This window comes from Caballeronia jiangsuensis, assembly GCF_046030135.1.
In the GTDB taxonomy this organism is placed as follows: domain Bacteria; phylum Pseudomonadota; class Gammaproteobacteria; order Burkholderiales; family Burkholderiaceae; genus Caballeronia; species Caballeronia jiangsuensis.
Genome location: NZ_JAQQDB010000004.1, coordinates 1 through 57,671, shown reverse-complemented (window position 1 = coordinate 57,671; position 57,671 = coordinate 1). Strand labels below are relative to the sequence as shown.

At 63.0% G+C, this 57,671-nt stretch carries 52 protein-coding genes (1 of these 52 running past the window's edge); 37 read left to right on the top strand and 15 right to left on the bottom strand.

Annotated features, from left to right (window positions below):
* From PQR08_RS05505 to PQR08_RS05495, 3 genes are all read left to right on the top strand, one after another.
* On the top strand, positions 1-1,313 hold the 3' portion of the coding sequence (locus PQR08_RS05505; protein ID WP_250484253.1) for a DUF1254 domain-containing protein. The gene continues 151 nt to the left of window position 1, outside the view; the window shows 1,313 of its 1,464 coding nt (coding positions 152-1,464); its start codon lies off the left edge, out of view; it ends in the stop codon at positions 1,311-1,313.
* A 182-nt stretch (positions 1,314-1,495) separates the two neighbouring features.
* Positions 1,496-5,221, top strand: a complete 3,726-nt coding sequence (locus tag PQR08_RS05500) for a DUF748 domain-containing protein (RefSeq protein WP_250484254.1) — start codon at positions 1,496-1,498, stop codon at positions 5,219-5,221.
* Positions 5,222-5,272: 51 nt separating this feature from the next.
* Entirely contained in the window at positions 5,273-5,752 is a 480-nt protein-coding gene (locus tag PQR08_RS05495; RefSeq protein ID WP_250484255.1) for a DUF29 domain-containing protein, read from the top strand.
* Between the two features lie 36 nt (positions 5,753-5,788).
* Here the strand turns inward: PQR08_RS05495 and PQR08_RS05490 are convergent, their stop codons facing one another.
* On the bottom strand, positions 5,789-7,357 hold the full coding sequence (locus PQR08_RS05490) for a DHA2 family efflux MFS transporter permease subunit (RefSeq protein ID WP_238214554.1): 1,569 nt from the start codon (positions 7,355-7,357) through the stop codon (positions 5,789-5,791).
* Between the two features lie 181 nt (positions 7,358-7,538).
* On the opposite strand from PQR08_RS05490, the gene PQR08_RS05485 reads away from it, so the two are divergent.
* A complete protein-coding gene (locus PQR08_RS05485; protein ID WP_250484256.1) occupies positions 7,539-7,826 on the top strand; it encodes an AbrB/MazE/SpoVT family DNA-binding domain-containing protein in 288 nt (95 codons plus the stop codon).
* A complete protein-coding gene (locus tag PQR08_RS05480) occupies positions 7,823-8,161 on the top strand; it encodes a type II toxin-antitoxin system PemK/MazF family toxin (protein WP_250484257.1) in 339 nt (112 codons plus the stop codon). Before PQR08_RS05485 ends, PQR08_RS05480 begins: the two co-directional genes overlap by 4 nt.
* A gap of 41 nt (positions 8,162-8,202) precedes the next feature.
* Here the strand turns inward: PQR08_RS05480 and PQR08_RS05475 are convergent, their stop codons facing one another.
* Together PQR08_RS05475 and PQR08_RS05470 are read right to left on the bottom strand one after the other, a co-directional pair.
* Entirely contained in the window at positions 8,203-8,985 is a 783-nt protein-coding gene (locus PQR08_RS05475; RefSeq protein ID WP_035506999.1) for an ABC transporter substrate-binding protein, read from the bottom strand.
* A gap of 23 nt (positions 8,986-9,008) precedes the next feature.
* Positions 9,009-10,163 carry a methionine aminotransferase gene (locus PQR08_RS05470; protein ID WP_250484259.1) on the bottom strand — a complete coding sequence of 385 codons (1,155 nt, stop codon included), beginning with the start codon at positions 10,161-10,163 and terminating at the stop codon, positions 9,009-9,011.
* A gap of 138 nt (positions 10,164-10,301) precedes the next feature.
* Between PQR08_RS05470 and PQR08_RS05465 the strand changes: the two genes are divergently transcribed.
* Complete coding sequence (locus tag PQR08_RS05465) at positions 10,302-11,228, top strand: LysR substrate-binding domain-containing protein (RefSeq protein WP_250484260.1); 927 nt, start codon at positions 10,302-10,304, stop codon at positions 11,226-11,228.
* A 7-nt stretch (positions 11,229-11,235) separates the two neighbouring features.
* On the opposite strand, the gene PQR08_RS05460 is transcribed toward PQR08_RS05465, so the two are convergent.
* Positions 11,236-12,390, bottom strand: a complete 1,155-nt coding sequence (locus PQR08_RS05460) for a branched-chain amino acid ABC transporter substrate-binding protein (protein ID WP_187605467.1) — start codon at positions 12,388-12,390, stop codon at positions 11,236-11,238.
* Positions 12,391-12,757: 367 nt separating this feature from the next.
* Here PQR08_RS05460 and PQR08_RS05455 point away from each other — a divergent pair, with 367 nt between their 5' ends.
* From PQR08_RS05455 to PQR08_RS05445, 3 genes are all read left to right on the top strand, one after another.
* Positions 12,758-13,186 (top strand): MarR family winged helix-turn-helix transcriptional regulator, encoded by a 429-nt coding sequence (locus PQR08_RS05455; protein ID WP_238214561.1) that lies wholly within the window; start codon positions 12,758-12,760, stop codon positions 13,184-13,186.
* A gap of 80 nt (positions 13,187-13,266) precedes the next feature.
* On the top strand, positions 13,267-13,974 hold the full coding sequence (locus tag PQR08_RS05450) for an SDR family oxidoreductase (RefSeq protein WP_250484261.1): 708 nt from the start codon (positions 13,267-13,269) through the stop codon (positions 13,972-13,974).
* Between the two features lie 13 nt (positions 13,975-13,987).
* A complete protein-coding gene (locus PQR08_RS05445) occupies positions 13,988-15,181 on the top strand; it encodes a thiolase family protein (RefSeq protein ID WP_250484262.1) in 1,194 nt (397 codons plus the stop codon).
* 6 nt (positions 15,182-15,187) lie between these two features.
* Here PQR08_RS05445 and PQR08_RS05440 read toward each other — a convergent pair whose 3' ends face one another.
* Complete coding sequence (locus tag PQR08_RS05440; RefSeq protein WP_238295562.1) at positions 15,188-15,604, bottom strand: YciI family protein; 417 nt, start codon at positions 15,602-15,604, stop codon at positions 15,188-15,190.
* Between the two features lie 205 nt (positions 15,605-15,809).
* On the opposite strand from PQR08_RS05440, the gene PQR08_RS05435 reads away from it, so the two are divergent.
* The 6 genes from PQR08_RS05435 to PQR08_RS05410 are packed head-to-tail and all read left to right on the top strand — an operon-like array spanning position 15,810 to position 22,557.
* Positions 15,810-16,829 (top strand): LacI family DNA-binding transcriptional regulator, encoded by a 1,020-nt coding sequence (locus PQR08_RS05435; protein ID WP_250484264.1) that lies wholly within the window; start codon positions 15,810-15,812, stop codon positions 16,827-16,829.
* Between the two features lie 2 nt (positions 16,830-16,831).
* Positions 16,832-18,319: a sugar ABC transporter ATP-binding protein gene (locus PQR08_RS05430; RefSeq protein ID WP_250484266.1), complete on the top strand. Its 1,488-nt coding sequence runs from the start codon at positions 16,832-16,834 to the stop codon at positions 18,317-18,319.
* A complete protein-coding gene (locus PQR08_RS05425) occupies positions 18,300-19,316 on the top strand; it encodes an ABC transporter permease (RefSeq protein WP_035506926.1) in 1,017 nt (338 codons plus the stop codon). Before PQR08_RS05430 ends, PQR08_RS05425 begins: the two co-directional genes overlap by 20 nt.
* Positions 19,317-19,341: 25 nt before the next feature.
* Positions 19,342-20,307, top strand: coding sequence for a substrate-binding domain-containing protein (locus tag PQR08_RS05420; protein ID WP_250484267.1), 966 nt, complete (start codon positions 19,342-19,344; stop codon positions 20,305-20,307).
* Between the two features lie 46 nt (positions 20,308-20,353).
* A complete protein-coding gene (locus PQR08_RS05415; RefSeq protein WP_250484268.1) occupies positions 20,354-21,439 on the top strand; it encodes a sugar phosphate isomerase/epimerase family protein in 1,086 nt (361 codons plus the stop codon).
* Entirely contained in the window at positions 21,436-22,557 is a 1,122-nt protein-coding gene (locus tag PQR08_RS05410) for a Gfo/Idh/MocA family protein (RefSeq protein WP_250484269.1), read from the top strand. Before PQR08_RS05415 ends, PQR08_RS05410 begins: the two co-directional genes overlap by 4 nt.
* Positions 22,558-22,625: 68 nt before the next feature.
* Here the strand turns inward: PQR08_RS05410 and gnd are convergent, their stop codons facing one another.
* The gene (gnd, locus tag PQR08_RS05405; RefSeq protein WP_250484270.1) at positions 22,626-24,032 is read right to left on the bottom strand and encodes an NADP-dependent phosphogluconate dehydrogenase; all 1,407 of its coding nucleotides are present in this window, start codon (positions 24,030-24,032) and stop codon (positions 22,626-22,628) included.
* Between the two features lie 281 nt (positions 24,033-24,313).
* Here gnd and PQR08_RS05400 point away from each other — a divergent pair, with 281 nt between their 5' ends.
* The 14 genes from PQR08_RS05400 to PQR08_RS05335 all read left to right on the top strand — a co-directional run bounded on the left by PQR08_RS05400 (position 24,314) and on the right by PQR08_RS05335 (position 38,058).
* Positions 24,314-24,655, top strand: a complete 342-nt coding sequence (locus PQR08_RS05400; protein ID WP_250484271.1) for a hypothetical protein — start codon at positions 24,314-24,316, stop codon at positions 24,653-24,655.
* Positions 24,656-24,686: 31 nt separating this feature from the next.
* Positions 24,687-25,622, top strand: a complete 936-nt coding sequence (panE, locus tag PQR08_RS05395; protein ID WP_250484273.1) for a 2-dehydropantoate 2-reductase — start codon at positions 24,687-24,689, stop codon at positions 25,620-25,622.
* Positions 25,623-26,048: 426 nt separating this feature from the next.
* Entirely contained in the window at positions 26,049-26,378 is a 330-nt protein-coding gene (locus tag PQR08_RS05390; protein WP_222946500.1) for a hypothetical protein, read from the top strand.
* Between the two features lie 71 nt (positions 26,379-26,449).
* Complete coding sequence (locus tag PQR08_RS05385) at positions 26,450-27,010, top strand: hypothetical protein (protein ID WP_187605480.1); 561 nt, start codon at positions 26,450-26,452, stop codon at positions 27,008-27,010.
* Between the two features lie 87 nt (positions 27,011-27,097).
* Entirely contained in the window at positions 27,098-27,436 is a 339-nt protein-coding gene (locus tag PQR08_RS05380; protein ID WP_187605481.1) for a thioredoxin family protein, read from the top strand.
* A gap of 85 nt (positions 27,437-27,521) precedes the next feature.
* Entirely contained in the window at positions 27,522-28,226 is a 705-nt protein-coding gene (locus tag PQR08_RS05375) for a FadR/GntR family transcriptional regulator (RefSeq protein ID WP_238214583.1), read from the top strand.
* A 21-nt stretch (positions 28,227-28,247) separates the two neighbouring features.
* Positions 28,248-29,144 carry an L-threonate dehydrogenase gene (gene ltnD / locus PQR08_RS05370; RefSeq protein WP_250484275.1) on the top strand — a complete coding sequence of 299 codons (897 nt, stop codon included), beginning with the start codon at positions 28,248-28,250 and terminating at the stop codon, positions 29,142-29,144.
* The gene (gene otnK / locus PQR08_RS05365; RefSeq protein ID WP_408161087.1) at positions 29,141-30,418 is read left to right on the top strand and encodes a 3-oxo-tetronate kinase; all 1,278 of its coding nucleotides are present in this window, start codon (positions 29,141-29,143) and stop codon (positions 30,416-30,418) included. The genes ltnD and otnK overlap by 4 nt, the downstream gene beginning before the upstream one ends.
* Positions 30,418-31,059: a 3-oxo-tetronate 4-phosphate decarboxylase gene (otnC, locus tag PQR08_RS05360; protein ID WP_408161085.1), complete on the top strand. Its 642-nt coding sequence runs from the start codon at positions 30,418-30,420 to the stop codon at positions 31,057-31,059. Before otnK ends, otnC begins: the two co-directional genes overlap by 1 nt.
* Before the next feature lie 337 nt (positions 31,060-31,396).
* Positions 31,397-32,185 carry a 2-oxo-tetronate isomerase gene (otnI, locus tag PQR08_RS05355; RefSeq protein ID WP_408161084.1) on the top strand — a complete coding sequence of 263 codons (789 nt, stop codon included), beginning with the start codon at positions 31,397-31,399 and terminating at the stop codon, positions 32,183-32,185.
* A gap of 14 nt (positions 32,186-32,199) precedes the next feature.
* A complete protein-coding gene (gene denD / locus PQR08_RS05350) occupies positions 32,200-33,165 on the top strand; it encodes a D-erythronate dehydrogenase (RefSeq protein ID WP_250484279.1) in 966 nt (321 codons plus the stop codon).
* A gap of 281 nt (positions 33,166-33,446) precedes the next feature.
* Positions 33,447-34,541: a DedA family protein/thiosulfate sulfurtransferase GlpE gene (locus PQR08_RS05345; RefSeq protein ID WP_408161104.1), complete on the top strand. Its 1,095-nt coding sequence runs from the start codon at positions 33,447-33,449 to the stop codon at positions 34,539-34,541.
* Entirely contained in the window at positions 34,538-36,337 is a 1,800-nt protein-coding gene (locus PQR08_RS05340; protein WP_187605489.1) for an FAD-dependent oxidoreductase, read from the top strand. Before PQR08_RS05345 ends, PQR08_RS05340 begins: the two co-directional genes overlap by 4 nt.
* 839 nt (positions 36,338-37,176) lie before the next feature.
* Positions 37,177-38,058: a DUF7164 domain-containing protein gene (locus tag PQR08_RS05335; protein ID WP_456264717.1), complete on the top strand. Its 882-nt coding sequence runs from the start codon at positions 37,177-37,179 to the stop codon at positions 38,056-38,058.
* Between the two features lie 456 nt (positions 38,059-38,514).
* Here the strand turns inward: PQR08_RS05335 and PQR08_RS05330 are convergent, their stop codons facing one another.
* Positions 38,515-39,909 carry a heavy metal sensor histidine kinase gene (locus tag PQR08_RS05330; RefSeq protein WP_250484281.1) on the bottom strand — a complete coding sequence of 465 codons (1,395 nt, stop codon included), beginning with the start codon at positions 39,907-39,909 and terminating at the stop codon, positions 38,515-38,517.
* The gene (locus tag PQR08_RS05325; RefSeq protein WP_035511262.1) at positions 39,906-40,577 is read right to left on the bottom strand and encodes a heavy metal response regulator transcription factor; all 672 of its coding nucleotides are present in this window, start codon (positions 40,575-40,577) and stop codon (positions 39,906-39,908) included. The genes PQR08_RS05330 and PQR08_RS05325 overlap by 4 nt, the downstream gene beginning before the upstream one ends.
* A 157-nt stretch (positions 40,578-40,734) precedes the next feature.
* On the opposite strand from PQR08_RS05325, the gene PQR08_RS05320 reads away from it, so the two are divergent.
* From PQR08_RS05320 to PQR08_RS05295, 6 genes are all read left to right on the top strand, one after another.
* Positions 40,735-41,319 carry a cytochrome b/b6 domain-containing protein gene (locus PQR08_RS05320; protein WP_250484282.1) on the top strand — a complete coding sequence of 195 codons (585 nt, stop codon included), beginning with the start codon at positions 40,735-40,737 and terminating at the stop codon, positions 41,317-41,319.
* A 3-nt stretch (positions 41,320-41,322) separates the two neighbouring features.
* Positions 41,323-42,096, top strand: coding sequence for a molybdopterin-dependent oxidoreductase (locus PQR08_RS05315; RefSeq protein WP_408161083.1), 774 nt, complete (start codon positions 41,323-41,325; stop codon positions 42,094-42,096).
* Between the two features lie 32 nt (positions 42,097-42,128).
* Positions 42,129-42,740, top strand: coding sequence for a hypothetical protein (locus PQR08_RS05310; protein ID WP_106855761.1), 612 nt, complete (start codon positions 42,129-42,131; stop codon positions 42,738-42,740).
* A 174-nt stretch (positions 42,741-42,914) separates the two neighbouring features.
* Positions 42,915-44,366: an NAD-dependent succinate-semialdehyde dehydrogenase gene (locus PQR08_RS05305; RefSeq protein ID WP_187605494.1), complete on the top strand. Its 1,452-nt coding sequence runs from the start codon at positions 42,915-42,917 to the stop codon at positions 44,364-44,366.
* Between the two features lie 234 nt (positions 44,367-44,600).
* A complete protein-coding gene (locus PQR08_RS05300) occupies positions 44,601-44,831 on the top strand; it encodes a hypothetical protein (RefSeq protein WP_187605495.1) in 231 nt (76 codons plus the stop codon).
* 62 nt (positions 44,832-44,893) lie between these two features.
* Positions 44,894-45,724: an NAD(P)-dependent oxidoreductase gene (locus tag PQR08_RS05295; protein WP_250484285.1), complete on the top strand. Its 831-nt coding sequence runs from the start codon at positions 44,894-44,896 to the stop codon at positions 45,722-45,724.
* Here PQR08_RS05295 and PQR08_RS05290 read toward each other — a convergent pair.
* Positions 45,721-47,145: an aminotransferase-like domain-containing protein gene (locus tag PQR08_RS05290; RefSeq protein ID WP_250484286.1), complete on the bottom strand. Its 1,425-nt coding sequence runs from the start codon at positions 47,143-47,145 to the stop codon at positions 45,721-45,723. The two genes, PQR08_RS05295 and PQR08_RS05290, sit on opposite strands and share 4 nt — an antisense overlap.
* A 298-nt stretch (positions 47,146-47,443) precedes the next feature.
* Here PQR08_RS05290 and PQR08_RS05285 point away from each other — a divergent pair, with 298 nt between their 5' ends.
* Entirely contained in the window at positions 47,444-47,767 is a 324-nt protein-coding gene (locus PQR08_RS05285; RefSeq protein ID WP_250484287.1) for a DUF2917 domain-containing protein, read from the top strand.
* Positions 47,768-47,846: 79 nt separating this feature from the next.
* On the opposite strand, the gene acnA is transcribed toward PQR08_RS05285, so the two are convergent.
* From acnA to PQR08_RS05255, 6 genes are all read right to left on the bottom strand, one after another.
* On the bottom strand, positions 47,847-50,564 hold the full coding sequence (acnA, locus tag PQR08_RS05280; RefSeq protein ID WP_250484288.1) for an aconitate hydratase AcnA: 2,718 nt from the start codon (positions 50,562-50,564) through the stop codon (positions 47,847-47,849).
* Positions 50,565-50,610: 46 nt separating this feature from the next.
* The gene (locus PQR08_RS05275; RefSeq protein WP_250484289.1) at positions 50,611-52,062 is read right to left on the bottom strand and encodes a bifunctional 2-methylcitrate dehydratase/aconitate hydratase; all 1,452 of its coding nucleotides are present in this window, start codon (positions 52,060-52,062) and stop codon (positions 50,611-50,613) included.
* 32 nt (positions 52,063-52,094) lie between these two features.
* On the bottom strand, positions 52,095-52,601 hold the full coding sequence (locus PQR08_RS05270) for a hypothetical protein (protein WP_035511237.1): 507 nt from the start codon (positions 52,599-52,601) through the stop codon (positions 52,095-52,097).
* A gap of 89 nt (positions 52,602-52,690) precedes the next feature.
* Positions 52,691-53,863, bottom strand: a complete 1,173-nt coding sequence (gene prpC / locus PQR08_RS05265) for a bifunctional 2-methylcitrate synthase/citrate synthase (protein WP_408161081.1) — start codon at positions 53,861-53,863, stop codon at positions 52,691-52,693.
* Between the two features lie 69 nt (positions 53,864-53,932).
* On the bottom strand, positions 53,933-54,937 hold the full coding sequence (locus PQR08_RS05260; protein WP_250484290.1) for an HpcH/HpaI aldolase/citrate lyase family protein: 1,005 nt from the start codon (positions 54,935-54,937) through the stop codon (positions 53,933-53,935).
* A gap of 160 nt (positions 54,938-55,097) precedes the next feature.
* Positions 55,098-56,084 carry a malate dehydrogenase gene (locus PQR08_RS05255; RefSeq protein ID WP_035511232.1) on the bottom strand — a complete coding sequence of 329 codons (987 nt, stop codon included), beginning with the start codon at positions 56,082-56,084 and terminating at the stop codon, positions 55,098-55,100.
* Between the two features lie 603 nt (positions 56,085-56,687).
* Between PQR08_RS05255 and PQR08_RS05250 the strand changes: the two genes are divergently transcribed.
* Entirely contained in the window at positions 56,688-57,485 is a 798-nt protein-coding gene (locus PQR08_RS05250; RefSeq protein WP_062256789.1) for a GntR family transcriptional regulator, read from the top strand.
* Positions 57,486-57,671 lie beyond the last annotated feature (186 nt).

The following is a 57,671-nucleotide window of genomic DNA, read 5'->3' as shown; positions in this document are numbered from 1 at the left end:
ACTCCTATACGTTCGGCTTTCCGCTCGTCGCCTCCGATATCGCCCGCGAACGTGCGAGCGGCCGCGCCGGTCAGCCCGGCCAGACGCCGCTCAACACGTTCCGTCATGCGAGCGCGTTGCCGTCCGCCGGCGCGGCTGGCTGGCCGAGCGTCGACACGCTCGAATCGACCGCCTGGCTCGATGTCTCCGCCGATCCGGTGATCGTCTCGCTGCCCGCCGCGCCGCGCGGCCGCTATCTGGATGCCCGCGCATTCGATGCGTGGACCAACGCGCTCTACTCCAGCGCCGACACGACGCCGTATCCGAAGATGCAGCTGATCGCGTTCGTGCCCGCGGGCTGGACCGGCACGCTGCCTGCCAACGCGACGCGCGTCGAGACGCGCACGCGTTACGTGTGGCTCTCGGTGCGCGTGCGCGTGAACGGTCCGCGCGATGTGCCCGAGGCGCGCAAGCTGCAGACGGCGATGCGCATCGACACGCAGACGCCCGCGAAAGGTTCGGCGGCCGATCCGACGCCGGCGGTGGCGGGCGCGTGGCCCGCGAACGGCGCGCGGCAGCCTGCGGTGCCGCCGCTGCCGTCCGCGCTGGCGACGGTCGCGCCGGGCGCGCAGGCCGAGGCGCTCGACGCGAATGCGTTCTTCGCGCGCCTTGCCCGCTCGCTCGACGACAACCCCGCCGCCACCGACGATGCCCACGCGATGAGCCAGCTCGCCGATCTCGGCGTGAAGCCTGGCGAGCCGGTGCAGTTCAAGAAGACCGATGCGCCGCTGCTCGATTCCGGCCTCGCCGATGCGCGCGAGCGGCTCGCGACGGTGCCGCCGAACGCGATCACGAAGAACGGCTGGACCTGGTTCGGCGATGGCGTCGGCATCTACGGCACGGACTACACGCTGCGCGCGTATCTCGCACGCCGTCAGACCGCGACGAGCACGAAGGAAGGCGAAGTGAAGCCGGTGACGCGCGTGGACAGCGAGGGCCATGCGCTCAATGGCGCGAACGCGTACACGCTGCACTTCACGCCCGACCAGTTGCCGCCGGTGCGCGGCTTCTGGACGATCACCGCCTATACGAAGGACGGCGCGCTCGCGGACGAAAAGCTGCCGCGCCTCTCGCTCTCCGATCGCGACCGGCTGAAGAAGAATCGCGATGGCTCCATCGACGTGATCGTGTCGGCGAAGTCGCCGGGACGCGCACGCGACGCGAACTGGCTGCCCGCGCCCGATGGCGAGTTCCAGCTCGCGATGCGTCTCTATGCGCCGAGGCCGCAAGCGAGCGATGGCTCGTGGGCGCCGCCGCGCGTCGAGCGCCGGTGAGTCAGCCGCGCGAAAGCAACGGGACCGAAACATAAAGGCCGCGATTTTTTCGCGGCCTTTATCTTTTGATGCACGGATCGGCGAACGTTTGCGGGCCGCCTCGTCGTATACTCGAACATCATCTTTCCGGGACGGCGAAGCTCGGGCGGTGCTCACACGGGCAGCTCGTCGCCGCGCATCGAATGTCAAGCATCACCAAGTCTTCTCTTGCTTCCGCCGGCCAAACCCTGCGCGGCGTCGTGCACGCGCGGCGCACGCGGCGCATTTTCATCGGCTTGCTGATCGCGCTACTCGTGATCGGCGCGCTCGGCTTCTTCGTCGCGCCGCCGGTCATCCGGCATATCGCCGAGCAGCAACTCGCGAAGCAGCTCGATCGCCCGGTCAGCATCCGGCGCATTTCGCTCAATCCCTACACGCTCGATTTCGAAGCCGATGGCGTGCATATCGGCGAAGCGCCCGCGAATCTCGCGAAGACGCCGGGCGCGTCGCCCGATTTCGTCGATGTGTCGCGGCTCGTCGTGCGCACCTCGTGGGCGTCGGTGTTGAAGCTCGCGCCGGTCGTCAACGAACTGAAAATCGATTCGCCGCGCATCAATGTCGTGCGCTTCGACGGCGAGCATTTCAATTTCTCCGATCTGATCGCGAAATTCTCGAAGCCTTCGTCGCCGCCTTCGGACAAGCCCGCGCGCTTCTCGGTGTCGAACATCCGGCTCGAAAACGGCCAGATCACATTCGATGACAGGCTGCTGAAGGCGAAGCACGTGATCGACCGCTTCGCGCTCGGCATTCCGTTCATCGCGACCTTGCCCTCCGCCACCGATATCTTCGTGACGCCGCTGTTACAGGCGCGCATCGACGGTTCGCCGCTGGTCGTGAAAGGGCGCACCAAGCCGTTCTCGGAGTCGCGCGAATCGGAGATCGCGCTCACGCTCGATGGCCTCGACGTGCCGCAGATGGCGTCTTACGCGCCGGCCTCGGTGCCGGTCGCCGTGAAGAGCGGCAAGCTTTCGACGGACCTGAACGTGAACTTCGCGATCTCGGGCGATACCCCGACGATCCGCATCGAAGGCACCGCCGATCTCGCCGATCTCGCCGTCACCGACAAATCGAACGCGCCGCTCGTCGCGGCCCGCGCGCTGCATGTGAAGATCGCGAACGCGGAGCCGTTGCGCGATATCTATCGCCTCGACGAAGTGACGCTGAGCAATCCCGACGTGCATCTCGCGCGCGATTCGTCGGGGCAGTTGAATGTGCAGAAACTGGCCGGTCCCGCGCCGAAGGCATCCGCGGAAGCGGCGCGCACGGAAGCGCAAAAAGAAGCGCAGAAGGAAGCGCAGAAGGAAGCGCCGCCGCTCGATCTGACGATCCGTCATCTCGCGATCGACGGCGGCAAGATCGCGCTCGACGACCAGTTGCTGAAGGAACACGTGCAAGGCGCGCTGACCGGCCTCGCCGTGACGCTCGACGATTTCTCGACGCTCGCGAAGACGCCCGCGAAATACACGCTCAAGACCGCGTTCGACCACGGCGGGGCGCTCGATGCATCGGGCAAGGTGACGCTCGCCGCGAAGACGGCGGACGCGAAGCTCGCGCTGAACGCGTTCGCGCTGCCGCCGCTGCAGCCATATCTCGCGAACGTGCTGGCCGCGCGGGTGACGAGCGGGACGCTCGGCGCGAACCTGCCGGTGTCGGTCGATTGGGGCAAGCCGGATGGCGGCGTGCAGGTCGGCGCGGGCGATGTGAAGCTCGACGCGCTCACGCTCGTGCCCAATGCGGGCGGCGGCGCGCCGATCAAGCTCGCGTCGGCGGTGGCGAAGATCGCTAAGGTCGACGTATCCGCGCGCAACGCCGCGCTCGACAGCGTGCAACTGAGCGGGCTAGCGCTCGATGCGACGCGCCGCAAGGACGGCACCATCGATCTCGCCGCGCTCGCGGGGCCGCACGAGGCCGCGCCCGAGCAGACGGCGACGCACAAGATCCAGAAGGCGCAGGCGGCCGGTCCGGCGTGGCACTATCGCATCGGCGAAATCTCGCTCGCCGATACATCCGCCAATATCACCGACGAAACCACGCCGCAGCCGGTCAAGCTGCGCGTCGCGCCGCTCGCGGTGAACGTGAAGCAGTTCAGCGACGATCTGACGAAACCGCTCGCTGTCGATGGCAAGCTCACGCTGAACGGAAAGGGCGCGCTCGCGATCGGCGGCAATGTCACGGTCACGCCGCTCAAGCTCGCGCTGCATGTGAAGGGTGATCAGGTCGATGCTTCCGCGTTCGAGCCGTATTTCGGCGACAAGCTCAACATCGAAGTGGCGAGCGCGTATCTGAGCGCGAACGGCGATGTCGCGATGTCCGGCAGCGGCAAGACGCTCGCGGCGTCGTACAAGGGCGATGTGTCGCTGTCGGACGTGCGCATGCTCGACAAGGCGACGTCCGATCGTTTCGCGGGCTGGAAGCTGCTCGGCCTGACCAACGTGAAGGTGAACTACAGCGAGCGCGGCACCGATGTCGACGCGGCGCGCGTGACCTTCGCGAAGTTCTACGGCCGCGTGCTGCTCGACGCGCAGGGCAAGCTGAACCTGAAGAGCGTGGTGGCGGGCGAGGGCGGACCGCAATCGGTGACGCGTGGCAGCACGAAGGAGCAGGGCGCGTCCGCGCCGGCGGCGGCGAGCGCAGCCACAACGGTGCCGGTGAAAACCACGCCGAATTCCGGGCCGCCGGTCAATATGCGCTTCGGCCAGCTGGTGCTGCAGGACGGCCGCGTGACCTACACCGACAACTTCATCAAGCCGAACTACACGGCGAATCTCGTCGCGATCAACGGCACGATCGGCGCGTTCGGCACGCATTCGACGACGCCCGCGCCCGTCGATGTCTCCGCGAAACTGGCGGCGAACGGACCGGTCTCGATCAAGGGGCAAATCAATCCGCTGATCGACAAGCCCGCGCTGGATCTGACGGCGAGCGCGCACGGCGTTGAACTGACGAACCTCACGCCGTATTCGTCGAAGTACGCGGGCTATCCGATCACGAAGGGCAAGCTCAACGTCGATCTGCATTACATGCTGGCCGACAACAAGCTCACGGCGAACAACCACTTGTTCATCGATCAGTTGACGTTCGGCGATCACATCGACAATCCGACGGCGACCAAGCTGCCGGTGCGGCTCGCGGTGTCGCTGTTGAAGAACTCGCGCGGCGAGATCGACGTGAACATTCCGATTTCGGGATCGCTGGACAATCCGGAGTTTTCGATCGGCGGGCTCGTGTGGCAGGCGATCGTGAATCTCGTGCAGAAGGCGGTGACCGCGCCGTTCACGCTGCTCGCGCACGCGTTCGGCGGCGGCAGCGGCGAGGATCTGAACTACATCGAGTTCGACGCGGGTTCGGCCACGTTGAACGACGCCGCGCAGAAGAAGCTCGATACGATTGCGAAGGCGCTGATGGACAAGCCGTCGGTGCGGGTGGATGTGACGGGCCGCGTCGATCCGAAGACGGACGAGCCGGCGTTGCGCGCCGCGTGGCTCGACAACCAGGTCAAGCGTGCGAAGGTGCGCGACATGTCGGGCAACGGCGAGAACGTGGACTGGAACGCGATCAAGATATCCGATGCCGACTACGACAAGTATCTGACGAAGGTGTACAAGTCGGCGGATTTCAAGAAGCCGACCAACTTCATCGGCATGACGAAGTCCGTGCCCGATGGCGACATGAAGGCGGCGCTGACGAAGAACGCGCCGGTGGACGAGGGCGCGTTGCGCGATCTGGCGCAGCGTCGCGCGCAGGCGGTGCAAGAGTATTTCGACGGGAAGATCGACAGCCAGCGGATATTCGTCGTCGCGCCGAAGATGTCGGCGGACGATATCAAGGACAAAGGCGCGGGTTCGCGCGTGGAACTCGGGTTGAAGTGAGCGGCGTTAGCCGTCTGGACGATCTGGATGAACAAAGGAATGCAAACTAGCATGGGCGATACCGAAAATTCGAATGAAAACGGGAATCAGCCGATGGGAACACCTTATGAGAAGGACGTGGTGGCGTGGGCCTATGAACAGGCCGCGCTGCTGCGTGCAGGGAAGCTTGCGTCCATCGATATCGAGCATATCGCTGAGGAAATCGAGGACGTGGCGAAAATTGAATCACGCGAGTTGCGAAGCAGGCTAGGCGTTCTGCTGGCGCATCTGCTGAAATGGATGTTTCAGCCGGAACGCCGAAGCAGAAGTTGGACGAGCACGATCCGCGTGCAGCGAAGAGAGGCGCTGTTCGTGTTGAAAGAAGCGCCGAGCTTGCGTCGACATTTCGATGACGACCAATGGCTCGATCTGGTCTGGTCGAAAGCGCGCAAGCAGGCCGAAGCGGAGACGGGCATCGACTTCGATACGTTTCCGGAGGTCTGTCCTTGGCCAATGTCATCGGTGCTGGAGGAGGGGTTTTTGCCGGAGTAAAACGCGACGCGCGCGCTGGTCGGGCGCGCGCCATCCTCAATGCGCCCCCGAAGCCGCCCCGCCACCACCCCCCTTCGCCACCTTCGTAATCCAGATCAGCGGAATGATCAGAATGAAGATCACCGCCGAGATCAGAAAGATATCGTTGAGCCCCATCATCGCGGCTTGCGTGTTGACGGTGAAATTGAACATGCCGCGTGCTTGCGCCTCGCTGACATCGAGTGTCGATCGCGATAACCCGAGCGATTGCAGGAACGCCGGATTGTAGACATTCGCCTGCTCGGTGAGCCGCTCGTGATGCAGCGCGATGCGGTTATCCCACTCGTTGCCCGCGAGCGACGTGCCCACCGCGCCGCAAAACACACGCGCGAAATTCGATAGCCCCGCCGCCGCCGGAATCTTCGACGGCGGCAATCCCGACAGCACGATCGCCGTGAGCGGCACGAAGAACATCGCCATCGGGATGCCTTGCAGGAGCGTCGGCAAGACGAGGTGCCACGTGTCGATCTCGATCACGTACTTCGAGCGCAGCCAGAACACGAATGCGAAGCCGACGAACGCCATCGTCGCGATGATGCGCGCGTCGCTGCGCGGCAAGACCTTGCCCATCACCGGCGCGAGGATCACGGCGAAGATGCCGAGCGGCGCTGTGACCAGCCCCGCATCGACGGAGCGATAGTTCAGATACTGCTGCATCCATTGCGGCAGCAGCACGAGATTGCCGAAGAACACGCCGTACGCGACGGAAATCGCCACCGTCCCGCCGAAGAAATTGCGCCCGGCGAAAAGCCGCAGATCGACGACCGGATTCGGGTCCGTCAGCTCCCACACGACAAAGAACGCGAACGCGATAACGGCGACGATCGCCAGTACGACGATCAGCGGCGACGAGAACCAGTCGAGATCGCGTCCCTTGTCGAGCATGATCTGCAGCGACGCGACCCACGAGACGAGCAGCAAAAGACCGATCACGTCGATCGGCGCCTTGCGCGTCGGCGATTCGCGATCGCGGTAGATGAGCCACGTCACGCCCGCCGCGAAGATGCCCACCGGAATGTTGATGTAGAAGATCCACGACCACGAATAGCTGTCGGTGATCCAGCCGCCGAGCGCGGGACCGGCGATCGGGCCGACGGTCGCGGTCATCGCCCAGAGCGAGAGCGCCATCGACGACTTCTCTTTCGGATACGAGCCGAGCAGGATCGCCTGCGACAGCGGAATCAGCGGCCCGGCGACCGCGCCCTGCAACACGCGCGCGAACAGCAGCACCGGCAGATTCGGCGCGAGACCGCACAGCCACGACGACAGCACGAACATCAGAATCGCGCCGACGAACAGATGCACCTGCCCGAGCCGCTGCGTGAGCCAGCCGGTCAGCGGAATGGAGACGGCGTTCGACGCCGCGAACACGGTGATGACCCACGTGCCCTCGTTGACGGACACGCCGAGATTGCCGGAGATCGTCGGGATCGCGACATTGGCGATCGACGAATCCAGCACGTTCATGAAGGTGGCGAGCGCCACCGCGAAGGTGGCGAGGACAAGCTTGCCGCCCTGGAGCGGCGGAGGCGGTGCTGGCGCAGTGGACGTCGGCGGTGTGCTCATGCAGCTCGTGATCGATGGGTTCGAGACGCCAGTGTGCCTGCGTTGCAAAAAGGCTGCTTATCCGAATGGCCGATGCCCGGCAAATGGATCGATCCGAAACAGGTATCGACGTGTTGACACATTATGGATCCTACGAATAGCATCTCTGTATCTACACGTATCTACGTCGCTTGAGGACATCATGCCAAAGCAGATCCTAAAACGTTGGGGCAATAGTCTTGCGGTGCGCATTCCTGCCAACATTGCCAGCGAACTTTCATTGGAGGAGGGACAGGAAGTGCATGTGGACGTTGAGGATGGACACGTTTCGGTGCGGCCGCATCGGGCGATCCGGCGTTTTTCGCGCGAACGGCTGATTCAGCAATTTCGCGAGGGCACGCTCGAGCGGCACGAGGAGATCGACTTCGGCGATCCCGTCGGCGACGAGTGGGGCGGTCCGGGAGACCCGACGCGCGAGGGTCTCGAATGAAAGATGGAATTCCAGATGCGGGCGACGTGGTGAGATTGCACGTCGGCCCGGCGAGAGGCCATGAGCAGGATGGCTATCGCGCGGTGCTCGTGATCTCCGATATCGTGATGAACGACATCACAGGCCGCTTCACGGGGCTGCCGATCACGTCGACGATTCGCGGCTGGGAAACCGAAGTGCCCATCGCGAGCCTCAAGCGCCCGGGCGTCGCGCTCGTCGATCAGCTTCGCAGTTGGAGCCATCTCCACAGGGAACTCGCGTTCCGTGGCGAGACGGTTACCGAAGAAGAACTCGATGCGGCGAAATACGCAATTCGCGCCTTTCTGCAGCTATGAATGCAGGCGCGCGACGAATACGCCGACGCGCGCCCGCCGCTTCACTTCGTCGAAATATCGATATTCCCCAGATACTTCTTCGCGTACTTGTCGATCGTCCCGTCCGCCTTGACCTTTTCGATCGCCGCGTTGAGTTTCGTCTTCAGCGCATCGTCGCCCTTGCGCACGCCGTAAGCGATGCCGCTGCCGAGAATCTTGTCGTCGCGAACCGGCGCGCCGACGAACGCAAAGCCTTCGCCATCCGGCTTCGACAGGAACCCGCTCTGTCCCGCCGGCGCGAGCACGAGCGTCCCGTCGAGACGGCCGGACTTCAGATCCGCATACACCTGATTCTGGTCCTGATACGGCACGACCTTCACGCCTTCGTTCTCCCAGTGCGCCTTCGCGAACGTCTCCTGAATCGAGCCTTGCAACACGCCCACGCTCTTGCCCTTCAGCGATGCCGACGTCGGTTCCAGGCCGCTGCCCTTCTTCGCGATCAGTTGCGTCGGCACGCGATACACGACCGTCGTGAAATCGATCGCCTGGCGACGTTGCTCGGTCGCGTTCATCGCGGAGTTGATCGCGTCGAACTTGCGGCCCTGCAGCGCGGGAATCAGGCCGTCGAACGACGTCTCGACCCACTTGCACTGCATCTTCGCGGCGGCGCAGACCGCGTTGCCGACGTCGATGTCGAGCCCTTGCAACTCGCCCGTCGACGATTTCGATTCGAACGGCGGATATTGCGCTTCCAGTCCGAAGCGCAGCGTATCGGCGGCGAGCGCTGCACCGCTCGCGAACGTGCATGCGAAGAACAAGGCGCTGGCGATGTGTTTGAGTTTCATCGTGTTGGTCTCCAGAAAAGTCGTCAGATCGAACAAAGGCGGCGCGCGCCTTCGACGAGCGTGTCGTCGTCCTTCGCGAACGAAAGACGGATCAGGTGGTTATCGGTGCCGTCGGTGTAGAACGCGGACAGCGGAATCGTCGCGACGCGCGCCTCGCGGATCAGGCGCAGCACGAAGTCGCTGTCGGATTCGTTCGAGATCGCGTCGTACCGCGCCAGCATGAAGAAACTGCCGGCGCTCGGCAACAGTTCGAGGCGCGAGCCCTTCAGCGACTCGGCAAGCAGATCGCGCTTGTGCTGGTAGAACGGCCCGAGATTCAGATAGCTCGATTCGTCCGCGAGCGCTTCGGCGAACGCCATCTGCATCGGCGTATCGGCGGAAAAGGTCATGAACTGGTGGATCTTGCGAATCTCGGACGTCAGCGCGGCGGGCGCGAGACAGTAGCCGACGCGCCAGCCCGTCACGTGATACGACTTGCCGAACGACGACACGATCACGCTGCGTTCAGCCAGCTCGGGATAGCGCGCCATGCCGTGATGCGGCGCGCCATCGAACACGACGTGTTCATAGACCTCATCCGACAGCACGATGATCTTCGTGTCGCGCGTGAGTGCGGTCAGCCGTGCGATGTCGGCGTCCGTGAACGCGCTGCCCGTCGGATTGTGCGGCGTATTGACGAGAATCATGCGCGTGCGCGGCGTGATCGCAGCGGCAACTTCGTCCCAGTCGATGTGGAAATTCTCGGCCGAGAGCTTGATCGCGACGGGCGTGGCGCCCTGCAACTGCACGATCGGCGCATAGCTGTCGAAGGAAGGCTCGAAGTAGATGACCTCGTCGCCGGGATGCACGAGCGCGCTGATCGTCGCGTACAGGCCTTCGCTCGCGCTCGCCACCACGGTGACTTCCGTGCCCGGATCGTAATGCGCGCCGTACAGCTTCTGTGTCTTCACGGCAATCGCTTCGCGCAGCGCGAGCACGCCGGACATCGGCGAGTACTGGTTATGTCCTGCCCGCATGGCTCGCTCGACGCCTTCGATCAGCTTCGGATCGCAGGCGAAGTTCGGCGCGCCCTGCGACAGGTTGAGCGCGTGATGCTCCTCGGCCAACTGGCCTATGACGGTGAAAATGGTCGTGCCGACATTCGGCAGCTTCGACTCGGGAATGCAGGCGCTATGCACGGCAAGTGTCTCCGGAATTGCGGTTCGGCGATGATTGCCGTCGATTCAACCGCAGCAATAAAGCGCGGACAATCGAAACTTTGTCATACTAGCCATGCTTGCAGATCATGGCTACATGCCAAAAACCCGATGCCTCCGATGAAACCGCTGCCCTCGCTCGACGTGCTCAAAACCTTTCTGGTCGTCGCCCAGAAGCTGAATTTCACGCGCGCGGCCGAGGTGCTGAACGTGACGCAGGGCGCGGTCAGCCGGCAGATCGCCGGACTGGAGGCGCATCTCGGTTACGCGCTTTTCACGCGGCAGGCGCGCGGGCTCGCGTTGACGCATCACGGCGCGCTGCTCGTCGCGCCGCTGCAACAGGCGTTCACGCATATCGACGATGCGCTGGCGAAAGGCGGCGCGCAATCCGGCATTCTGCGCGTGAAGTGCCCGACCTGCGCGATGCGCTGGATCCTGCCGCGCGTCATCCGCTTGCAGAACGAGCGGCCGGAGCTGGTGGTGGAGGTGACGGCGTCGGTGTCGCACGGCGTCGAGTTCGGCGCGGAGCCGTTCGATGCGGCGATCGTCTTCGGCGCCGCGCCGTCGCTCAAGGGCGTGACGGCGGATCATCTGTTCGATGAAGTGCTGACGCCGGTTTGCGCGCCCGAATTGTGGAAGCCGAAGAAGCACGCCGCGCCCACGCCCGGCGATCTCGCCGGCAAGACGCTGCTGCATCCCACGCGCGACCGCCGCGACTGGCTTCTGTGGCTCGGCGCTTACGGCTACACGGGCCTGCCGTCGACGAAAGCGCAGCATTTCGACACGCTCGATCTGGCGATGTCCTCGGCGATGCAGGGTCTGGGCGTGACGATCGGCGATGTCTCGCTGATCGAGGAAGACTTGCGCGCGAAGCGCGTGATCGCGCCGTTCCCGCTATGCGTGACGAGCGGCGCGGCCTATTACCTCGCGTATCCGGAGCGGCCCGCGCCGTCGCCCGCCTTGCAGCAATTCGTGCAATGGCTGGGCGACGAGGCGGCGCACACACGCAAAAGGCTGGAGGCCCGGACGCACGCGGCCCAGGCCTGAAGCGTCATTACATGCCGTGCTTGGTGACGACCGACGCCCACTGTCCGTTCTTCACCTGATACAGCGTCGACGAAGCGTTCTTCAGCGCGCCGTTGCTGTCGAAGGCGATCGGCCCGGTGATGCCTTCGAACGAGTTCGACTTCAGCACCGGCCGGTACACGTTCGGATCGATGGAATTGGCCTTCTGCATCGCGTTGATCGCGGCCCACGCGGCGTCGTAGCCGAACGGCGCATACGAAAGAATCGCGACGCCGAAGCGCTTCTGGAACTTGTCGGCGAACGCCTTGCCTTCGGGCAGCTTGTCGAGCGGACTGCCGTATTCCCACGCCTGCGCGCCCTCGGCGGCATCGCCCGCGAGCTTGAGGAAATCGGCGTCCATCACGCCGCCGCCGCCCACGAACTGCGCGTTCATGCCGAGTTGCTTCATCCGCTTGACGACCGCCGCCGCCTGCCGGTCGAGGCCGCCGAAGAAAATCAGATCCGCGTTGGCCGCCTTGATGCGCGTGAGCTGCGCGCTGAAGTCGACGGTCTGGTTGTCGCTGTACTCGCGCGTGACGATCGTGCCGCCCTTCGCCTTCACCGCCTTCTCGAACTCGTCGGCCTCGCCCTGACCGAACGCCGTGCGGTCGTCGATGATCGCGATGCGCTTCGCCTTCGTCGTCGTCACCGCGTAGACGCCGGCGTTGCCCGCGTTCTGCGCGTCGCTCGAAATCACCGTGAACATGTTCTCGAGGCCGCGCGTCGTGATGGTCGGATTGGTCGCGGCTGGGTCGATGGTCGGGATGCCGGCGCTGTTGTAGATCGGCGAGGCGGGCAGCGTCGTGCCCGAATTGAAGTGTCCGACGACGACCACCACGCCGTCATCGACGAGCTTCTGCGCCGCCTGCACGCCGACGCGCGGGTCGGCCTGATCGTCTTCCGCGCGGATCTCGAACTTCGCCGTCTTGCCGCCGATCGTGATCTTCTTCGCGTTGGCTTCGTCGAGCGCGAGCTGCACGCCGTTCTGGAGGTCCTTCCCGTAACCCGCGTTCGCGCCGGTCAGCGGCGCGGCAAAACCCACTTTCACCGTCAGTTCGTCTGCGCTCGCGGCGAAGGGCGCGGCGGCGAATGCAGCCGTGGCGCAAGCCACGAGCCACGCCAGAGGTTTGGTACGGATGCGCATGGTTTTGCTCTCCTTTTTGATTTGGCAATCGAATGGAACACGACCGGTTCAGTGCCGGCAAGACGGACTTGCCCTCAAAGGCCGGCAATCCGGCGATGAAAGCAGCCGCTTCGCGCGCGGCCCGGCACAGGCAGCGGACATGCGCAATGTAGAAAACCAATTTGGCCGCGTCTTGGTGTTAAGTCGCGCGTCCGATGCGGATTTCGGCACAGGCCCGATTCGCCCCGATCGCACGCCCGGAGCGGCTTGGCGCGTTTCGCCGCCGCGCCGCGCGCGACGATTCCCGACGATCTTCGAGCCGCGTCTATCGCGCCGATTGAGAATCCCTCGCTTGACAAAGTGCATATGCACTCATATTCTGCGGGACATGACTTCCAACTCTTCTCCTCTCGACTGCAACTGCTTCGCGATCCGTCAGGCGGCGCGTTATGTGTCGCAGATGTACGAGCGGCATCTGACCGCGGTCGGCATCACGGCGGCGCAGTTCACGATTCTGGCGTCGATCGGGCGCAGGCCCGGCGTGCAGATGGCCGAGCTCGCCGACTCGATGGTGATGGACCGTACCACGCTCGTGCGCGCGCTCAAGCCGTTGCAGCGTGACGGGCTGGTCGAAGCGGCGCAGGAATCGGCCAGCTCGCGCGCGGTCGGCTTGCGGCTGACGGCAACCGGGCGCGACACGCTCGTGAAGGCGTCGGCGCAATGGCGCGCCGCGCAGGCGGAATTCGAAGCGAAGTTCGGCGAGAAGCGCGCAAAGGCGCTGCGCCAATCGCTGTTCGAACTGACGACGATGGAGTGAGTGGCATAGAGCAGGCTCGCCGTGCGCGGGCCTTTTTCGTATCGATATCAGTGCATATGCACAGTTTGATGGAGCACACCATGCGGATCAAAGGAAAAGTCGTTCTCGTCACCGGCGCCAATCGCGGCCTCGGCAAGCAATTCGCGAAGTCGCTCGTCGAAGCGGGCGCGGCGAAGGTCTATGCCGCCGCTCGCGATCCGAAGAGCGTCGATATTCCCGGCGTCCAGGCGATCCGCCTCGACGTAACCAACGCCGCCGATATCGCGGAAGCGGCCGCGACCTATACCGACGTGCAGGTGATCGTCAACAACGCGGGCGTGACGACGCGCGGCCTGCTCGTCGATCCGGCATCGACGCAAGGCATCCGCGATCTGCTGGAGATCAACACGTTCGGCCCGATCGCGCTCACGCAGGCGTTCGCGCCCGCGCTGAAGAAGAACGGCGGCGGCGCGGTCGTCAACGTTCTTTCGGTGCTGAGCTGGGTCTCGTTGCCGGCGGGCGGCGCGTATCACATCTCGAAGGCGGCGGCGTGGGCAGCCACGAACGCATTGCGCGAGGAACTGCGCGAGCAGGGCACGCTCGTCGTGGCGGCGCACCCCGGCTATATCGATACCGACATGACCGCGCAGGTCACCGCGCCGAAGTCCACGCCGGAGCATGTGGTGAACGAAGTGCTCGCCGCGCTGGAAAAGAACCAGGAAGAAGTGCTCGTCGATGAAACCGGCCGCGCGGTAAAGCAGTCGCTCTCGACCGACACGCCCATCTATCTCACCGGCATTCCCCGCTAAGCGAGGCAACGACATGTTCGTGCAAGACATCGTTTTGTGTCATCCGGTGCGTACGGCGATCGGCGCGTTCAACGGCGCGTTGAAGGACACGCCCGCCGTCGATCTCGGCGCGGCGGCCATCGCTGAAACGCTGCGGCGCGCAGGCAAGGCGCTCGATCCCGCGTCGATCGATTCGGTCGTGTTCGGCAATGTGATCCAGGCCGGCAACCGCATGAATCCGGCGCGGCAGGCGTCGGTCGGCGGCGGCGTGCCGGTTTCGGTGCCCGCGCTGGCCGTGAATCGCGTGTGCGGTTCGGGCGCGCAGGCCATCGCGACAGCCGCGACCGAAATCGCGGCGGGCGTCGCCACGCTCGCCATCGCGGGCGGCATGGAGAACATGGATCGCGCGCCGTATCTGCTCGACGGCGGGCGGCGCGGCTATCGCATGGGCAATGCGCAGATTTACGACAGCATGCTGCGCGACGGTCTCGTCGATGCCTTCTCGGGCGAGCATTCGGGCTGGCACACCGAAGATCTCGTGACGAAGCTGGATATCACGCGTGAAGCGCAGGATCGCTGGGCCGAGCGTTCGCAACAGTCGTTCGCGGCCGCGCAGCGGGACGGCCTGTTCGATGCGGAAATCGTCGGCGTCGATGTGAAGGCGGGCCGCGAAACGGTCGCGTTCGCGCGCGACGAGCAGCCGCGCCCGGACACGACGCTCGCGACGCTTGCAAAGCTGCGCCCGGCGTTTCGCCCCGACGGCACGATCACGGCGGGCAATGCGCCGGGGCTGAACAGCGGCGCATCCGCGATGATCGTGACGAGCCGCAAGGAAGCCGAGGCACGCGGCATCGAACCGTTCGTGCGGCTCGCGGCGTTCGGCGTGGCGGCAGTCGAACCGGGCATGTTCGGACTCGGGCCGGTGCCCGCCGTGCAGCAGGCATTGCAGCGCGCGGGCTGGACCCTCGCCGATGTCGAGCGCTTCGAGATCAACGAAGCCTTCGCGGCGGTGCCGATCGCGGTGGCGAGGACGCTCGGCGTGCCGGAAGACATCGTCAACGTGGAGGGCGGCGCGATTGCGCACGGGCATCCGATCGGCGCGACCGGCGCGGTGCTCACGACGCGTCTCGCCCACGCGATGCGCCGCGACGGCGTGAAGCGCGCGATCGTCACGCTGTGCATCGGCGGCGGACAGGGCATCGCGCTCGCGCTGGAGACGATCGCGTAACGTGGGTCAGGGCTTCGCCGCCTTCTGCATCTCATCGAATCCCGCCGCGGCCTGCTGCACGTCCGGCGGGAAGTCGTCCATCTCCATCACCTGGCGCACTTCGATCATCTCCGTGTCCGATCCCGGACAACGCTTCGCCCATTCGATCGCTTCCTCGCGCGACTTCACCTGAAGCATCCAGTAGCCGCCGAGCACTTCCTTCGCTTCGGCGAACGGTCCGTCGGTGACGCGCGGCTTGCCGCCTTCGAACGTGACGCGCGCGCCCATCGACGGCGGATGCAGTCCGTCGAGCGCGAGCAGCACGCCGGCCTTCTGCAATTCCTCGTTGTACTTCATCATGGCGGCGACCGCGTCCGCGCTCGGCATCGTGCCCGGTTGCGCGCTTTCGTAGCCGCGCGGGATCATCAGCATCATGAATCGCATGTGGATCGCTCCTTCAAAAGAGTGTATTGGTGTCGGGCGTCATCTACCCGCTCGCACATTACGACGAGCAACATCGCACGGGATCGACACATGCGTGTGAATTTCTGTCTTAAGCGTTTGTCCCTAGTCGATTGCTGTTGCCATCGCGCTCGTCCGATCAAATAATGTAATCCATTACATCTCGATCGCCGCGAGCGACGCCGCAATGTCAGATACGGTTCGTCCACGTGAGGAAGTATCGATTGCCGACGTCGCCGAGCGCGCGGGCGTGTCGGTCGCCACGGTATCGCGCGTGCTCAACGGGCACACGAACGTTCGCGAGGCGACACGCGAAAGAGTCCGCGAGGCGGTCGCGGCGAGCGGCTATCGCATCAACGAGCTCGCGCGCAATCTGCGCACGGCGGAAAGCCGCCTGCTGCTCACGATGGTCCCCGACTTCGGCAACCCGTTCTACGCGGCGATCGTGCGCGGCATCGACAGCGTCGCGCGCCAGAACGGCTACTTCATGCTGTTGTGCGACACCGGCGCGGACCCGCTGCGCGAGCGAAGCTATTTCGATCTCCTGCGCGGCCGCCGCGCCGATGGCGCGATCTGCCTCGATCCCGCCGCCGTGCAAAAGGCGCTCGCCGAAGAAGCGTCGGCGTTGCCGTGGGTCGCGTGCTGCGAGTTCGATCCTGCCGCGGGCGTGCCGTATGTCGGCATCGACAACCATCTCGCCGCGGGCGATGTCGTGCGCTATCTGACGGCCAAGGGTCATCGGCGCATCGCGCTCATCAACTCGGGACAAGGTTATCTGTATGGACGTCAGCGGCTCGCGGGCTATCGCGATGCGCTGATCGACGCGGGCATCGAGCCGCGCGCCGAGTGGTTGATCGAGCTCGACAGTCTCGACTACGACGCCGGCGAACGCGCGGCCGCGCAACTCGCGGCACTCGGCGATGCGAGACCGACCGCCGCCTTCGCCGTCTCCGACACGCTCGCCATCGGCGTGATGAACGGCTTTCGCGGCGCGGGCCTGGCGGTGCCGGAAGATGTCGCCGTCGTCGGCTTCGACGATATCGCCGTCGCCGCGCATGTCGATCCGCCTTTGACCACCGTCTCGCAGCCGATGCAATTGCTCGGCGAAACCGCCGCCGATCTCCTGCTCCAGCGCCTGCGCGATCCGCGCGCCGAGGTGCCGGGCGTGCTGCTGCCGCATCGGCTGATTCGCCGAAGGAGCGCGTGACGATGAGCCTCGCCGTGCGCTTTCAAGGCATCGAAAAGCAGTTCGGGCCGGTGCGCGTGCTGCACGGCGTCACCTTCGATATCGCGCCGGGCCGCATCTACGGATTGCTCGGCGAGAACGGCGCGGGCAAATCCACGTTGATGAAGATCCTCGCCGGCTACGAGCGCGCGAACGCGGGCGAGCTTTATATCGATGAGCGCCAGCGCGACTTCACGAGTTCACGCGATGCCGAGCATGCGGGCATCGTGCTGATTCACCAGGAACTGAATCTCGCGGACCATTTGAGCATCACGCAGAACATGTTCCTCGGGCACGAGCTGAAGAAAGGCTTCTTCCTCGACGAACCCGCGATGCGCGAAGCCGCGCGTGCACGACTGAGCGACGTCGGCCTGCACAAGAATCCGGATACGAAGGTGCGCGACCTGATCGTCGCGGAGAAGCAGCTGGTCGAGATCGCGAAGGCGATGCTGCGCGACGCGCGGCTGCTCATCATGGACGAGCCGACCGCGACGCTGACGCCATCGGAGACACAGCGTCTGTTCGGCCTGATGGCGCGTCTGAAGGATGCGGGCACGACCATCGTCTATATCTCGCACAAGCTCGACGAAGTGGAGCGCGTGACCGACGAAGTGATCGTGATGCGCGATGGCCGCTTCGTCGCGCGCGCGCCGACCCACGAGCTCACGCGTCAGCAGATGGCGAATCTGATGGTCGGCCGCGAAGTCTCCGACATGTTTCCCGACAAGCCTTCGCTTGCCGCGGATGCGCCGGTCGCATTCGAGGTCGAAGGGGCGTCGGTGCCCGGCTGGGCGGAGGGCATCGGCTTTTCGGTGAAGAAGGGCGAAGTGTTCGGCTTCGCGGGGCTCGTCGGCGCGGGACGCACGGAATTGTTCGAGGCGCTCGTCGGCTTGCGGCCATTGAGCGCGGGCCGCGTCGTGATCGATGGAAAAACCGTCAGCCTGAAGAATCCGCGCGAAGCGATGAGACAGGGCCTCACGTACCTGAGCGAGGATAGAAAAGGACGCGGACTGCACGTCGACATGGCGCTGAAAGACAACCTGACGATGATGACGCTGGAGCGCTATGCGCATCCATTCATCGACATGCACGCCGAACGCGATGCATTGAAAAAAGCGGTGAACGATTTCGGCATTCGCACGGGCAACACGTCGATTCGCGCGCGCATGCTGTCGGGCGGCAATCAGCAGAAGCTCGCGCTCGCGAAGTTCCTGAATCCCGATCCGCGCGTGATCGTGCTCGACGAACCGACACGCGGCGTCGATGTCGGCGCGAAACGCGACATCTATTTTCTGATTCACCGGCTGGCCGCCGAGGGCCGCGCGGTGATCGTGATTTCATCCGAGCTGATCGAGTTGATCGGCTTGTGTCATCGCGTCGCGGTGATGCGCGCGGGCGAACTCGTCACGACGCTCGGCATGGATCTTTTGACCGAAGAGAGGTTGATCGCGCATGCGACCGGCACACACTGAAGACATCGGAAGCGAGAGCCGCCTTTCCGCCGCTGCACGCTTTCTGTTCGGCGTCGGGCCGCTGATCGGGCTGATCGCGTTGTGCATCGGCGGCACGCTGCTCAATGGCGACTTCGCCACCCTCGACAACGCGATGAACGTGCTCACGCGCACGTCGTTCATCGGCATCATCGCGGTGGGCATGACCTTCGTGATCATCTCGGGCGGCATCGATCTGTCGGTCGGTTCGATGGCCGCGCTGATCGCGGGCAGCATGATCTACATGATGAACGCGCTCATGCAGGGCTTTCATGGGCACGCGGTGCCGCCGCTTCTGATCATCGCGCTGGGCGTCGTGCTCGCGCTCGTGCTCGGCGCGCTGTTCGGCTTCGCGCACGGCGTGCTCGTGACGAAAGGGCGCATCGAGCCGTTCATCGTCACGCTGGGCACGCTCGGCATCTTTCGCGCGCTGCTTACGTGGCTCGCGGACGGCGGCGCGCTCACGCTCGACAACTCGCTCGTCGATCTTTACGGGCCGGTTTATTACGCGAGCCTGTTCGGGGTGCCGGTGCCGATCTGGATCTTCCTGATCGTCGCGGCGGGCGGCGCGCTCGTGCTCAATCGCACGGTATATGGACGGCATGTTCAGGCGATCGGTTCGAGCGAGCAGGTCGCGCGTTATGCGGCCATTCGCGTGGATCGCGTGAAGATCGTCACGTATGTGCTGCTGGGCTTGTGCGTGGCCGTCGCGACGATTCTGTACGTGCCGCGCCTAGGCTCTGCCACACCGACGACGGGCCTCTTGTGGGAACTCGAAGCGATCGCGTCCGTCGTGGTCGGCGGCACCGCGTTGAAGGGTGGCGAAGGGCGCGTGATCGGCACGGTCATCGGCGCGATTCTGCTTTCGGTCATCAACAACATCCTGAACCTGACGAGCATCATCAGCGTGTATCTGAATGCGGCGGTGCAGGGCGCCGTGATCATCCTCGTAGCAGTTTTGCAGCGCGGTCGTCGTTAATGCCTACAAATCCGGAGACATCGTCATGAATAAAATGCTTCGCGCGCTCGGCGCGCTCACGCTCGCGGCAAGCGCGTTCGCCGCCGTATCGTCGTCCGCTCATGCCGACGAAAAGGTCGTGCTCGGCGTCGCCATTCCGACCGCGGATCACGGCTTCACGGGCGGCATCGTGTGGTGGGCCAACGAGGCGAAGAAGGAACTGGAGAAGGCGCATCCTGACCTGAAGGTGATCGTGAAGACGGCCGGCACCGCGCCCGAGCAGGCGAACCAGTTGCAGGATCTCGTGACGGTCAACAAGATCAACGCGCTCGTGATCTTCCCGCAGGAATCGGCGTCGCTCACGCAGCCTGTCGCGCAGGTGAAGAAGAAAGGCGTGTACGTGACGGTGGTCGATCGCGGTCTCACTGATACCAGCGCGCAGGATGCCTATGTCGCCGGCGACAACACCGCGTTCGGCAAGATTCCCGCCGAGTATCTCGCGAAGACGCTGAACGGCAAGGGCGATATCGTCGCGCTGCGCGGCATTCCGACGACCCTCGACAACGAGCGCTGGACCGCGTTCGAAGGCGTGATCAAGCAGCATCCGGACATGAAGATTCTCGATGCGAAATACGCGAACTGGAACCGCGACCCCGCCTTCAAGGTGATGCAGGACTATCTCACGCGCTTCAAGCATATCGACGCCGTCTGGGCCGCCGACGACGACATGATGGTCGGCGTGCTGAAGGCGATCGATCAGGCGAAGCGCACGGACATCAAGATCGTCTTCGGCGGCGCGGGATCGAAGGAAGCCGTGAAGCGCATCATGGATGGCGACAAGCGCGTGCAGGCCGACGTGTCGTATTCGCCGAAGTTCATCTACGACGCGATCAAGCTCACCGCCGAGGCGCGTCTAAAGGGCGACAAGCTGCCGCCGACGACGATCATCCCGTCGGTGCTCATCACGAAGGACAACGCCAAGCAGTTCTACTTCCCGAACTCGCCGTTCTGATGCGCGAAGGCCGTTCACCCGGCCTTCTTTCTCTTGGAGGCGAACGATGAAGACCATCAAGGGGCCGGCGATATTTCTCGCGCAGTTCATGGGCGACCGGCCGCCGTTCGATACGTTGAAGAACCTCGCGTCGTGGGCGGGTTCGCTCGGTTACGAGGGCATCCAGGTGCCCGCCGATCCGCGTCTGATCGATCTGGAACAAGCCGCATCGAGCGATGCCTATTGCGACGACATCCGCCGCACGGTGGACGACGCGGGCGTCGCGATCACGGAATTGTCCACGCATCTGCAAGGGCAGTTGATCGCGGTGCATCCCGCCTACGACACGTTGTTCGATGGCTTCGCCGCGCCGCACGTGCGCGGCAATCCCGCGGCGCGCACGGAATGGGCGATATCGCAACTGAAGCTCGCGGCGGCCGCGTCGAAGCGTCTGGGCCTGAGTGCGCACGTGACGTTTTCGGGCGCGCTCGCGTGGCCGTACGTCTATCCGTGGCCGCAGCGTCCGGCGGGTCTCGTCGAAGCCGCATTCGACGAGCTCGCGAAACGCTGGCGTCCGATTCTCGATGAGTTCGATCGCGCGGGCATCGACGTGTGCTACGAACTGCATCCCGGCGAGGATCTCCACGATGGCGTCACGTTCGAGCGCTTTCTCGCGGCGGTGGACGATCATCCGCGCGCGAATATCCTGTTCGATCCGAGTCACTTCGTGCTTCAGCAACTCGATTACCTCGCGTTCATCGATATCTATCACCCGCGCATCAAGGCGTTTCATGTGAAGGACGCGGAGTTCCGGCCGAACGGAAAGCAGGGCGTGTATGGCGGCTATTCGGGATGGACCGATCGCGCGGGACGTTTTCGTTCCCTGGGCGATGGCCAGATCGATTTCAAGGCGATTTTCTCGAAGATGGCGCAATACGATTTTCCCGGCTGGGCCGTGCTCGAATGGGAGTGCGCGCTGAAGCATCCGGAAGACGGCGCGCGCGAGGGCGCGGTGTTTATCCGCGATCGCATCATCCGCGTGGCCGAGCGTGCGTTCGATGATTTCGCCGGCAGCGGCGCAAGCCGCGAGCAGTTGCGCGGCGTGCTCGGTATCGAAGACAAAGCGGGAGACAAAGCGGGAGACAAGCAATGAACCGCGTGCGACTGGGCATGGTCGGCGGCGGCGAGGGCGCGTTCATCGGCGCGGTGCATCGCATGGCCGCGCGGCTCGATGATCGTTACGAGCTGGTGGCGGGCGCGTTGTCGTCGGATGCGCGGCGTGCGGCTGCGAGCGCGGCGGCTATCGGCCTTACGCGCAGCTACGACGATTATCGCGAGATGGCGCGCACCGAGGCCGGGCGCTCGGACGGCATCGAGGCGGTGGCGATCGTCACGCCGAATCATCTGCATGCGCCGATCGCGACGGCGTTTCTCGAGGCCGGCATACACGTGATCTGCGACAAGCCGCTGGCCGTGTCGCTCGATGAAGGCGAGGCGCTGGCGAAACTCGCGCGCGAGAAGGATCGCGTGTTCGCGGTGACGTATACGTACACGGGCTATCCGCTCGTGCGTCACGCGCGCGGGATGGTGCGGCGTGGCCTGCTCGGCGATATCCGCGTCGTGCAGGTGGAGTACGCGCAGGACTGGCTGTCGCTGCCCGTCGAGACGCAGGCGAACCGGCAGGCGGTGTGGCGCACCGATCCGGCGCTGGCCGGTCCGGCGGGCTGTCTCGGCGATATCGGCACGCATGCGTATCAGCTCGCGGAGTACGTGACGGGCATGAGGCCGGCGGAGTTGTCGGCGGACGTGACGACGTTCGTGCCGAATCGCCGTGTCGACGATCACGTGCAGGCGATGTTCCGCTATGCCGGCGGCGCGCGCGGGATGCTGTGGGCGAGCCAGGTCGCGGCGGGCGAGGAGAACGCGCTGCGCCTGCGTGTGTACGGCACGAAGGCGGGCATCGCATTCGATCAAGAGACGCCGAACGAGTTGTGGTTCACGCCGATAGGAGGCGCGTCGGAGCGGATTACGCGCGGCCGCGTGCAAAGCTCCGAAGCGCTGCATGCGACGCGCGTGCCGGCCGGGCATCCTGAAGGGTATCTGGAAGCGTTCGCGCAGGTTTATACGGATGCGGCGGCGTGCATCGCGAGCGGAACGACACAAGGGGATGACTGGCTCACGACTGTCGAGGACGGGGTGGCGGGATTGAGGTTCGTGGATGCGGTGTTGAGGAGTAGCGAGAGGAATGCTGAGTGGGTGACGCTAGGGTGATCTGAAAACAAAACGGGGCAACTCGATGAGTTGCCCCGTTCCGGGCAGACTGTCAGACCGTCAGTCCGTCACGCCCAGTTCGCGTGAAAACTCCCCGCCTTGTCCACGCGTTCGAACGTATGCGCGCCAAAGAAATCCCGTTGCGCCTGCACGAGATTCGCGGGCAGCCGCTCCGAGCGATACGCATCGAAATAGGCAATCGCCGACGAGAACGCGGGCACCGGAATCCCCGCCTTCACCGCCGCGACGACCACATCGCGCAATGCGTCCTGATACTTCGCGGCGATATCGCTGAAATACGGATCGAGCAGCAGATTCGCGAGCTGCGGATTCTTGTCATACGCATCCGTGATCTTCTGCAGGAAGCGCGCGCGGATGATGCAGCCCGCGCGGAAGATCTTGGCGATCTCGCCGTAATGCAGGTCCCACTTGTATTCTTCCGATGCCGCGCGCAACTGCGCGAACCCTTGCGCATACGACACGATCTTGCTGAGATACAACGCGCGCCGCACCGACTCGACGAACGCCGTGCGATCGCCATCGAACTGGGGCGCGGGGCCGCTCAGCACCTTGCTCGCCGCCACGCGCTGATCCTTCAGCGAAGAAAGCACGCGCGCGAACACGGCTTCGGTAATCAAAGGCAGCGGCGCGCCGAGATCGAGCGCGTTCTGGCTCGTCCACTTGCCGGTGCCTTTTTGCGCGGCGCGGTCGAGAATCACATCGACGAGATCCTTGCCGGTTTCATCGTCCTTCTTCGCGAAGATCTTCGACGTGATCTCGATCAGATAGCTGTCCAGCTCGCCCTGATTCCACTCGACATACACCTTGCCGAGTTCTTCGTTCGACAAACCGGCGACGCGCTTCAGCACGTCATAGCTCTCGGCGATCAGTTGCATGTCGCCGTACTCGATGCCGTTGTGCACCATCTTCACGAAATGGCCCGCGCCGTCCGGACCCATGTAGGCGACGCATGGCTCGCCATCCGGCGCCTTCGCCGCGATCTCGGTGAGGATCGGCGCGACGAGTTCGTAGGCTTCCTTCTGTCCGCCCGGCATGATCGACGGGCCTTTCAGCGCGCCTTCCTCGCCGCCCGACACGCCCGTGCCGATGAAATGCAGGCCCGACTTCGCGAGATCCTGATTGCGGCGGATGGTGTCGGTGAAATGCGTGTTGCCGCCGTCGATGAGAATGTCGCCTTTCTCCAGCAGCGGACGCAACGAAGCGATGGTCTCGTCGGTGCCGGCGCCCGCCTTCACCATCATCAGGATGCGGCGCGGCTTTTCCAGCGACTCGACGAACTCTTCGAGCGTGTAGGTCGGTACGAGCTTCTTGTCGGGATGTTCGGCAATCAGTTCGTCGGTTTTGGCGCGGCTGCGGTTGTAGACCGAAACGGCGTGACCGCGGCTCTCGATGTTCAAGGCCAGATTGCGGCCCATGACGGCGAGGCCCACCACGCCGATAGCTTGTTTGCTCATGCTTGATCTCCGGATAACCGAAGCGGACGCGGCTCGTGGCGCGGCTTCGGGATGAAAACGTGTCGATGGGAGCGGCGCTCGCGTGAGAGGTCGTCTCGGGTTCGATCGGCGGCTCGACGGGCCGTGCGGCGATCCAATCGTCTTGCGCGAGCGCAGACCGCCCCGAATTTACCACTTCGAGCCGCATCCGGCAGGGCGCGCGCCGGACGATCGAGCGCGCGGCGCCTCGGCGTCTTAGAATGAACGCCCGCAACGAGCACGCCGCGAAGGCCACTTGAAACATGCCGCCCTCCCGGCGCGCGCGCAGCCATCATTACTCCGTCTACGTGATCGAACTCGCCGGCGCCGTCTGGAACGAAGCGCGCTTTCGCCGCGCGAATCCGGACTACGTGATCGGCATGCCGTTCGTCTACGTGGGCATGACGGGCATCGATCCCGACGTGCGCTTCGACAAGCACAAGGCGGGCATCCAGTCGAACCGCTACGTGCGCGATTTCGGGCTGCGGCTCCTGCCGCATTTGTACGAGATGTACAACCCGATGCCCTACGACGGCGCGCGCGACATGGAAGTGGAACTGGCGATCGGCTTGCGCGAAGCGGGCTATGGCGTGTGGCAGGCGTGAAGCGGTGCATCTGACCAACAAGGAGCAAGACATGCGGATTCTGGTAGTGGGCGCGGGGGCCATCGGCGGATATTTCGGCGCGCGGTTGCTCGAAGCGGGCAGGGACGTGACCTTCCTCGTGCGCGAGCGGCGCGCCGAGCGGCTGCGGCAATGCGGCCTGAAAGTGAAAAGCCCGGAGGGCGATCTCGCGTTCGCCTGTCCGCCGATGGTGCTCGCGAAAGACATCGACCAGCCATACGATCTCGTGCTGCTGAGCTGCAAGGCCTACGACCTGCAAGGCGCGATTGACTCCTTCGCGCCCGCGGTCGGTCCCGGCACCGCGATCCTGCCGCTCCTGAACGGCATGGGCCATCTCGACGCGCTCGATGCGCGCTTCGATCCGGCGAACGTACTCGGCGGCCAATGCGTGATCGCCGCGACGCTCGACGCCGAAGGCGAAATCCTGCATCTGAACAACATGCATTCGATGACCATCGGCGAACGCGGCGGCGGCCGTTCCGCGCGCATCGACGCCATCGCAGCGCAACTCGGTGGCGCGGGCTTCGATCTGAACGTGAGCGAGGACATCCTGCAATCGATGTGGGACAAGTGGGTGTTCCTCGCGACGCTCGCGACCGGCACGTGCCTGATGCGCGCGCCCATCGGCGACATTCTCGCGGCGCCGGGCGGCGAGGCGCTGCTCGTCCAGCTCTTCGACGAATGCCGCGGCATCGCCGCAGACAACGCGCACGCGCCGGGCGAGGCGGTCGTCGCGCGCGCCCGTGCGTTCTTCTCCGAGCGCGGCTCGCTGATGACCGCGTCGATGCTGCGCGATCTGGAGAACGGCGCGCCGATCGAGGCGGATCACATCGTCGGGGACTTGCTGGCGCGGCGTCGCACGGCGGTCGGTGGCTTGTCGGCGCTGGCGGTGGCCTATGCGCATTTGAAGTCCTACGAGGCACGCCGGACGCGCATGGCGCGCGCCTGAGCACGCACTCCTCGCCACTCGAGCGCCGCCGGAAAGGCGGCGCTTTTTTGTGTCCTGGACATCTCAAAAAATGACAATTCGGATTATTGACTGCCCAAATATTGACGTAGATTGAAGTTCATTGACGTCGATTGACGCTCGTGACAGTCGAGAAGATCGGCGTCGATAAATAATTCCGATTAGATTATTATTATTAAAAGCCCGTTCTTTCGACCGCGCAACGCTTTCAGCAATGTGCACGAAGACGCTTTGCTTTAAAACTTGTGTTTAAAGATTTACATAATAATCGTGATATATGTCGATCGGTAAAACAATGAGAAGAATATTTCAAAAAAACGAAGAGCCTCTCAACCGGAATATTAATTCGATTTCAAGGAGCGGCGTTGCATGTCAGAGAGACATCAAATGAAAAGCAAAAGTCCGCCGGTGATTCCCTCGCTCATCTGCCCGGGGATGCCATTGAATGGCGCGCAGATCGGCGTAATCGTCCGTATCATCGACTCCGATGCCTCCGTCTATGTCAATTATCTCGTGCAAACGCGTGACGGCACGCAATACTGCGCCCAGATGGACGTCCGGCGCCGGCACAACCGCCACGCGCTGATGCGCCTCGCACTTGAATCGGGACGTTTCGTGATGCTGGTTGGCGGAATAAACAGCTATGTGAGAACAGCGGTCGTCGGTGCTCCCGGTCATGCGCTTGTCGATGGCAGCGGCGATTCTCAGCCGAACGATGCGCGGACGGATCGGCCGTAAATATGCAGTGCCGCGTCGTGAAATAATCCGGACGCGCGCGAATCAATATTCATAAATGAGAAGGGTTACAAGTGAGACAGTTTGATAGTTCGGTCAATCTCAGCATTGTTCAGGGTGGCATTCCACTCACGGGTGTCAAGGGTGGATTTCTCACCCGCATTATCGATTCAAACGATTTCGACAAGGTCAATTTCGTCCTCAAAACAGGCGAGGGCGTCTTGTATTGCGGTCAGTTGAATATCGTCACTCACGAGAACCGAAACAAACTCCTGATGATGGCGCTGGATTACGGACTGCCGGTCGCGCTCTCCGGCGACGATTCCGGAGTCATCACCGGACTCGCCGTTGCACCGAGCGATTCGCCGATTCCGTCCCTGAGTTCCTCGTTTCTGAAATTGCAGGACAGCCGCACCGGCATGGTGGTGAGAATCGTCGACAAGGATCAAATCTCGGCGATCACCTATGTGCTCCAGACGAGCGACGGCTCGCGGTACTGCGCGCAGATGTGGCCCAACAGGGACAACTACGACAACCGAAACAGCCTTTTCATGATGGCGCTGCGAATGAACATCCCGGTGACAATCACGGGCGGCGCCAATCACGAGGTCACCGGGATCGCGATCGGATCGTAATATCCCTGCTCCGCGTCCGCCCGCTTTGGCACGCAGGCAAGCTTTCTGCTAATTTCATCGGCACGAAAGAGAGCAAGGACGAGCGTCATGAGCATGAATATCGAATACGCGAAGACCGCGCCCGGACGCGCGGATATCGATGCGCTGAGCGGCCCGATGGTCGTCGAATTCGGCACCGACTGGTGCGGCTTCTGCCGCGCCGCGCAGCCGCTGATCGCGCAGGCGTTCCAGGGTCACGGTGCTGTGAAGCACATGAAGATCGAAGACGGCAGCGGCCGCCCGCTCGGCCGCTCGTTTCGCGTGAAGCTTTGGCCGACGCTCGTCTTCATGCTCGGTGGCAAGGAAGTCGCGCGCCTCGTGCGCCCCGGCGATGTCTCCGAAATCCGCGACGCGCTCGCGCTCATCGACGAGCCGCTTGCGCAGTAGACCGCTCTGAGGGTTATTCCCCGGTCAACGTCTTTCTCGAAACTTGTATGATGACCCGATGACCTTACGAGCCTCGTCGAGTCGAATGTTCGAGAAGATTCCGCCGCGCGCGCTGTCCGACACGGTTGCGCAGCAATTGCAGAAGTTGATCGAGAAGGGCAGTTTCGCCGCGACCGGCAAGCTGCCGACCGAGGCTGTGCTCGCGCAGGAATTCGGCGTGAGCCGCACGGTGATCCGCGAAGCCATTTCGCGGCTGAAGAACGAAGGCATGGTCGAGCCGCGCCAGGGCAGCGGCGTGTTCATCGTGGAGCGGGCGGGCATCCGGCCGTTGCGCATCGATTACGCGCAGGCGATCGAGCCGGGCGCGGTCGTGCAGATTCTCGCGCTGCGCCGGGCGATCGAGGCCGAAGTCGCGTCCGAAGCCGCGCAGCGCCGCACCGACGAACAACTCGCCGTCATCGAAGACACGCTCGCGCGCATCGACGAAGCGGTGCGTGCGGGCAGGAATGGCGTCGAGGAAGACGTTGCGTTCCACCGCGAAATCGCGAACGCGACGGGCAACCCCTACTTCCTGAAAACCCTCACCTTTCTGAACCAGTATCTCGAAGCCGGCACGATCGTCACGCGCGGCAACGAGGCGCTGCGCGAGGACTTCATGCGGCAGGTGCGCGAAGAGCACGCGGCGATCGTCGAGGCGATCCGCTCGCGCGATGCCGCCGCCGCGCGCAACGCCGCGCAGACCCATCTCATCAACGCCGCGCGCCGTCTGGCGGAAGCCGGCATCTGCTAATTCATCGGGACGAGAAACGCTATGACGAGAAACGTGGGAGTCATCGGTCTGGGCGCAATGGGCATGGGCGTCGCGCGCTCGTTGCTGCGCGCGGGCTTCACGGTGCACGCGTGCGATGTGAGAAAGCCCGTGCTCGATGCGTTCGCAGCCGAAGGCGGCATCGCGTGCGCATCGCCGGCGGAGTTGGGCGGCAAGTGTGAAGTCGTGCTGACGGTCGTCGTCAACGCGGCGCAAACCGAAGCCGTGCTGTTCGGCGAGAACGGTGCGGCAGAGGCGATGAAGCCCGGCAGCGTCGTGCTCGCGTGCGCGACGGTATCGCCGCAATTCGCCGCGGACCTTGGCAAACGCATCGGCGAAAAAGGCGTGCTGCTGCTCGACGCGCCCTTGTCCGGCGGCGCGGGCAAGGCCAATTCCGGCGAAATGACGATGATGACTTCCGGCCCCGCCGACGCCTACGCCGCGTGCGAGGACGTGCTCGATGCGATCGCGGGCAAGGTCTATCGCCTGGGCGACGCGCACGGCGCGGGCTCGAAGGTGAAGATCATCAATCAGCTTCTCGCGGGCGTGCATATCGCCGCGGCCGCCGAAGCGATGGCGCTCGGCCTGCGCGAGGGCGTCGATCCCGATGCGCTCTACGACGTCATCACGCACAGCGCCGGCAACTCGTGGATGTTCGAGAACCGCGTGCCGCACATTCTGTCGGGCGATTACACGCCGCTCTCCGCCGTCGATATTTTCGTGAAGGATCTCGGCCTCGTTCTCGATACCGCGCGCACGTCGAAATTCCCGCTGCCGCTTTCGGCGGCGGCGCACCAGATGTTCATGATGGCGTCCACGGCCGGCCACGGCGGCGAGGACGATTCCGCGGTCATCAAGATTTTTCCGGGCATCGACATTCCGAAGGGAGCGAAGCAATGACGCAAGCGGCGCAGGCACTGCTCGGCTGTATCGCCGACGATTTCACCGGCGCGACCGATCTCGCCAACATGCTCGTGCGCGGCGGCATGCGCACGGTGCAGACTATCGGCATTCCCGAAGCGGGCGCGCGGATCGACGCGGACGCGATCGTCGTCGCGCTGAAGTCGCGCACGATTCCCGCCGACGACGCCGTGCGCCAGTCGCTCGACGCGCTCGAATGGCTGCGCGCGCAGGGTTGTCGCCAGTTCTTTTTCAAGTATTGCTCGACGTTCGATTCCACCGACCGCGGCAACATCGGCCCGGTTGCGGATGCCTTGCTCGATGCGCTGAAGGACGATTTCACGATCGCCTGCCCCGCGTTTCCGGAAAACGGCCGCACGATCTTTCGCGGCAATCTGTTCGTCGGCGATGTGCTGCTGAACGAGTCGGGCATGGAGAATCATCCGCTCACGCCGATGACCGATCCGAACCTCGTGCGCGTGTTGCAGCGTCAGACGAAATCGAAGGTCGGCCTGATTCGCTACGACACGATCGCGAAGGGCGCGGACGCGATCCGCGCGCGCATCGACGAGTTGAAGAAGGACGGCGTGCGCCTCGCCATCGCCGATGCCGTGTCCGACGCCGATCTCTACACGCTGGGCGAAGCATGCCGCGATCTCGCGCTGATTACGGGCGGCTCGGGCATCGCGCTCGGGCTTCCGGAGAACTTCCGCGCGGCGAATCTGCTCGCGCATGCGGAACATGCTGCCGACCTGCCGAAGATCGAGGGCAAGTCGGTGGTGCTGGCGGGCAGCGCATCGAAGGCGACCAATGCGCAGGTTGCGCGCTGGCGTGAATCGAAGCCGGGTTTCCGAGTCGATCCGCTGGCGCTTTCGCGCGGCGAGCCGGTGGTGCAAAGCGCCGTCGAATTCGCGCGCAAACACGACGAGCCGGTGTTGATTTACGCGACTTCATCGCCTGATGAAGTGAAGGCGGTGCAGAAGGAACTGGGCGTCGAGAAGGCGGGACAACTGGTCGAATATGCGCTTGCGTCGATCGCGCGTCAGTTGCGTGACGATGGCGTGCGCAAGTTTGTCGTCGCGGGCGGCGAAACATCGGGTGCGGTGGTGCAGGCGCTCGACGTGCGTTCGTTGCGCATCGGGCTGCAGATCGATCCGGGCGTGCCGGCCACGCAGTCCATCGGCGCGAATGCGGAGGAAGCGCTCGCCCTCGCGCTCAAGTCCGGCAATTTCGGCGCGACCGATTTCTTCGAGAAGGCGTTGAAGGCACTGTGATGGCGACGACTGAAAACTCCATTCGCGAAGAGATTTGCATCACGGGCAGGAGCCTGTACGAGCGTCGATATACGGTGGGCAGCGCGGGCAACATCAGCGCGCGGCTGGATGACGGCTGGCTGATTACGCCGACGGACGCGTGCCTTGGCTGCCTCGATCCGAACGACATCGCGAAGGTGGATCTCGAGGGCAATCACGTGTCGGGCGGACGACCATCGAAGACGCTGGCGCTGCATCGCCGTATTTACGAGAGCAATGCCGAAGCGCGTGGCGTGGTGCATACGCATTCGACGCATCTGGTCGCGCTGACGCTCGCGGGCGTCTGGAAAAACGACGATGTTTTGCCGCCGATCACGCCGTACTACGTGATGAAGGTTGGACATGTTCCGTTGATTGCGTATCGCCGACCGGGCGATACGGCGGTGGCGGAGGAAGTGGCGGCGCTGGCGTCGAGCGTACGCGCGGTGCTGCTGGAGCGACTCGGACCGGTGGTATGGGAGAAATCGGTGTCGCACGCGAGCTACGCGCTGGAGGAGTTGGAGGAAACGGCGCGGCTATATCTATCGACAATGCCGCGCCCCGAGCCGTTGCAGGAAGCGGCGATAGAAGATTTGAGAAACACGTTCGGCGCCCGCTGGTAAAGGCAAGAGCACAAAAAAGAAAACCCGACGGCAGCGCGAAGCGCGGTGCCGGATGAATGACTGCGAACCAGCGCGCCAAAACGTTTAGCGCGTCAGACCGTGCGCGAGCCAAGCCCGGTAAGACTTGAGAGGGCGACACTTAGGCGAGTACCACGGGCGGCTGGCAAGCGTGGCTAACGTGCGTGTGACCGCGGGCGTGAGAGAGCTGTTTCTTTGGTTACTTTCTTTGCAGCAGCAAAGAAAGTGACTGCCGCCCCGCACAGGGGCAGAGCCAATAGACCGACACGAAAACAGGATTCCGCGAAACAACCCGAACCGAAAGAAGGAGCACAAGCAAATGCCAAAATTCGCCGCAAACCTGACGATGATGTACACGGAACATGCGTTCCTGGACCGTTTTGCAGCAGCATCGAAAGACGGCTTCAAGGCGGTTGAATTCCTGTTCCCATACGACTTCGCAGCGAAAGACATCGAGCAGCGCCTAAAGGACAACAACCTGACCCAGGCGCTCTTCAACGCCCCGCCGGGCGACTGGTCGAAGGGCGAGCGCGGCATCGCGTCATTGCCGGGACGAGAAGACGAGTTCAGACAGAGCGTCGCGAAAGGCCTCGAATACGCGGCCGTGCTGGGCAACAAGAAGCTGCACGTGATGGCGGGCCTGATCGCCCCGGATCAGCCGCGAGAGCAACATCGCGCGGTATACAAAAAGAACCTCGAATACGCGGCGAAGGAAGCGCAGAAGGCGGGCATCGGCATTGTGATCGAGCCGATCAACACCCGCGACATCCCCGGCTTCTTCCTGAACCGTCAGGACGACGCACAAGCCATCTGCGACGAAATCGGCGCGCCGAACCTGCAAGTGCAGTTCGACATCTACCACTGCCAGATCGTCGAAGGCGACATCGCGATGAAGCTCAAGCGCGACATGAAGCGCCCGAACGCGGGCATCGGCCATATCCAGATCGCGGGCGTGCCGGAGCGGCACGAGCCGAATATCGGCGAACTCAACTATCCGTATCTGTTCGAGCTGATCGATTCGCTCGGCTACGAAGGCTGGATCGGCTGCGAATACAAGCCGAAGGCGGGCACGTCCGAAGGTCTCGGCTGGCTCAAACCTTATCTGTGAGAGGAAGCGACCCAATGAAGATTCTCATCACCGGCGGCGCCGGCTTTCTCGGCCAGCGTCTCGCGAAGCGCCTTCTCGAGCGCAACGAACTCAACGGCAAGCCGGTCACCGAACTGGTGCTGCTCGACGTCGCGCGCCCGAACGACGAACGGCTGCTCGCCGACAAACGCGTGCGCGCCGAAACCGGCGATATCTCCGATCCCGCCGTGCTGCAACGCCACATCGACACGCAGACCGAAGCCATCTTCCATCTCGCCGCGATCGTGAGCGGCCAGGCCGAAGCGGACTTCGATCTCGGCATGAAGATCAATCTCGACGCATCGCGCGCGCTGCTCGAAGTGTGCCGCGCGGCGGGCCACAAGCCGCGCGTCGTGTTCACGAGCTCGGTCGCGGTGTACGGCGGCGTGCTGCCCGATGTGGTGCAGGACGACACCGCGCTCAATCCTCAATCGTCGTACGGAACGCAGAAAGCGATCGCGGAGCTGCTGCTCTCCGACTACGCGCGGCGCGGCTTCGTCGATGGCCGCGTGCTGCGCCTGCCGACCATCAGCGTGCGGCCGGGCAAGCCGAACGCGGCGGCTTCGTCGTTCGCGAGCGGCATCATTCGCGAGCCGCTGAACGGCGAGCGCTCGACGTGCCCTGTCCATGGCGACACGCGCGTCTGGCTGCTTTCGCCGAAGAGCGCGATCGAGGCGCTGATCGCGGGCTGCGAGATCGATCGCGCGAAGCTCGGGCTGCGGCCGGTCATCAATCTGCCGGGCCTGTCGGTGAGCGTGAACGAGATGGTCGCGGCGCTGCGCGAAGTGGCGGGCGAGGAAGCCGTGCAGCGTATCGACTGGCAGCGCGACGAGCGCATCGAGAAGATCGTCGGCAGCTGGCCGGGCGCGTGGAACACGGCGCGCGCGGAGCAACTGGGCCTCACGGGCGACAAGAATTTCGCCGATGTGATCCGCGCCTATATCGCCGACGAGCGCGGCTGAATCCCACACTTTGCGCGGTCGATCCTTTCAGCACCGGGCATCGCGCGCGCGATGCCCGCGGCTCGCGCGCCGGTCATGCTTACATACGCATTTCCGGGCTACACTTATCTCTTAAATGTGACGAACGTCGGCCGGGCGCCGCGTGCACCGCGTTGAACCACGAGCGGTCGCAAGCTCGTATCTCTTTCGCTTTCGTGCTTTTCGCGCCTTCGCAGCGCCGGTTTCGCGGCGCGCGTCCCGTCGTCCTGTGAACACACCTTCCCGCGCGGGAGATTCCCATGCTGTTGCATCAGCTAGTCGATCGATTCGGCCCGGCGATCGTTTTCATCAACGTGATGGGCTCGGCACTCGGGCTGCCCGTGCCCGCGATGCCGACGATGATCATCGTCGGCGCGTCCATCGCGCTGATGGCGGTGAACGGCGGCGCGTTCTGGACGCCGCTTCTGGGCGTGCTGTGCATCGCGGTGGCGGGCGGCGTGCTCGGCGATCTCGTCTGGTTCCAGGGCGGGCGCAAGTACGGCGACAAGACGCTCAAGACCATCTGCAAGCTGTCTCTTTCGCGCGATACCTGCGTGAAGAAGACGGAGCGCTTCTTCGGCCGCTGGGGCGTGCGCATTCTGCTCGTCGCGAAGTTCATCCCCGGTCTCTCGCTCGTCTCCGTGCCGCTCGCCGGCGCGATGGGCGTGAAGATGCGCAGCTTCATCGCGCACGACGGCGGGGGCGTCGCGCTGTGGGGCGCGGTCGGATTGACAGTCGGCGTCATCTTCGCGGCGCAGCTGGAAATGGTGTTCGCGATGATCTCGCAGCTCGGGCGACAGGCGGTGGTCGTCCTCGCGGTGTTGCTCGCCATCTATGTCACGTATCGCTGGTGGCGCCGACGCGCGCTCATGGCGACGCTGGAAAAGGCGCGCATCAGCGTGGACGAGCTTTATGCGCTGATGAACGACGAGCCGCTTCCCGTGATCTTCGATATCCGCTCGCCGGAAAAGCGCATGCTCGATCCGGCCGCGATTCCCGGTTCGCTCTTCGCCGACGAGCGCGATCTCGCGAGGATCATCGAGAACTACGACAAGTCGCGCAAGGTCGTCATCTACTGCTCGTGTCCGAACGAAGTGTCGGCGGCGTGGATGGCGAAGACGATGCGCAACGCGGGCTTTAGGGACGTCGTGCCGCTCACGGGCGGACTGGACGCCTGGCGGCTCGCCGGATTCGATGTCGCGACGCTGACCGAGTTCGGCGAGCTCGCGGCGACCACGCCCGAGGAGGTCGCGGAAATGGCGGCGATGTGCCCCTGGCCGGTGAAATCGGCGGCGGCGTCGTCCGCGGGTTCGGCATCCCTGCATGAAGCTGGTTATCCACACGGAGATCGCGCATGAGTACAACGCCGTTCAACGAACCTGGTCAAGGCATGCCGAATGTCGTCGCGTGGAGCGCGCGCGAGCCGCTGGAGAGTTCCAATCCGAACGTCGTGGCATCGCCGGCCGCTGCCGCCGCGTCCGACGACAGCGCGCCTTTCTCGCCGCTCGAAACGCGCGCGCACCAGATGTTCCCGCGTCTGACGGACAACGAGATCGAGCGCATGAGCCGTTTCGGCACCGCCTCGCACTGGCGTCAGGGCGAGTGGATGTTCCGCATGGGCGAGACCGGGCGCGGCATGGTGATCGTCCTGAAGGGGCTCGTGCGCGTGACGCGCCGCAATGCGCTCGGGCAGGAGCATCTCGTCGTCGAGCACGGGCCGGGGCATTTTCTGGCGGAAGTGGCGCAGCTTTCGGGCAAGCCCTGTCTCGTCGATGGCGTCGCCGCCGAGGATGTCGACGGCATCGTGATTCCGCCGGAGCGTCTGCGCGCGCTGCTCGTCGCCGAAGCGGAACTGGGCGAGCGCATCATGCGCGCGCTGATCCTGCGGCGCGTCGGGCTGATCGAAAAAGGTAGCGGGCCGGTGCTGCTCGGCCAGTCGGACGATGGCCGTCTGGTTTCGCTGCAGGGCTTTCTGCGGCGCAATGGTTATCCGCATACGGTGATCGACGCCTGCACCGATCCCGATGCGATCTCGCTGCTCGAACGCATCTCGGCATCGACGTCCGATTTTCCGCTCGTCATCTGTCCGGACGGCACGGTGCTGCGCGCGCCCACGGAGAATCAGATCGCGACGCAGCTCGGCTGGCTGCCCGAGTTCGATCCGGCGCATGTCTACGATGTCGCGATCGTCGGCGCGGGGCCGGCGGGTCTCGCGACGGCGGTGTATGCGGCGTCCGAAGGCTTGTCGGTGGCGGTGTTCGATTGCCGCGCGCCGGGCGGGCAGGCGGGCGCGAGTTCGCGCATCGAAAACTATCTCGGTTTCCCGACTGGCATTTCCGGGCAGGCGCTTGCCGGGCGCGCGTTCGTGCAAGCGCAGAAGTTCGGCGCGCATATCGCGATTCCGACCAAGATCAAGGCGTTGCATTGCGATTGCAATCCGATCCAGATCGAACTGGAGAACGGCACGCGCGTGACGACGCAGACGGTGGTGATCGCGTCGGGCGCGGCGTATCGGCGGCCGGACATCGCCGGGCTAGAGCGTTACGAAGGGCACGGCACGTATTACTGGGCATCGCCGGTCGAGGCGAAGCTGTGCAAGAACTCGGAAGTCGTGCTGGTCGGCGGCGGCAATTCGGCGGGACAGGCGGTGGTCTATCTCGCGACGCATGCGAAGCACGTGCATGTGCTGATTCGCGGCGCGGGGCTTTCGGCGAGCATGTCGCATTATCTGGTGGAGCGTATCGGCTCGTTGCCGAACGTCACGGTGCGCACGCATACGCAGATCACTTCGCTCGATGGCGATGGCCGCGCGCTGACCGCCGTCAATTGCAAGACGCCGGATGGGCCGCTCACGATCGACTCGCGGCATCTGTTTCTCTTTACCGGCGCGGATCCGAATACCGACTGGCTGCGCAATTGCAATGTGAATGTCGATGGCAAGGGTTTTGTGCTGACCGGGCCCGAGGCGCATGAGGGACGCACGGAAGGCGTGATGGCGCTGGAAACCAGCGTGCCGGGGGTGTTCGCCATCGGCGATGTGCGGTCGAGTTCGACGAAGCGGGTGGCGGCTGCGGTGGGGGAGGGGGCGGCGGTTGTGTCGCAGATTCATGGGTTGTTGGCGAGGCGGGAGGCGTTGGGTGTGGCGGTAATGTGAGGGGCTGGGGTTTGGTTTCTCGCCGGATCCCGTTTTCTTATTGGTTTATTAGCACTGCCCCTGTGCGGGGCGGCAGTCACTTTCTTTGCTGCTGCAAAGAAAGTAACCAAAGAAAGCAGCTCGCTTAGGCCCGCGGTCACACGCACGTTGACCATGCTTGCCAGCCGTCGGTGGCCCTCGCCTAAGTGTCGCCCTCGAAGGAGTTACCGGGCTTGGCTCGCGCACGGTCTGACTCGTCGCATCGCTTGCTTCACTGGTTCAGCACGAAATAGCTCCGGCCCGCTGCGCGGCCGACTGGTTTATCGGGTCTGCGCGTGCTCTCTTACTGACGCCGCCATCTGATTTTGGTGGGCGCCGAACTTGATAATCCGCGCGGCGCTAAATTCAAGATACAAGAAATATCTTGAGGACTGCAAATTCAAGCAGTCTTCTAAGGACTACCTATCGGCCGTAATTTCGAGTTCTCTAGCGATCGAGCAAGGCATAACGAATTCTATCAAGGCCCCATGTGAAATTATGAACGTTGTAGTGATCGTTGAACGGCACCATTTCGTTAGTGCGGGTCATTACCGTAAACATTGCAGACTTCCTTATTTTTACCTACTGTTGTTGATGGAAGTGCGACAGCTCTGCTGTTCCTAAGGCTAGTTTTCAGAAAGGCATTGCACTGTTAATGTTGAAGCGATCTACCGCCCCATCCTTGAGCGCTGAAAAACGGGTGGTATAAGATGACTCCGATTTTTTTCATAACCAATGGCTCATCCTTTGGCCCGCTATACACGGGCTGCTCGCGTGGTTAAGATGGGTTCTCGACGGTTAAGGAAGCTGAATATGAGAGATTGCCCAGACTAGGGGTTTTGGTTTACGTTGACGATAACGATGCAATGGTTCAAGAGTTCTTTTGGCTTTATAAGAGTCTGATTTACTCAAAAGTTTTAAACGATTGTGAGATAGTGGCCGTTTGTCATCCGTCCGTACGCAACCGACTTCCGGTCGATTCAAAAATTATTGCAATAGAGAAACTTCCGTTTTCCAGCCTTCACGAACGGTGGGGCGACTATAAATTCATCAATTCAGTCGGCAATCTTGCGGATTCAGAAGTCTTAGCCGTCTGCAAAAAATTCGACGTAGTTTTGAAAACTGACTGCGATACATTCGTAACTCAGGCGATGAAATCATTCCAGCCGACTGGCTTGTGCTTCGGCTTCGGTGCGTATGCTTACGAAGATTCTGTTCGCGTGAAGCTCGCCGAATGTAGTCGACGATGGGGCTATCCGCACAGCGGCTTGCATAACGTCGGGGCCTCGGTGCTGGGTCCTTCGGAAATGGTCTGCAATTATCTGCAGTCTCATATGGAGTGCTGCGACCGCCTGCTAGAGGAAGAGTTTAAGGATTTTCGAGGCGAGTGGCCCAACTGGTCGAAGCAAGTCCTGTCGATGTACGCCGGGGAACTTGCGCTTAGGTTGACCTACCCGCAAGCCAATTCTGTTGGCTTGCTCGATCACTTCACCAATGCGGAAAGAAGGATCGGAAGTGACGTGTTGCACATCCATGCGTGGCACACGGATTCTTATTGGTCAAAGCATCATTTTCGTGAGGGGAAGTATGCCGAAACGAAGTTGGAAGATATTGATCGACATACCCTGGGCGGCTATTGTCACTGGCTTGCTGCCGCCGACGTGGAGCAAGTAAGACACGCCGCGAAAATGCAGGGTGCATAGGAAGTGTCGGGCCAGGCAATATTGGCGGTTGTGACTTCCTGAAACTGAAACGAATCGAACTGCGCGAAATAGTCAACGAGGTCCGCGCACTTGCGCGGCCGCAGTAGACAGCGTATGCGTGCGCGCATCGATATTCTCGGTCATTGGATCACGTAGCCGGTGAACCCAACGGCAGCGCGAAGCGCAGTGCCGGATCTCTTTCGTGCTGAACCAGCGCGCTAAAACATTCGTTGCGGCAGACCGTGCGCGAGCCGAGCCCGGTTATGCTTGTGAGGACGACACTTAGGCGAGTGCCATCGACGGCTGGCAAGTATGGCCAACGTGCGTGTGACCGCGGGCCTGAACGAGCTGTTTCTTTGGTTACTTTCTTTGCAGCAGCAAAGAAAGTGACTGCCGCCCCGCACAGGGGCAGAGCCAATAAACCGACACGAACACAGGATTCCCCGAAAAAAAGCTTCAAAAAGGAAACAGCAAAGAAAACTCGATCCATCCATCACGAGTGCAGTCGGCGGTCACACTACCGCCATGCAACCCCATGATTGCCTGAACGATCGACAACCCCAACCCGCTCGATTCCGTGAACTCACTACGCGCCGCATCGCCACGATAAAAGCGGTCGAAGAGCTTGCCAAGCTCCTCCTGCCCGATCCGCGGCCCGCGATTACCCACCACGATGCGCGCGCCGTATTGATCCGCATGTCCGCTCAGCCGCACAACGGTGCCCGCCGTCGCATATCGCACCGCATTCACGACCACATTACCGATAGCCCTGCGGCACATGATTGCATTAGCAGACATTTCGCCGTCGGCGTCGATTTCAAAGGTGATGCGACGTTCATCGGCAATGCCTTCAAAGTACGCGCCGATGGTTTCGAGCTCCTCGCGTATATCGAGCCGTTCACGCTCGATGCGCTGCTGCCCATGATCCGCCTGCGCAAGAAACAGAATATTCTGCGCGATGCGCGCGAGCCGCTCCAGCTCCTCCAGATTCGATTCCAGCACACCGCGATATTCGCCGACATTGCGCTCATGTGCGAGCGCAACCTGCGTCTCGCCGATCAACACGCCGATCGGCGTCCGCAGTTCATGCGCGAGATCGGCGGAGAATTGCAGCAGGCGTTCGTAGCCGTGTTCGAGACGATCGAGCATCGCGTTGAACGATGCAGCGAGGCTCTGCAATTCGGCGGGCGCATGCGCGACATCGAGCCGCGCCGAAAGCCGGTTAGGCGTGATTTCCGCGGCTTTGTCGGCCATCGCCTTGAGCGGCATGAGCCCGCGGCTCGTCACCCAGTACGCGAGCAGAAGCGTCACGAGCACCGCGCCGATCACCGTGATCCACACGCGCTCCAGATACGCCGACAAGACGATCGCTTCCTGGGTCATCACGTGCGCCGCGATGATCTCGACCACTTCGCCACTCTCGCCGATACGCGCCTGCGCACCGACCCAGCGCATGCGCACGCCATCCGCACGCGAGCCTTCGTACAGATCGTCGAGCCCGATAGCGCGCGTCATCGGCACGATATGCAGCGGCGGCAGCGGCATCCGTTCCGGATTCACGTTGATGAAAGGCGCTGACCCCGCACGCCGGAAAAAGATGACGTCCTGCCGGTCGCCGAGCATCGTTTCGAAAAGCTTCGGCCGCGCTTCGATTTCCTTGATCGTGTAGAGGTCGTGCAGCAGCGAGCGAAAATGCTCGACGCGTGCGATCAACTGATAGTCCGCACGCGTGGACAGCGCGCGATTCGTCGCCTGATAGAGCGACGCGCCGACCATCCCGACCACGACACACACGATCACGGCGAAAGAAAGCGCGATACGTACCGCAAGCGAACGCGAAGGCCGGTTCAAGGATTCTCCCCGAACGAATAGCCGATGCTGCGCACCGTGTGGATCAGCTTCGGATCGAACGCGTTGTCGATCTTCGCGCGCAGCCGCTTCACCGCGACATCGACGACATTGGTGTCGCTGTCGAAGTTCATGTCCCACACTTCCGATGCGATGAGCGTGCGCGACAGCGCCTCGCCCTGATGCTTGCAAAAGAGATGCAGAAGCGCGAACTCCTTGTTCGTGAGCGCGATGTCGAGGCCCTTGCGCGTTACCTTGCGACGCAGGACATCGACATGCAGATCCGCGATCTGAAACGTATCCGATTCGCGCATCACGCCGCGCCTGAGCAGCGTGCGGATACGCAGCACGAGTTCGGTGAAGGAAAAGGGCTTGACGAGGTAATCGTCCGCGCCGAGCTCGAGTCCGTGAATGCGGTCCGTGACGTGATCGCGCGCCGTGAGAAAAATGACAGGCAGGTCACGTTTCGCGCGCAACGCGGACATCACCTGCCAGCCGTCGATGCCGGGTAGCATCACATCGAGCACGATTAGTTCGTACGGGTTCGCGAGCGCCTGATGCAGGCCGTCCGTGCCGTTGCGCACGAGCTCGACCTGATAGCCGGACTCGATGAGCCCTTTCTTCAGGTAATCGCCGGTCTTGCGGTCGTCTTCGATAACGAGGATGGTCATGCTGGTGCTGCGTTCGATGGATTGCCGTCATTCTAGCCAGAGCCCATGCGTGTCTCGCCAAAGATGACAAAAAAGTCATCGAGAGGTCATCGATCGATCAGCGGCGCGTCGCTACCATGCCTGACGAAAACTCAATCGAATCGCGAGGCTCGACGACGTGCAAGTACAACCGTTATGGCTGCGCATCACGCACTGGCTCAACGCATTCGCCGTGTTGATCATGGTGACGAGCGGCTGGCAGATCTACAACGCATCGCCGATTTTCAAATCCATTACTTTCCCGCCCGCCGTCACGCTCGGCGGCTGGCTCGGCGGCGCGCTGCAATGGCATTTCGCGGCGATGTGGCTGCTGGTCGCGAACTTCATCGTCTATGTCGCGATGAATCTTCTCACGGGCCGCCTGCGTCGCCGCATGTTCCCGCTCTCGATCAAGAGCATCGTCGCCGACGCGCTCGCCGCATTGCGGGGCAAGCTCGGCCACGACGATCTCACGCACTACAACGCCGTACAAAAGTTCGCGTATCTGGCGGTGATCGTGGACATCGTGATCGTGATCCTGTCGGGCCTCGCGGTATGGAAGTCCGTGCAGTTTCCATTGCTTCGAACGCTGATGGGCGGCTATGACGATGCCCGTGTCGTGCATTTCTTCGGCATGAGCTTTCTGGTCGCGTTCGTCGTGGTGCATATCGTGATGGTGGCGCTCGTGCCGCGCTCGCTCGTGATGATGATTCGAGGTCGTTAAGCCATGTCGCTCAAGCTATTCAAATCGAGACCCGATGCCGAGCTCATCATCAAGGATGCGGCGAAGGAATTAAAGGCGCCCGCGCGACGTTTATTCGGCAAGCGCATTCTGTCGCTCGGAGGGCTCGCGATGCTGTCCGGTTGCAACATCACCGACGACAAATCCGTCAACGCCATGTTGCGCCGCATCTCGTTCCTCAACGACGACGTGCAGGCGCTGCTGTTCGATCCGAACAAGCTCGCGCCGACGTATCCCGAATCGATGATCACGCGTCCGTTTCCGTTCAACGCGTTCTATGACATCGACGAAGTGCCCGAAGTCGATCCGTCCGCGTACAAGCTGGAAATCGGCGGCCTCGTCAAAGGCAAGCGCGTCTGGACGCTCGACGAACTGCACGCAATGCCGCAGGAAAGCCAGGTGACGCGGCATATCTGCATCGAAGGCTGGAGCGCGATCGGCAAGTGGGGCGGCGTGCGTTTTGCGCAGGTCCTTGCGCGCGCAGGCGCCGACACGAGCGCGAAATACGTGGCCTTTCATTGCGCCGATAACTACTCGACGAGCATCGACATGCCGACCGCGCTGCACGCGCAGACGCTGCTCACGCTCACTTACGACGGCCAGATTCTGCCGCCGAAATACGGCTTCCCGATGAAGCTGCGCATGCCGACCAAGCTCGGCTACAAGAACCCGAAGCACATCGTCGCGATCACCGTGACGAACGACTACCCCGGCGGCTATTGGGAGAATCAGGGATACAACTGGTTCGGCGGGTCCTGAAGCTTCCGCTTTCATCACTCCAAGGAGATTGCATGTCGATTCGAATCAAACTCGGCGTCAGCATCGTGACGCTCGCACTCGCTTCCGCAGCCTTTGCCCAGACGCCCGCCGCGAAACCCGCGCGCATTCGCGGCGATATCGTGTCGCTGTCGGGCGACACGCTCACCGTCCATCGACGCAGCGGCGACACGGTGAAGATCGCCGTCAAGTCGGATACGCCCGTCACCGCGCTGAAGAACATCAAGCTGCAGGACATCAAGCCGGGCTCGTTCGTCGGCACGGCGGCGACCACCGGCACGGACGGCAAGCTCACCGCGACCGAAGTGCTCGTGTTCCCGGAATCCGCGCGCGGCACGGGTGAAGGCCACTACGCGTGGGATCTGGGCCCGCAAAGCTCGATGACCAACGCGAATGTCGATCAGGTCGTGCAGGGCACGAGCGGCCGCGATCTGAAGCTCTCATACAAGGGCGGCGCGAACTCGGTGACGGTTCCGGAGAACGTGCCTGTCGTGACCTTCGCACCCGCGACGCACGACGACCTGAAGCCGGGCAAGAAGGTGTTCGTCGTCGCGAGTCCGGCGGGCTCGGACTTCGCGGCGCAGCGTATTGTCGTGGAGAAGGATGGCGTCGCGCCGCCGATGTAATCGCGCGGTTCTGTGCATCAAGAGCGCCCGCCGGGATCGTCCCGGCGGGCGTTCGTCATTCGGGCGTCACGGTGCGCACCTGCAGATACCACGCGTTCGGGATAACATTGCCGTTTGCATCTTTTGATGTTGCGCAACGTAGCATCAGGCCACGCCACTCGTAAGGAGACATGCATGAGCAATACGCGTTCCGATTTTCCTGCTTATCCGAATACACAGCTTTATATCGACGGCGCCTGGCGCGATGGCTCGCGCGACACCGCCGTGATCAATCCCGCGAACGAAGCCGAGATCGGCCGTCTTGCGCTCGCAGGCGAAGCGGAGCTTTCGCTCGCAGCCGACGCCGCCGCGCGCGGCTTCAAGGCATGGCGCAAGGTCTCGCCCTACGAGCGCAGCAAGCTGATGCGTCGCGCGGCGCAGAATATCCGCGATCGCGCCGAACAGATCGCCGCCATCATGTCGATGGAGCAGGGCAAGCCGTTCGGCGAGGCGCGCATCGAAACGCTGTCGGCGGCGGACATCATCGAATGGTTCGCGGAAGAAGGGCGCCGCACGTATGGCCGCGTGATTCCATCGCGCACGGATGCGGTGCGCCAGATCGTCACGCGTGAACCGGTGGGTCCGGTCGCCGCATTCACGCCGTGGAATTTCCCGATCAATCAGGCAGTGCGCAAGGTGTCGGCCGCGCTCGCGTCGGGCTGCTCGGTCGTGCTGAAAGGCCCCGAAGAGACGCCCGCGAGTTGCGCGGCGCTCGTGCAGGCTTATGCCGATGCAGGCCTGCCCGCCGGCGTGCTGAACCTCGTGTTCGGCGTGCCCGCCGATGTCTCGAAGTATCTGATCGCGCATCCCGCGATCCGCAAGATTTCGTTCACCGGCTCGACGCCGGTCGGCAAGCTGCTCGCATCGCTCGCGGGCGAGCACATGAAGCGCGTGACGATGGAACTGGGCGGCCACGCGCCCGCCATCGTGTTCAAGGACGCGGACATTCCCCGTGCGGCGAAGATGCTCGCATCGGCGAAATTCCGCAACGCGGGCCAGGTGTGCATTTCGCCGACGCGCTTTCTCGTCGAAGAAGCCGCATACGACGAGTTCGTGCAGCACTTCGTCGCGACCGCGAACGCGGTGAAGGTCGGCAACGGTCTCGACGACGGCGTGCAGATGGGCCCGCTCGCGAACGGCCGCCGTCTCGAAGCAATGGAACGTCTTGTCGCGGATGCGCGCGAGCAGGGCGCGAAGGTGCTGACGGGCGGCGAGCGCATCGGACGCGAAGGCTACTTCTTCGCGCCGACGGTGCTCACCGATGTGCCGATGAGCGCTCGCATCATGACCGAAGAGCCGTTCGGCCCGATCGCGCCGATCGCATCGTTCAAGTCGTATGACGAAGTGATCGCCGAGGCGAATCGCCTGCCTTACGGACTCGCGGCGTACGCTTACACGAGCTCGGCGGCGACATCGGCGGCGGTATCGGACGATATCGAAAGCGGGATGCTCTCGATCAATCACCACGGACTCGCATTGCCGGAGACGCCGTTCGGCGGCGTGAAGGACTCCGGCTATGGCTCGGAAGGCGGCAGCGAAGCGATGGAAGCCTATCTCGTCACGAAGTTCGTGACGGAACATCGTTGATTGTTGCGTTGGTGAAGTAGTCCAGGGCGGCCCTTCGAAGGCCGCCTTTTTTATTGCACGCGAATAATAAGGATCGCGAATCGAAAGATGCGTGAAACCATCGTGAAATAAGTACCAGTTTCAGGCGTGTAACCCCCGTAACACGCGGAAAAATATCCGTAGCCGAATTGCCAGCTTCGCTCTCTAGCATGTATCGATACGTCCCTTCCGCTCGTCCCGCGCCTGGAGAATCGAATGCTGAGTCCACACGAAATTTCCACGCTCTTGCTGATTGAGCGCTCGCCTCATCAGGTCGAAGTCTTCGGCCAGCACGCCGCGCGTTTGCTTCAGGAGGCGCTCGTCGAAATCACGCGGCTGCCGACTGGCGCGCCGATGCCGCTCCTCACGCCGAAGGGACTCGATGTGCTGAAAAGACTCGATGCGCTCTGGCATCTTCATTCGAACGAAACCGAAGACAGCGAATAGGCCGAGCGCTTCTCTGCTCGCAAGCGTATTCTGTTTCGTTCGCGGATACACGGAGCCTGCAAGTGACTCAATCGAAACATCCGACCGTCGCGATTCTGGGCGCGGGCAGCATGGGATCGGCTATCGGCCGCGCATTGACGCAATCGGGTGCGCGCGTGCTGACATCGCTCGAAGGCCGCAGCGCCGCAAGCGCCGCACGCGCACGCGAGGCCGGCATGGAAGACGCAAGCCTCGATAGCCTCGCGGCATGCGAGTTCATGCTGTCCATCGTGCCGCCCGCGGTCGCGATCGACACTGCGAAGCGCATGGCGCCCATGCTCGAACGGGCAAGCGTGCCGCCGCTCTACATCGACTGCAACGCGATCAATCCCGATACCGTCAGGGAAATCGAGCGCAAGCTCGAACCGACCGGCACGCCGTTTGTCGATGGCGCGATCATCGGCATGCCTTCTTCGCCCAAGTTCTACATGTCGGGTCCGCATGCACGGCGCACTCAGCCACTCGCCGATGCCGGCCTCGCCGTGCGCGTGCTCGATGGACCGGTGGGCGCCGCATCCGCGCTCAAGATGTCGTATGCGGGCATCACGAAGGGGCTGACGGCGCTCGGCTCGGCCATGTCGCTCGCCGCGATGCGCAACGGCGCGGGCGATGCGCTTCTCGCCGAACTCGCGGAGAGTCAGCCCGCGCTTGCCGCGTGGCTCGCGGGCAATGTGCCGCGCATGCCGCCGAAAGCGTATCGATGGGTCGCGGAGATGGAAGAAATCGCGCAGTTCATCGGCGATGAATTCGCGGAACATCGCATCTACGAAGGCGCGGCCGGACTGTACGCGCGGCTTGCGCAAGACAGCGACGCGACCGATGCGCTCGAACGCTTCTTCGATAAAAGCCGCTAGACGCGCGCGACCGCGGCTTCCTTCATGTGCTCGAAGAAGCGCGCGGCGCGACGGTCGCCCGCATACGCGGAGTTGATGCGCACCCACGCACACGCCTCGCCGTTCGGGCGGTAATAGCTGCCCGGCGCGAGCGTCACGCCGAACTTCACCGCTTCCTCGACGAGCACGGACGAATCGTCGATGCCCGGCACTTTCGCCCACACGAAGTTGCCGCCGCTCGGTTCATCGAACACATCCCAGCCGTAGCTTTCGAGCATTTGCACCGCGCTCGACAGCGAATCGCGCACGCGCTTGCGCAGCCGTTCCAGATACTTGCGATACGTGCCCCGTTCGAGCAGGCTCGCGGCGACGCTCTCCGCGAATCGCGTGCCGCCGAGACTCGTCAGCACCTTTACGTCGACGAGATTCTTCACGAGCTCGCGATTCGCCGCGAGATAGCCGATACGCAACGACGACGACAGCGTCTTCGACAAACCGCCGACATAGATCACGCGATCGAGCTGATCGAGCGAGGCGAGCCGTTGCGTCGGCACGGCCTGAAAGTCGGCGTAGATATCGTCCTCGACGATCATGAAGCCATGCTGTGTCGCGAGTTGCAGCAGCCTGAACGCGACCTGCGGCGCGACGTTCGTCGCGGTCGGGTTCTGGAAGACCGTGTTGATGAAAAAGAGCTTCGGCTGATGCTGCTTGAGCAGTTCTTCCGCGATATCGATATCGGGACCATTCGCGAGCCGCGGCACGCCGACGAGACGCACGCCCTGCAGCTTCAGAAGCCCGAAGAGATTGTAGTAACCGGGGTCTTCGACGAACACCGTATCGCCCGGCTTCAGCATGTAGCGCACGACGAGATCGAGCGCCTGACTCGCCCCGGTTGTGATCATCACGTTCGGAAGATCGGCGTCGATGCCGAGCGCGTTGATGCGCATCGCGACCTGCTGGCGCAGGCTCGTGTCGCCGTGAGGAATCGCGTAGTCGATCACGCTCGACACATCGAGGCGCGACGCCTGACGGATCGCCTGCGTGAGACCTTCTACGTCGCGCCACGCCTCCGGAATGAAGCCGCTCGAGAGCTTCAGCGACTCGCCGGGATAGTTGAACTGCTGAAGAATCTGGTTCGATTCTTCTTCGGCGAGGCGCGGATCGCAATTGCCGGCGTTGCTCTCGCGCTCGTCGACGTGATTCGCCACATAGAAGCCCGAACCGTGTTTCGGCTGAATCAGCCCGCGCGACGCGAGGCGGTCGTACGCCTCGATCACCGGGAAGCGGCTGATGCGCTGCTCGGCGGCGAGCTGACGAATCGACGGCAGCTTCGCGCCCGCGAGCACGCGGCGAGAACGGATCATCGCCTCGATCTGGTTGACGATCTGCTCGGTCAGCGGCACGCCGGTGCCGCCGTCGATGTGGAGCGGAAGTGCATTCATGATGTCTGAAACTGTTCAGTGAATCGAAGTGAACAGTTCGATTTCGCTGTTCCCCAGTGTCTTCGCGTCATTCGAACGCATCCGAAAAGCCGCGTCAAGACTAGCTGAACGGCTAGATCAAGTGTTTTTAAAGTGTCGGATCGACATGAACTGTTCGGTCAATTCAGCTTAACAGTTCTGCTCCAACTGTTCATAACTGTTCATTCAAGCTGTTCGGAATCGGGCGAATAATAGGCTCAACGGCTGCTTTCGCATTTGAACGCGGCCTTCCAGTTACACGATCCGAAGGAGCAGCATCATGCGTGAAATCCGGACATTCGAACTCGATCGGCGCGACGCGCCTACGCGCTGGGTGATCGATCGGCCTCAGACCTTGCGCGTGACGCGCGGGCAAGTCTGGCTGACCATCGAAGGCACAGCCGATGATTACTGGCTGGACGCGGGCGCGTCCGTCGAACTGAAGCCTTACACGACGATCTGGGTCAGCGGAACGGCAGACTCGAGCTGGTTCTCGCTGGCGTCCGACTCGACGCACGGCGGTGCGCGGCGGCTGGGCGAAATCGCGCGCGCGTGGTTTGCGCGCCGTGCGATGCCCGCGAAACTCGCGACCTCCAAGGCCTAGGACGAAAAAAAACCCGGCCGGGGCCGGGTCCAATGTTCCCGCGCTCTTTCGAGCGCGGTCACCTGCAAAACAGGCTTGCTTACGCCGCGAGCAGCGAGCGCAGCACGAACGGCAGAATCCCGCCGTGCTTGTAGTAGTCGACTTCGATCGGCGTATCGATACGCAGCAGCACCTGCACGCGATCTTCTTTGCCGTCCTTGCGATGGATCACCAGCGTGACTTCCTGCTGCGGCTTGAAGTCGTCGCCGAGACCTTCGATGTCGTAGGTCTCTTCGCCCGTGATGTTCAGCGACTGAACGCTGTCCGCGCCCTTGAACTGCAGCGGCAACACGCCCATGCCGACGAGATTCGAGCGATGGATACGCTCGAAGCTGCGCGCGACCACGGCTTTCACGCCGAGCAGTTGCGTGCCCTTCGCCGCCCAGTCGCGCGACGAACCCGTGCCGTATTCCTCGCCCGCGAAGATGACGGTCTGCGTGCCGGCGTCGATGTACTTCATCGCGGCGTCGTAGATCGACAACTGTTCGCCGCTCGGCTGGTGAATCGTCAGGCCGCCTTCGACGCGCGTGCCGTCGGCCTTCGCCGGAATCATCAGGTTCTTGATGCGGACGTTCGCAAAGGTGCCGCGCATCATCACGTCGTGATTGCCGCGACGCGAGCCGTAGCTGTTGAAGTCGGCCTTCTGCACGCCGTTCGCCTTCAGCCACACGCCCGCCGGCGACGTTTCCTTGATCGAGCCCGCCGGGCTGATGTGGTCGGTCGTCACGGAATCGCCGAAGATGCCGAGCGCGCGCGCGCCCTTGACGGCGGGGATCGAATCGGCCGGCTGCATCGAAAAGTCGCTGCCGAAGAACGGCGGCTCGGCGATGTACGTCGACTTCGGCCAGTCATACACCTGACCGCTTTCGCCCGCGATCTTGCTCCACAGGTCGCCGTCCTTCGTGAGCTGCGAGTAGTTCTCGCGGAACGCCTTCGCGTCCAGCGCGAACTTGAGCAGCGCGTGGACTTCGTCGCTCGTCGGCCAGATGTCGCCGAGATAGATGTCGCGGCCGTCCGTGCCTTTGCCGACAGGCTCGGTCATCAGATCGCGCGTGATGGTGCCCGCGATCGCGTAAGCCACGACCAGCGGCGGCGAAGCCAGGAAGTTCGCGCGGATGTTCGGGTGAATACGCGCTTCGAAGTTACGGTTGCCCGACAGCACCGCCGCCGCGACGACGTCGTTCTTCGTGATCGCGTCGTTCAGTTCCGGCGTCAGGTCGCCCGCATTGCCGATACAGGTCGTGCAGCCGTAAGCGGCGAGCGTGAAGCCGAGCTTGTCGAGATAGGGCAGGAGGCCCGTCTTCGTCAGATACTCGGTGACGATGCGCGATCCCGGCGCGAGCGACGTCTTGATGTGCGGCGCGACCGTCAGACCCGCTTCGACGGCCTTCTTCGCCAGCAGACCGGCGGCGAGCAGCACGCTCGGGTTCGACGTGTTCGTGCACGACGTGATCGCGGCGATCAGCACATCGCCGTTCTTCAGGTTCACGCCGTCGGCCGTCTTGTAGTCGGCTTCGAGATCGGCGGCCTTCTTGTTGAAGCCGTTTTCGCCGGCCGGCTTCGAGAAGAGGTCGGCGAACGTGCTCTTCACGTTGCCGATTTCGATGCGATCCTGCGGACGCTTCGGGCCCGCGAGCGACGGCGCGACCGTCCCCAGATCCAGCGAAAGCGTCTTGGTGTAGTCGATGTCGCCGGCCTTCGGCACGCCCCACAGCTTCTGCGCCTTGAAGTACTGCTCGAACGCGGCGATTTCGGCGTCGGTGCGGCCCGTGCCCTTGAAGTAGTCGATGGTCTTTTCATCGACGGGGAAGAAGCCCATGGTCGCGCCGTACTCGGGCGCCATGTTGCCGATGGTCGCGCGATCCGGCACGCCGATCGAGGCTGTGCCTTCGCCGAAGAATTCGACGAACTTGCCGACGACCTTTTCCTTGCGCAGCATTTCGGTGATGGTCAGCACGAGGTCGGTCGCCGTGCAGCCTTCGCGCAGCTTGCCCTTCAGTTCGACGCCGACGACGTCCGGCGTCAGGAAGTACACCGGCTGGCCGAGCATGCCCGCTTCCGCTTCGATGCCGCCCACGCCCCAGCCCACCACGCCGATACCGTTGATCATCGTCGTGTGGCTGTCCGTGCCGACGAGCGTGTCCGGGTAGTAGACGGTGTCGTTGCCTTCGGTCTTCTTGTGCACGCCGCGCGCGAGGTATTCGAGGTTCACCTGGTGCACGATGCCGATGCCCGGCGGCACGACCTTGAATGTGTCGAACGCCTGCATGCCCCACTTCATGAACTGGTAGCGCTCGTTGTTGCGCTGGAATTCCAGCTTCATGTTCAGGTCGAGCGCGTTCGGCTCGCGGAAGTGATCGATCTGCACCGAGTGATCGACGACGAGATCCACCGGCACGAGCGGCTCGATCGCCTTCGGATCCTTGCCCGCGCGCTTGGCGACGCCACGCATCGCGGCGATGTCGGCGAGCAGCGGCACGCCCGTGAAGTCCTGCAGCACGACGCGCGCGACCACGAACGGAATTTCATCGACACGAGCGGCGTTGGGCTTCCAGTTCGCCAGTTGCTCGATGTGCTCTTCGGAAATCTTCTTGCCGTCGTAATTGCGCAGCACCGATTCGAGCACCAGCCGGATCGAGACCGGCAGACGCTGGATCTTGACCTTCAGCGCGTCGCCGAGTTGTGGCAGCGAGTAGAGCGTGCCTTTGCCGGAGCCGCTGTCGAATTCCTTGAGCGTGTTGTGGAGATTGTGGGCCATGGTTATTTTCCTTGGACTAAGACGAGGAAATTGCTTCTTTGTGAGGCTAAATCACGTACAGATCGACATATTCATTGACCGGCATCGCTTCGAGTCTTGCCTGGTCGAGCGATACCGCGAGGATCGCCTGCTGCTGCTTTTGCGGAAAACGGCGCGCGAGATTCGTCCTGAACTTCTCGACGAGCAACGGAATGCCGTCCGCGCGCCGGCGCTTGTGACCGATCGGATACTCGACCGCGATTTCATCGAACTGCGTGCCGTCGTTGAATTCGACGGTCAGCGCATTTGCGATCGAGCGCTTGTCCGGATCGTGATAATCCTTCGTGTATTGCGAGTCTTCCACGCATTCCATTTTCGCGCGCAGTGCGTCGATGCGCGCGTCCTGCGCGATGGCATCTTCGTAATCGGCGGCGGTGAGACGGCCGTGGATCAGCGGCACCGCGATCATGTACTGAATGCAGTGATCGCGGTCCGCGGGGTTGTTCAGCGGCCCCTTCTTGTCGATGATGCGAATCGCCGCTTCGTGCGTGCGAATCGTGATCTTCCTGATGTCATCGACGGACCTGCCGGCTTGCTTCAGCTTGCCGTGCAAGGTCATCGCGGCTTCGACGGCCGTTTGCGCGTGGAACTCGGCGGGAAACGAGATCTTGAAGAGCACGTTCTCCATCACGTAAGAACCATACGGGCGCTGGAACCTGAACGCCTCGCCCTTGAAGAGCACGTCGTAAAAGCCCCATGTTTTAGCGCTCAGAACGGACGGATAGCCCATCTCGCCGGTCTTCGCGATCAACGCGAGGCGCACGGCGCGCGAGGTGGCGTCGCCCGCGGCCCACGACTTGCGCGAGCCCGTGTTGGGCGCATGACGATACGTGCGCAGTGCGTGGCCATCGACGAAGGCGAGTGACACCGCGTTGATCAGCTCATCGCGCGTGAGGCCGATCATCTGCCCGACAACCGCTGTCGATGCGAGCTTGACGAGCAGCACGTGATCGAGCCCGACCTTGTTGAACGAGTTCTCCAGCGCGATGCAGCCTTGAATTTCGTGCGCCTTGATCATCGCGATCAGGACGTCTTTCATGTCGAGCGGCTTCTTGCCCGATGCGATCGCGTTACGCGAAAGCCAGTCGGCCGTTGCGAGAATGCCGCCGAGGTTATCGGACGGATGGCCCCACTCTGCGGCGAGCCATGTGTCGTTGAAGTCGAGCCAGCGGATCATCGCGCCGATATTGAACGCGGCCTGTACCGGGTCGAGTTGAAACGGGGTGCCTGGCACCTTCGCACCGTTGGGGACGATCGTGCCCGGCACGATCGGTCCCATCAGCTTGGTGCAGGCGGGGTAGGAGAGGGCTTCGAGTCCGCAGCCGAGTGTGTCGATCAGGCAGTTGCGCGCCGTTTCGAGTGCAAGCGTGCTGTCGACGCTGTAATCGAGCACGTAGTCGACTATGTCTACCAGTACCTTGTCCGGATCGGGCCGGACGTTGGAAATCGGTGCGGACATCGAGGGATTCCTGATTTAAGTGCTGAGCTAACTTACTCCGCGTTCTTGATCAGCGCGTTCGACTGCGTCGGAGCCGGGCCACCCGCAGCCATGTCGGGCGTCATGCACTCGTCGGCGAGGCGCGACGAGTCCTTATCCGAGAACAGCATCGCTTTCGACGGGATCACGACGAGGTCCATGCCCGACGCCGAATCGTGGAAACGATCCGCACCGGTCGTCGTGTCCTGGCGCGGCAGGCGGTAATCCTTCTTGGCCCAGTTCACGGTGACGATGGCGTCACGCTTCATGTCGCCTTTCAGGTAGAAAGCGTTACCGTCCTTGCACGACCACTTCACTGCACCTTCGGGAATCGGATCAGTCTTGGCCGCCGCGGCCGCTTCGGCCTTGGGGCTGCGCTTGATCAGGCGGCGAGCCGGAGCGGGGCGCTTGGCCTTGGCCGCGCTCGAATCGGTGGCCGTCGCAGCGAAGGCGTCGGCGCTGACGAAGACGCTCGTCGTAGCCAGCGTGCCGGCGATTGCAGCGATCAGAAGTTTATTCATCGAAAAAAACCTTTCAAAAACATTGGGGTTGAATGGCGATTGCCGCGCGGCGTGGATTTCTTCCTCGTGAAATCCGATCGCGCAGCCCGCTATTTTCGCTTATTTATCGGGATGAACTTCAAATTCTCCGGTCCGGTGTAATTTGCGCTCGGCCGGATGATCTTGTTGTCGATGCGTTGTTCGATGATGTGCGCCGCCCAGCCCGACGTGCGCGAGATCACGAACACCGGCGTGAACATGGCCGTGGGCACGCCCATCATGTGATACGAAACCGCGCTGAACCAGTCGAGATTCGGGAACATCTTCTTCGCGTCCCACATCACCGTTTCGAGGCGCTCGGCGATATCGAAGAGCTTCGTGTCGCCCGCTTCCTTCGACAACTTCTTCGCGATTTCCTTGATGACCTTGTTGCGCGGATCGGAGATCGTGTACACCGGATGGCCGAAACCGATCACGACTTCCTTGTTCTCCACGCGGCGCTTGATGTCGGCTTCGGCTTCGTCGGGCGTTTCATAGCGCGATTGAATGTCGAAGGCCGCTTCGTTCGCGCCGCCGTGCTTCGGGCCGCGCAGCGCGCCGATCGCGCCGGTGATCGCCGAGTACATGTCGGTGCCGGTGCCCGCGATTACGCGTGCCGTGAACGTCGATGCGTTGAACTCGTGCTCGGCGTAGAGATTCAGCGATACATGCATCGCATCGACCCAAGACTTCGACGGCGCCACGCCGTGCAGCAGATGCAGGAAGTGCCCGCCGATGGAATCGTCGTCGGTTTCGACTTCGATGCGGCGGCCGTTGTGCGAGTAGTGATACCAGTAAAGCAGCATCGAGCCGAGCGAGGCCATCAGCTTGTCGGCGATATCCTTCGCGCCCGCAACATTATGATCGTCCTTCTCGGGCAGGATGGTGCCGAGCACGGAGACGCCGGTGCGCATCACGTCCATCGGATGCGCGGACGCGGGAATCCATTCCAGCGCGGCCTTAAGGTTCGCGGGCAGGCCGCGCAGCGCCTTGAGCTTCGTCTTGTACGCCTTCAGTTCGGCCGCATTCGGCAGCTTGCCGTGCACCAGCAGATGCGCGATTTCTTCGAATTCGGAAGTGGTCGCGACATCGAGAATGTCGTAGCCGCGATAGTGCAAGTCATTGCCGGTCTTGCCGACCGTGCACAGCGCGGTATTGCCCGCCGTGACGCCGGACAGCGCGACGGATTTTTTCGGCTTGAAACCACCGGCTGCGGGTGCTTCGGTCGATGCGGTATCAGTCATGCTCTCCAGTCTCCTTTCGTACGCTCGCCAGGCGGCGTGACTTGTCGTGCTTGAAGAACGCGCCCGCGCTCATGCCTCTGAAACCGGCGTGTCGAAGAGCGGCGCGCATTGGTCGGGCATCGTCTGGCCGGTCGCGTGCGCGCGACGCAGCACCGACCAGTAATAGCGATAGCTCGCGCGGTCATGCAGCGTGTCGCCGTGGCGCGTCGGGCCCCACTGCGCGCGTTGCGCTTCGAGCAGGATCTCGGCGGCGAGCGCGATTTCATCGGCGCGCGGCGAGAAAGCCTCGACGATCGGCCTGATCTGGTCCGGATGGATGCTCCACATGCGCGTATAGCCGAACCCGTTGCGGGCGCGCGCGGCATCGTTCGCGACGACGCTCATGTCGCGCACTTCCGTCGATACATTGTGCGACGGCACCTTGCCGTGCGCGTGACACGCAGCGGCGATCTCCAGCTTCGCGCGCCGCACGAGCGGATGATCGAACTGGCCGGGAGAGCGCATCGCGGTATCGGGAATGGCGCCGTTGTGCGCGGACACGAAATCCATCAGGCCGAAGCTCAGTGATTCGACGCCCGGCAGCGCGGCGAGTTCGAACGCCTGCGCGAGCGCGCCGTGCGTTTCGATCAGCAGATGACAGGGAATCGGCTTTGCAATGCCGAGCTCGCTGCGCGTTGCTTCGATGAAGGCCACCATCTCGGCGGCATCGGAAGCGCTGCGGATCTTCGGCAGCATGATGAACGCGGGCGCGTGCTTCGCGTTGCGCAGGATGATGCGCACGTCGTCGCGCCACGCACGATGATGGAAGTCGTGGATGCGCACGCCGACGCGCCCGAAGCGGTCTTCCTCGCCGCCGACGAACGATGCGACCATCTCGGCATGGCCGGTCTCGTGACCGACTTGCGCGCCGTCCTCGCAATCGAGCGTGATGTCGAACACCGGGCCCAGTTGCGCCTGCAACGCCAGTGATTTCCTGATCAGCTTCTCGCTGCCCGCGTAGTGATCGCAGGGCGGAAGCACGGCAGGCTGCGGTTCGCCGTCAAACAGCACTTCGGCGGGAGTGAGATCGCGCATCGTCGGCATCGGGTCCGATTGGAGGGATGTGAATTCGATCTTGCTCATGCTTCTGATTCGGCCGCGCTCGAACACTTCAAGCGCGATCGGATCAGGCGCGAACGCGACGAAGCGTTCGCGCTGACGGGAAGCCCTTGCGAGCTTCCCTTGTGAAACGTGCTTACTTGCCGAGCAGATGCGCGACGCCGTCACGCTCTTCGAGCAGTTCGTTAAGCGTGCCGTCCATCTTTTCGCGCGAGAACGCGTCGATTTCCAGACCTTCGACGCGCTTGTACTCGCCGTTTTCGCACGTGACGGGCACGCCGTAGATGATGTCTTCCGGAATGCCGTACGAGCCGTCCGACGGAATGCCCATGGTCACCCACTTGCCGTTCGTGCCGAGCACCCAGTCACGCACGTGATCGATGGCCGCGTTGGCCGCCGATGCCGCCGACGACAGGCCGCGCGCTTCGATGATCGCCGCACCGCGCTTGCCGACGGTCGGGATGAACGTGTTGCGGTTCCATTCGTCGTCGCTGATGAGCTTCGTGAGGTCCTGGCCTTCGGCGGTCGCGAAGCGGAAGTCCGGGTACATCGTCGGCGAGTGGTTGCCCCACACGGCGAGCTTTTCGATCGACGCGACCGGCTTGCCCGACTTGGCCGCCAGTTGCGACAGCGCGCGGTTGTGGTCCAGGCGCAGCATGGCGGTGAAGTTCTTCTTCGGCAGATCCGGCGCCGACTTCATCGCGATGTACGCGTTCGTGTTCGCCGGGTTGCCGACGACCAGCACCTTCACGTCGCGGCTCGCGACATCGTTCAGCGCCTTGCCCTGAACCGTGAAGATTTCGGCGTTCGCCGACAGCAGGTCCTTACGCTCCATGCCCTTCGAACGCGGACGCGCACCGACGAGCAGCGCGACGTCGGCATCCTTGAACGCGACCTTGGGATCGTCCGTGACGACCACGCCTGCGAGCAGCGGGAACGCGCAGTCTTCCAGTTCCATCACGACGCCCTTCACGGCGGCTTGCGCTTGCGGCAGATCGAGCAACTGAAGAATCACGGGCTGGTCTTTGCCGAGCAGATCGCCGTTGGCGATACGGAACAGCAGCGAGTAGCCGATTTGACCTGCGGCGCCGGTTACGGCAACGCGCTTTGCGGACTTAGCCATTGAGAACTCTCCTGGACAGTGCGTGGAACGCTAGGGAAAAACGCCATTTTATGCGCGTTACGCAAAGCGTTGATGAAGACATGCCGGCCATGCCGCGTGCGAATCGCCGAACGCGGCGCCACGTGGCGTTGCGCGCGTTCGTTGATGGATTCGCGTCGCATGAATGTTCGAGCGGCGTGACTGTCATGCCATGAATCCTTCTCTTCGAGCGAGAGGCGTGCGGGATGATCTGGAAGGACGCGATGATTTCGCTTGGTCTGACGGCAACGCGCCCATACGAGACGGCGCTTGACGTTGCGAGGCGTGGGGCAGGCAGCGGCGCGCGAATCGAGTGGCCGATCGGCGTGAGGCGAAAGCGAAAGGGCGTGCCTGGCGGTATGCTGCGTAATGCGTGGCTGCCGCGACCCAGAGTGCTCTGGCGGCTACAACCGCCATGCAAAACACGCTGGCCGACGGTTCCTGCGCTCTCGCAACGACCCGCAAACCCTTGCTCGACAAAGAGTGTAGGATCGGTCCGAGGTAAAGTCAACACTATCTTATGTCTTATATAAGACATAGGAATCTACGGGAAAAGTCTGGACGCACGGCGGCCCTTGTGTTGAAATGCGCGGCATGAATTCCAACCCGGCGAGCACGACGACCCCCAACGGCACTGCACCGGCGGCTGAGGCCGCGAGCACGCCGTCGCCGACGTTCAGCCCGCTGTATCAGCAAATCAAGGCGCTCATCACGCAGGGTCTCGAGTCCGGCGAATGGAAGCCTGGCGAGATCATCCCGAGCGAGGTCGAGCTGGCCGCGCGTTACAAGGTGAGTCAGGGCACGGTCCGCAAAGCGATCGACGAGCTCGCCGCCGACAACCTCCTCGTTCGTCGTCAGGGCAAAGGCACGTTCGTTGCGACGCACAACGAGGACCGCGTGCAGTTCCGTTTCCTGCGCCTTCTGCCCGACGACGGCGACGTTCATCCCCATGTGAGCCGCCTGCTCGAATGCCGACGGTTGCGCGCGCCCGCCGAGATTGCGCGTCAACTGGACCTGAAGCCCGCCGACCCTGTCGTTCTTATCAAGCGCTTGTTGCAGTTTGATGGCGTAACGACCGTATTCGATGAAATCTGGCTGCCGGGCGCGGTGTTTCGCGGACTCACGGCCGAGCGCCTCGCCGAGTACAAGGGCCCGCTCTACGCGATGTTCGAGACGGAGTTCGGCACGCGCATGATCCGCGCGACGGAAAAGATCCGCGCCGTCGCCGCCGACGAGACCGTCGCGCAATTTCTCGATGTGGCGCAGGGATTTCCGCTTTTATCGGTGGAGCGCGTGTCCTATACCTATGGCGATCGGCCTGTCGAAGTGCGACGCGGATGGTATGTCACGACCGGTTATTACTATCAGAACGACTTGAGTTGATCGAATGAAGCGGGGTCGCGAGCACTGGCTGAGTGCTCGCTGAATACGCACGTTGGTACGGCCATTTTCGCGCATGCAGCAACAGTCTTTTGGACGGCTATTCGCTGCAGCGCGAAATAAAAAGGCGCTAAAATCGCGGATTAGTGTTGTTTTAACAAGTTGGGGTCTAGCATGGCTGAAGCCGTA

Excerpts from the sequence above, each read along its gene's own strand:
- PQR08_RS05430 (WP_250484266.1), top strand. The coding sequence starts at position 16,832 with ATGAGCCTCGCCGTGCGCTTTCAAGGCATCGAAAAGCAGTTCGGGCCG.
- denD (WP_250484279.1), top strand. The coding sequence starts at position 32,200 with ATGAAGATTCTCATCACCGGCGGCGCCGGCTTTCTCGGCCAGCGTCTC.
- PQR08_RS05270 (WP_035511237.1), bottom strand. The coding sequence starts at position 52,601 with ATGAATAAACTTCTGATCGCTGCAATCGCCGGCACGCTGGCTACGACG.
- otnI (WP_408161084.1), top strand. The coding sequence starts at position 31,397 with ATGCCAAAATTCGCCGCAAACCTGACGATGATGTACACGGAACATGCG.
- PQR08_RS05310 (WP_106855761.1), top strand. The coding sequence starts at position 42,129 with ATGTCGATTCGAATCAAACTCGGCGTCAGCATCGTGACGCTCGCACTC.
- prpC (WP_408161081.1), bottom strand. The coding sequence starts at position 53,863 with ATGACTGATACCGCATCGACCGAAGCACCCGCAGCCGGTGGTTTCAAG.
- panE (WP_250484273.1), top strand. The coding sequence starts at position 24,687 with ATGCGGATTCTGGTAGTGGGCGCGGGGGCCATCGGCGGATATTTCGGC.
- PQR08_RS05325 (WP_035511262.1), bottom strand. The coding sequence starts at position 40,577 with ATGACCATCCTCGTTATCGAAGACGACCGCAAGACCGGCGATTACCTG.
- PQR08_RS05440 (WP_238295562.1), bottom strand. The coding sequence starts at position 15,604 with ATGCGATTCATGATGCTGATGATCCCGCGCGGCTACGAAAGCGCGCAA.
- PQR08_RS05410 (WP_250484269.1), top strand. The coding sequence starts at position 21,436 with ATGAACCGCGTGCGACTGGGCATGGTCGGCGGCGGCGAGGGCGCGTTC.
- PQR08_RS05300 (WP_187605495.1), top strand. The coding sequence starts at position 44,601 with ATGCTGAGTCCACACGAAATTTCCACGCTCTTGCTGATTGAGCGCTCG.
- PQR08_RS05275 (WP_250484289.1), bottom strand. The coding sequence starts at position 52,062 with ATGTCCGCACCGATTTCCAACGTCCGGCCCGATCCGGACAAGGTACTG.
- PQR08_RS05250 (WP_062256789.1), top strand. The coding sequence starts at position 56,688 with ATGCGCGGCATGAATTCCAACCCGGCGAGCACGACGACCCCCAACGGC.
- PQR08_RS05450 (WP_250484261.1), top strand. The coding sequence starts at position 13,267 with ATGCGGATCAAAGGAAAAGTCGTTCTCGTCACCGGCGCCAATCGCGGC.
- PQR08_RS05255 (WP_035511232.1), bottom strand. The coding sequence starts at position 56,084 with ATGGCTAAGTCCGCAAAGCGCGTTGCCGTAACCGGCGCCGCAGGTCAA.
- PQR08_RS05460 (WP_187605467.1), bottom strand. The coding sequence starts at position 12,390 with ATGCGCATCCGTACCAAACCTCTGGCGTGGCTCGTGGCTTGCGCCACG.
- PQR08_RS05435 (WP_250484264.1), top strand. The coding sequence starts at position 15,810 with ATGTCAGATACGGTTCGTCCACGTGAGGAAGTATCGATTGCCGACGTC.
- PQR08_RS05285 (WP_250484287.1), top strand. The coding sequence starts at position 47,444 with ATGCGTGAAATCCGGACATTCGAACTCGATCGGCGCGACGCGCCTACG.
- PQR08_RS05315 (WP_408161083.1), top strand. The coding sequence starts at position 41,323 with ATGTCGCTCAAGCTATTCAAATCGAGACCCGATGCCGAGCTCATCATC.
- acnA (WP_250484288.1), bottom strand. The coding sequence starts at position 50,564 with ATGGCCCACAATCTCCACAACACGCTCAAGGAATTCGACAGCGGCTCC.
- gnd (WP_250484270.1), bottom strand. The coding sequence starts at position 24,032 with ATGAGCAAACAAGCTATCGGCGTGGTGGGCCTCGCCGTCATGGGCCGC.
- PQR08_RS05260 (WP_250484290.1), bottom strand. The coding sequence starts at position 54,937 with ATGCGCGATCTCACTCCCGCCGAAGTGCTGTTTGACGGCGAACCGCAG.
- PQR08_RS05400 (WP_250484271.1), top strand. The coding sequence starts at position 24,314 with ATGCCGCCCTCCCGGCGCGCGCGCAGCCATCATTACTCCGTCTACGTG.
- PQR08_RS05500 (WP_250484254.1), top strand. The coding sequence starts at position 1,496 with ATGTCAAGCATCACCAAGTCTTCTCTTGCTTCCGCCGGCCAAACCCTG.
- PQR08_RS05475 (WP_035506999.1), bottom strand. The coding sequence starts at position 8,985 with ATGAAACTCAAACACATCGCCAGCGCCTTGTTCTTCGCATGCACGTTC.
- otnC (WP_408161085.1), top strand. The coding sequence starts at position 30,418 with ATGGCGACGACTGAAAACTCCATTCGCGAAGAGATTTGCATCACGGGC.
- PQR08_RS05305 (WP_187605494.1), top strand. The coding sequence starts at position 42,915 with ATGAGCAATACGCGTTCCGATTTTCCTGCTTATCCGAATACACAGCTT.
- PQR08_RS05340 (WP_187605489.1), top strand. The coding sequence starts at position 34,538 with ATGAGTACAACGCCGTTCAACGAACCTGGTCAAGGCATGCCGAATGTC.
- PQR08_RS05490 (WP_238214554.1), bottom strand. The coding sequence starts at position 7,357 with ATGAGCACACCGCCGACGTCCACTGCGCCAGCACCGCCTCCGCCGCTC.
- PQR08_RS05375 (WP_238214583.1), top strand. The coding sequence starts at position 27,522 with ATGTTCGAGAAGATTCCGCCGCGCGCGCTGTCCGACACGGTTGCGCAG.
- ltnD (WP_250484275.1), top strand. The coding sequence starts at position 28,248 with ATGACGAGAAACGTGGGAGTCATCGGTCTGGGCGCAATGGGCATGGGC.
- PQR08_RS05455 (WP_238214561.1), top strand. The coding sequence starts at position 12,758 with ATGACTTCCAACTCTTCTCCTCTCGACTGCAACTGCTTCGCGATCCGT.
- otnK (WP_408161087.1), top strand. The coding sequence starts at position 29,141 with ATGACGCAAGCGGCGCAGGCACTGCTCGGCTGTATCGCCGACGATTTC.
- PQR08_RS05415 (WP_250484268.1), top strand. The coding sequence starts at position 20,354 with ATGAAGACCATCAAGGGGCCGGCGATATTTCTCGCGCAGTTCATGGGC.
- PQR08_RS05445 (WP_250484262.1), top strand. The coding sequence starts at position 13,988 with ATGTTCGTGCAAGACATCGTTTTGTGTCATCCGGTGCGTACGGCGATC.
- PQR08_RS05465 (WP_250484260.1), top strand. The coding sequence starts at position 10,302 with ATGAAACCGCTGCCCTCGCTCGACGTGCTCAAAACCTTTCTGGTCGTC.
- PQR08_RS05380 (WP_187605481.1), top strand. The coding sequence starts at position 27,098 with ATGAGCATGAATATCGAATACGCGAAGACCGCGCCCGGACGCGCGGAT.
- PQR08_RS05425 (WP_035506926.1), top strand. The coding sequence starts at position 18,300 with ATGCGACCGGCACACACTGAAGACATCGGAAGCGAGAGCCGCCTTTCC.
- PQR08_RS05485 (WP_250484256.1), top strand. The coding sequence starts at position 7,539 with ATGCCAAAGCAGATCCTAAAACGTTGGGGCAATAGTCTTGCGGTGCGC.
- PQR08_RS05495 (WP_250484255.1), top strand. The coding sequence starts at position 5,273 with ATGGGCGATACCGAAAATTCGAATGAAAACGGGAATCAGCCGATGGGA.
- PQR08_RS05290 (WP_250484286.1), bottom strand. The coding sequence starts at position 47,145 with ATGAATGCACTTCCGCTCCACATCGACGGCGGCACCGGCGTGCCGCTG.
- PQR08_RS05480 (WP_250484257.1), top strand. The coding sequence starts at position 7,823 with ATGAAAGATGGAATTCCAGATGCGGGCGACGTGGTGAGATTGCACGTC.
- PQR08_RS05420 (WP_250484267.1), top strand. The coding sequence starts at position 19,342 with ATGAATAAAATGCTTCGCGCGCTCGGCGCGCTCACGCTCGCGGCAAGC.